General features: G+C 56.5%; 54 protein-coding genes (2 of these 54 only partly in view). 41 read left to right on the forward strand and 13 right to left on the reverse strand.

The features are described 5' to 3' along the window. Positions 1 to 329, forward strand: the 3' portion of a protein-coding gene (gene livJ / locus AC4IC4_RS01285; RefSeq protein ID WP_024906694.1) for a branched chain amino acid ABC transporter substrate-binding protein LivJ. Its footprint begins 772 nt before the window's first position; the window shows 329 of its 1,101 coding nt (coding positions 773–1,101); its start codon lies beyond the left edge, outside the window; the stop codon is at positions 327 to 329. A 194-nt stretch (positions 330 to 523) separates the two neighbouring features. Here livJ and panM read toward each other — a convergent pair whose 3' ends face one another. Beyond that, the gene (panM, locus tag AC4IC4_RS01290; protein ID WP_023334145.1) at positions 524 to 907 is read right to left on the reverse strand and encodes an aspartate 1-decarboxylase autocleavage activator PanM; all 384 of its coding nucleotides are present in this window, start codon (positions 905 to 907) and stop codon (positions 524 to 526) included. Between the two features lie 424 nt (positions 908 to 1,331). Between panM and livK the strand changes: the two genes are divergently transcribed. The 10 genes from livK (at position 1,332) to ugpQ (ending at position 11,387) form a co-directional block, all read left to right on the forward strand. Next, entirely contained in the window at positions 1,332 to 2,441 is a 1,110-nt protein-coding gene (gene livK / locus AC4IC4_RS01295) for a high-affinity branched-chain amino acid ABC transporter substrate-binding protein LivK (RefSeq protein ID WP_024906696.1), read from the forward strand. Between the two features lie 46 nt (positions 2,442 to 2,487). Beyond that, entirely contained in the window at positions 2,488 to 3,414 is a 927-nt protein-coding gene (gene livH / locus AC4IC4_RS01300) for a high-affinity branched-chain amino acid ABC transporter permease LivH (RefSeq protein ID WP_008500099.1), read from the forward strand. Beyond that, positions 3,411 to 4,688 (forward strand): high-affinity branched-chain amino acid ABC transporter permease LivM, encoded by a 1,278-nt coding sequence (locus AC4IC4_RS01305; RefSeq protein ID WP_491472021.1) that lies wholly within the window; start codon positions 3,411 to 3,413, stop codon positions 4,686 to 4,688. The genes livH and AC4IC4_RS01305 overlap by 4 nt, the downstream gene beginning before the upstream one ends. Then, positions 4,685 to 5,452 carry a high-affinity branched-chain amino acid ABC transporter ATP-binding protein LivG gene (gene livG, locus AC4IC4_RS01310; RefSeq protein ID WP_491472022.1) on the forward strand — a complete coding sequence of 256 codons (768 nt, stop codon included), beginning with the start codon at positions 4,685 to 4,687 and terminating at the stop codon, positions 5,450 to 5,452. Before AC4IC4_RS01305 ends, livG begins: the two co-directional genes overlap by 4 nt. A gap of 1 nt (position 5,453) precedes the next feature. Further along, a complete protein-coding gene (gene livF / locus AC4IC4_RS01315) occupies positions 5,454 to 6,167 on the forward strand; it encodes a high-affinity branched-chain amino acid ABC transporter ATP-binding protein LivF (protein ID WP_008500102.1) in 714 nt (237 codons plus the stop codon). A gap of 252 nt (positions 6,168 to 6,419) precedes the next feature. Next, on the forward strand, positions 6,420 to 7,736 hold the full coding sequence (ugpB, locus tag AC4IC4_RS01320) for a sn-glycerol-3-phosphate ABC transporter substrate-binding protein UgpB (protein WP_491472023.1): 1,317 nt from the start codon (positions 6,420 to 6,422) through the stop codon (positions 7,734 to 7,736). A gap of 106 nt (positions 7,737 to 7,842) precedes the next feature. Further along, positions 7,843 to 8,730, forward strand: coding sequence for a sn-glycerol-3-phosphate ABC transporter permease UgpA (gene ugpA / locus AC4IC4_RS01325; protein WP_032650577.1), 888 nt, complete (start codon positions 7,843 to 7,845; stop codon positions 8,728 to 8,730). Then, positions 8,727 to 9,572 (forward strand): sn-glycerol-3-phosphate ABC transporter permease UgpE, encoded by an 846-nt coding sequence (gene ugpE / locus AC4IC4_RS01330; protein WP_013099125.1) that lies wholly within the window; start codon positions 8,727 to 8,729, stop codon positions 9,570 to 9,572. Before ugpA ends, ugpE begins: the two co-directional genes overlap by 4 nt. A 1-nt stretch (position 9,573) precedes the next feature. Then, on the forward strand, positions 9,574 to 10,644 hold the full coding sequence (locus AC4IC4_RS01335) for a sn-glycerol-3-phosphate import ATP-binding protein UgpC (protein ID WP_024906701.1): 1,071 nt from the start codon (positions 9,574 to 9,576) through the stop codon (positions 10,642 to 10,644). Beyond that, complete coding sequence (gene ugpQ / locus AC4IC4_RS01340; RefSeq protein ID WP_024906702.1) at positions 10,641 to 11,387, forward strand: glycerophosphodiester phosphodiesterase; 747 nt, start codon at positions 10,641 to 10,643, stop codon at positions 11,385 to 11,387. Before AC4IC4_RS01335 ends, ugpQ begins: the two co-directional genes overlap by 4 nt. Here the strand turns inward: ugpQ and AC4IC4_RS01345 are convergent. Then, positions 11,371 to 11,748 (reverse strand): DUF2756 family protein, encoded by a 378-nt coding sequence (locus AC4IC4_RS01345; protein ID WP_491472024.1) that lies wholly within the window; start codon positions 11,746 to 11,748, stop codon positions 11,371 to 11,373. The two genes, ugpQ and AC4IC4_RS01345, sit on opposite strands and share 17 nt — an antisense overlap. 123 nt (positions 11,749 to 11,871) lie before the next feature. On the opposite strand from AC4IC4_RS01345, the gene ggt reads away from it, so the two are divergent. Continuing rightward, positions 11,872 to 13,617, forward strand: coding sequence for a gamma-glutamyltransferase (ggt, locus tag AC4IC4_RS01350; RefSeq protein WP_491472025.1), 1,746 nt, complete (start codon positions 11,872 to 11,874; stop codon positions 13,615 to 13,617). A 106-nt stretch (positions 13,618 to 13,723) separates the two neighbouring features. Here the strand turns inward: ggt and yhhY are convergent, their stop codons facing one another. Further along, positions 13,724 to 14,212: an N-acetyltransferase gene (gene yhhY / locus AC4IC4_RS01355; RefSeq protein ID WP_491472026.1), complete on the reverse strand. Its 489-nt coding sequence runs from the start codon at positions 14,210 to 14,212 to the stop codon at positions 13,724 to 13,726. Positions 14,213 to 14,468: 256 nt separating this feature from the next. On the opposite strand from yhhY, the gene AC4IC4_RS01360 reads away from it, so the two are divergent. The 5 genes from AC4IC4_RS01360 (at position 14,469) to gntU (ending at position 19,420) form a co-directional block, all read left to right on the forward strand. Next, positions 14,469 to 15,506: an oxidoreductase gene (locus tag AC4IC4_RS01360; protein WP_491472027.1), complete on the forward strand. Its 1,038-nt coding sequence runs from the start codon at positions 14,469 to 14,471 to the stop codon at positions 15,504 to 15,506. A gap of 123 nt (positions 15,507 to 15,629) precedes the next feature. After that, positions 15,630 to 16,325: a pirin family protein gene (locus AC4IC4_RS01365; RefSeq protein WP_000639796.1), complete on the forward strand. Its 696-nt coding sequence runs from the start codon at positions 15,630 to 15,632 to the stop codon at positions 16,323 to 16,325. A gap of 101 nt (positions 16,326 to 16,426) precedes the next feature. Continuing rightward, positions 16,427 to 17,422: a gluconate operon transcriptional repressor GntR gene (gene gntR, locus AC4IC4_RS01370; RefSeq protein WP_024906706.1), complete on the forward strand. Its 996-nt coding sequence runs from the start codon at positions 16,427 to 16,429 to the stop codon at positions 17,420 to 17,422. A 126-nt stretch (positions 17,423 to 17,548) separates the two neighbouring features. Then, positions 17,549 to 18,076, forward strand: a complete 528-nt coding sequence (gntK, locus tag AC4IC4_RS01375) for a gluconokinase (protein WP_008503362.1) — start codon at positions 17,549 to 17,551, stop codon at positions 18,074 to 18,076. Positions 18,077 to 18,079: 3 nt separating this feature from the next. Further along, complete coding sequence (gene gntU / locus AC4IC4_RS01380) at positions 18,080 to 19,420, forward strand: gluconate transporter (protein WP_010436459.1); 1,341 nt, start codon at positions 18,080 to 18,082, stop codon at positions 19,418 to 19,420. Positions 19,421 to 19,524: 104 nt separating this feature from the next. Here the strand turns inward: gntU and plsB are convergent, their stop codons facing one another. Further along, positions 19,525 to 21,945, reverse strand: coding sequence for a glycerol-3-phosphate 1-O-acyltransferase PlsB (plsB, locus tag AC4IC4_RS01385; protein ID WP_024906708.1), 2,421 nt, complete (start codon positions 21,943 to 21,945; stop codon positions 19,525 to 19,527). Between the two features lie 154 nt (positions 21,946 to 22,099). On the opposite strand from plsB, the gene AC4IC4_RS01390 reads away from it, so the two are divergent. The 4 genes from AC4IC4_RS01390 (at position 22,100) to AC4IC4_RS01405 (ending at position 24,916) form a co-directional block, all read left to right on the forward strand. Next, entirely contained in the window at positions 22,100 to 22,468 is a 369-nt protein-coding gene (locus AC4IC4_RS01390; protein ID WP_032650593.1) for a diacylglycerol kinase, read from the forward strand. A 108-nt stretch (positions 22,469 to 22,576) separates the two neighbouring features. Beyond that, positions 22,577 to 23,185 (forward strand): transcriptional repressor LexA, encoded by a 609-nt coding sequence (gene lexA / locus AC4IC4_RS01395; protein WP_024906710.1) that lies wholly within the window; start codon positions 22,577 to 22,579, stop codon positions 23,183 to 23,185. Between the two features lie 63 nt (positions 23,186 to 23,248). Continuing rightward, positions 23,249 to 24,586: an MATE family efflux transporter DinF gene (gene dinF / locus AC4IC4_RS01400; RefSeq protein ID WP_491472028.1), complete on the forward strand. Its 1,338-nt coding sequence runs from the start codon at positions 23,249 to 23,251 to the stop codon at positions 24,584 to 24,586. A 120-nt stretch (positions 24,587 to 24,706) separates the two neighbouring features. Next, positions 24,707 to 24,916, forward strand: coding sequence for a CsbD family protein (locus tag AC4IC4_RS01405; protein ID WP_024906712.1), 210 nt, complete (start codon positions 24,707 to 24,709; stop codon positions 24,914 to 24,916). Between the two features lie 47 nt (positions 24,917 to 24,963). Here the strand turns inward: AC4IC4_RS01405 and zur are convergent, their stop codons facing one another. After that, positions 24,964 to 25,476: a zinc uptake transcriptional repressor Zur gene (gene zur / locus AC4IC4_RS01410; RefSeq protein ID WP_008503369.1), complete on the reverse strand. Its 513-nt coding sequence runs from the start codon at positions 25,474 to 25,476 to the stop codon at positions 24,964 to 24,966. Between the two features lie 115 nt (positions 25,477 to 25,591). Here zur and AC4IC4_RS01415 point away from each other — a divergent pair, with 115 nt between their 5' ends. The 4 genes from AC4IC4_RS01415 (at position 25,592) to pspG (ending at position 29,020) form a co-directional block, all read left to right on the forward strand. After that, entirely contained in the window at positions 25,592 to 26,080 is a 489-nt protein-coding gene (locus tag AC4IC4_RS01415; protein WP_024906713.1) for a cupin domain-containing protein, read from the forward strand. Positions 26,081 to 26,303: 223 nt separating this feature from the next. After that, positions 26,304 to 27,563, forward strand: coding sequence for a conjugal transfer protein TraF (locus AC4IC4_RS01420; RefSeq protein ID WP_491472790.1), 1,260 nt, complete (start codon positions 26,304 to 26,306; stop codon positions 27,561 to 27,563). 82 nt (positions 27,564 to 27,645) lie between these two features. Beyond that, on the forward strand, positions 27,646 to 28,641 hold the full coding sequence (gene dusA, locus AC4IC4_RS01425; protein ID WP_024906715.1) for a tRNA dihydrouridine(20/20a) synthase DusA: 996 nt from the start codon (positions 27,646 to 27,648) through the stop codon (positions 28,639 to 28,641). 136 nt (positions 28,642 to 28,777) lie between these two features. Then, positions 28,778 to 29,020, forward strand: coding sequence for an envelope stress response protein PspG (gene pspG, locus AC4IC4_RS01430; RefSeq protein WP_023310044.1), 243 nt, complete (start codon positions 28,778 to 28,780; stop codon positions 29,018 to 29,020). Between the two features lie 184 nt (positions 29,021 to 29,204). Here pspG and AC4IC4_RS01435 read toward each other — a convergent pair whose 3' ends face one another. Next, on the reverse strand, positions 29,205 to 30,188 hold the full coding sequence (locus AC4IC4_RS01435) for a quinone oxidoreductase (protein WP_148770037.1): 984 nt from the start codon (positions 30,186 to 30,188) through the stop codon (positions 29,205 to 29,207). A 66-nt stretch (positions 30,189 to 30,254) separates the two neighbouring features. Here AC4IC4_RS01435 and dnaB point away from each other — a divergent pair, with 66 nt between their 5' ends. The 6 genes from dnaB to AC4IC4_RS01465 all read left to right on the forward strand — a co-directional run bounded on the left by dnaB (position 30,255) and on the right by AC4IC4_RS01465 (position 35,944). Then, positions 30,255 to 31,667, forward strand: coding sequence for a replicative DNA helicase (gene dnaB / locus AC4IC4_RS01440; RefSeq protein ID WP_023310046.1), 1,413 nt, complete (start codon positions 30,255 to 30,257; stop codon positions 31,665 to 31,667). Positions 31,668 to 31,683: 16 nt separating this feature from the next. Continuing rightward, positions 31,684 to 32,763, forward strand: a complete 1,080-nt coding sequence (gene alr, locus AC4IC4_RS01445; RefSeq protein WP_024906718.1) for an alanine racemase — start codon at positions 31,684 to 31,686, stop codon at positions 32,761 to 32,763. Positions 32,764 to 32,882: 119 nt separating this feature from the next. Then, positions 32,883 to 34,076 (forward strand): aromatic amino acid transaminase, encoded by a 1,194-nt coding sequence (gene tyrB, locus AC4IC4_RS01450; RefSeq protein ID WP_024906719.1) that lies wholly within the window; start codon positions 32,883 to 32,885, stop codon positions 34,074 to 34,076. Positions 34,077 to 34,344: 268 nt separating this feature from the next. Next, positions 34,345 to 35,058, forward strand: a complete 714-nt coding sequence (gene aphA / locus AC4IC4_RS01455) for an acid phosphatase AphA (RefSeq protein WP_024906720.1) — start codon at positions 34,345 to 34,347, stop codon at positions 35,056 to 35,058. 113 nt (positions 35,059 to 35,171) lie between these two features. Beyond that, complete coding sequence (locus AC4IC4_RS01460) at positions 35,172 to 35,588, forward strand: secondary thiamine-phosphate synthase enzyme YjbQ (RefSeq protein WP_024906721.1); 417 nt, start codon at positions 35,172 to 35,174, stop codon at positions 35,586 to 35,588. 2 nt (positions 35,589 to 35,590) lie between these two features. Then, positions 35,591 to 35,944: an MmcQ/YjbR family DNA-binding protein gene (locus AC4IC4_RS01465; protein WP_023310053.1), complete on the forward strand. Its 354-nt coding sequence runs from the start codon at positions 35,591 to 35,593 to the stop codon at positions 35,942 to 35,944. A 3-nt stretch (positions 35,945 to 35,947) separates the two neighbouring features. Here AC4IC4_RS01465 and uvrA read toward each other — a convergent pair whose 3' ends face one another. Continuing rightward, the gene (gene uvrA, locus AC4IC4_RS01470) at positions 35,948 to 38,770 is read right to left on the reverse strand and encodes an excinuclease ABC subunit UvrA (RefSeq protein ID WP_491472029.1); all 2,823 of its coding nucleotides are present in this window, start codon (positions 38,768 to 38,770) and stop codon (positions 35,948 to 35,950) included. A 250-nt stretch (positions 38,771 to 39,020) separates the two neighbouring features. Here uvrA and ssb1 point away from each other — a divergent pair, with 250 nt between their 5' ends. After that, positions 39,021 to 39,551 (forward strand): single-stranded DNA-binding protein SSB1, encoded by a 531-nt coding sequence (ssb1, locus tag AC4IC4_RS01475; RefSeq protein ID WP_023310055.1) that lies wholly within the window; start codon positions 39,021 to 39,023, stop codon positions 39,549 to 39,551. A gap of 60 nt (positions 39,552 to 39,611) precedes the next feature. Here ssb1 and AC4IC4_RS01480 read toward each other — a convergent pair whose 3' ends face one another. Continuing rightward, positions 39,612 to 39,893 (reverse strand): YjcB family protein, encoded by a 282-nt coding sequence (locus AC4IC4_RS01480; RefSeq protein WP_008503385.1) that lies wholly within the window; start codon positions 39,891 to 39,893, stop codon positions 39,612 to 39,614. Between the two features lie 490 nt (positions 39,894 to 40,383). On the opposite strand from AC4IC4_RS01480, the gene AC4IC4_RS01485 reads away from it, so the two are divergent. Continuing rightward, positions 40,384 to 41,787, forward strand: a complete 1,404-nt coding sequence (locus tag AC4IC4_RS01485) for a sensor domain-containing diguanylate cyclase (protein WP_032650610.1) — start codon at positions 40,384 to 40,386, stop codon at positions 41,785 to 41,787. Between the two features lie 338 nt (positions 41,788 to 42,125). Next, positions 42,126 to 43,691: an EAL domain-containing protein gene (locus AC4IC4_RS01490; RefSeq protein ID WP_024906725.1), complete on the forward strand. Its 1,566-nt coding sequence runs from the start codon at positions 42,126 to 42,128 to the stop codon at positions 43,689 to 43,691. 6 nt (positions 43,692 to 43,697) lie between these two features. On the opposite strand, the gene soxS is transcribed toward AC4IC4_RS01490, so the two are convergent. After that, positions 43,698 to 44,024, reverse strand: a complete 327-nt coding sequence (gene soxS, locus AC4IC4_RS01495) for a superoxide response transcriptional regulator SoxS (protein WP_008503387.1) — start codon at positions 44,022 to 44,024, stop codon at positions 43,698 to 43,700. 98 nt (positions 44,025 to 44,122) lie between these two features. Between soxS and soxR the strand changes: the two genes are divergently transcribed. The 4 genes from soxR (at position 44,123) to AC4IC4_RS01515 (ending at position 49,061) form a co-directional block, all read left to right on the forward strand. Then, on the forward strand, positions 44,123 to 44,581 hold the full coding sequence (gene soxR / locus AC4IC4_RS01500) for a redox-sensitive transcriptional activator SoxR (RefSeq protein ID WP_008503388.1): 459 nt from the start codon (positions 44,123 to 44,125) through the stop codon (positions 44,579 to 44,581). A 367-nt stretch (positions 44,582 to 44,948) separates the two neighbouring features. Then, entirely contained in the window at positions 44,949 to 45,620 is a 672-nt protein-coding gene (locus AC4IC4_RS01505; protein ID WP_024906726.1) for a glutathione S-transferase family protein, read from the forward strand. Between the two features lie 294 nt (positions 45,621 to 45,914). Further along, positions 45,915 to 47,264, forward strand: a complete 1,350-nt coding sequence (gene ghxP, locus AC4IC4_RS01510; RefSeq protein WP_032650612.1) for a guanine/hypoxanthine transporter GhxP — start codon at positions 45,915 to 45,917, stop codon at positions 47,262 to 47,264. Between the two features lie 150 nt (positions 47,265 to 47,414). Next, positions 47,415 to 49,061, forward strand: coding sequence for a Na+/H+ antiporter (locus AC4IC4_RS01515; RefSeq protein WP_024906728.1), 1,647 nt, complete (start codon positions 47,415 to 47,417; stop codon positions 49,059 to 49,061). A gap of 81 nt (positions 49,062 to 49,142) precedes the next feature. Here the strand turns inward: AC4IC4_RS01515 and AC4IC4_RS01520 are convergent, their stop codons facing one another. After that, the gene (locus tag AC4IC4_RS01520) at positions 49,143 to 50,030 is read right to left on the reverse strand and encodes a LysR family transcriptional regulator (protein ID WP_024906729.1); all 888 of its coding nucleotides are present in this window, start codon (positions 50,028 to 50,030) and stop codon (positions 49,143 to 49,145) included. A gap of 102 nt (positions 50,031 to 50,132) precedes the next feature. Here AC4IC4_RS01520 and AC4IC4_RS01525 point away from each other — a divergent pair, with 102 nt between their 5' ends. Beyond that, a complete protein-coding gene (locus tag AC4IC4_RS01525; RefSeq protein ID WP_021242769.1) occupies positions 50,133 to 50,543 on the forward strand; it encodes a CidA/LrgA family protein in 411 nt (136 codons plus the stop codon). Then, positions 50,536 to 51,225, forward strand: coding sequence for an LrgB family protein (locus AC4IC4_RS01530; protein ID WP_024906731.1), 690 nt, complete (start codon positions 50,536 to 50,538; stop codon positions 51,223 to 51,225). The genes AC4IC4_RS01525 and AC4IC4_RS01530 overlap by 8 nt, the downstream gene beginning before the upstream one ends. 32 nt (positions 51,226 to 51,257) lie before the next feature. Here the strand turns inward: AC4IC4_RS01530 and actP are convergent, their stop codons facing one another. From actP to acs, 3 genes are all read right to left on the reverse strand, one after another. Then, positions 51,258 to 52,907 (reverse strand): cation/acetate symporter ActP, encoded by a 1,650-nt coding sequence (gene actP, locus AC4IC4_RS01535; protein ID WP_024906732.1) that lies wholly within the window; start codon positions 52,905 to 52,907, stop codon positions 51,258 to 51,260. Continuing rightward, positions 52,904 to 53,218 carry a DUF485 domain-containing protein gene (locus AC4IC4_RS01540; RefSeq protein WP_024906733.1) on the reverse strand — a complete coding sequence of 105 codons (315 nt, stop codon included), beginning with the start codon at positions 53,216 to 53,218 and terminating at the stop codon, positions 52,904 to 52,906. Before AC4IC4_RS01540 ends, actP begins: the two co-directional genes overlap by 4 nt. A 135-nt stretch (positions 53,219 to 53,353) precedes the next feature. Then, complete coding sequence (acs, locus tag AC4IC4_RS01545; RefSeq protein WP_032650613.1) at positions 53,354 to 55,312, reverse strand: acetate--CoA ligase; 1,959 nt, start codon at positions 55,310 to 55,312, stop codon at positions 53,354 to 53,356. Positions 55,313 to 55,734: 422 nt separating this feature from the next. On the opposite strand from acs, the gene gltP reads away from it, so the two are divergent. Continuing rightward, positions 55,735 to 55,935, forward strand: partial view of a glutamate/aspartate:proton symporter GltP gene (gene gltP, locus AC4IC4_RS01550; RefSeq protein WP_024906735.1) — the 5' portion only. 1,113 nt of this gene lie beyond the right edge of the window; only the first 201 of its 1,314 coding nucleotides appear in the window; it begins with the start codon at positions 55,735 to 55,737; its stop codon lies off the right edge, out of view.

A 55,935-nucleotide genomic window follows, 5' to 3' on the forward strand; every position in this document is an offset into this window, starting at 1 on the left:
TTGCAGGTGAATCAGCCGAAGGTCTGCTGGTGACCAAACCGAAGAACTACGACCAGGTGCCAGCGAACAAACCTATCGTAGATGCCATCAAGGCGAAGAAACAGGATCCAAGCGGCGCGTTCGTCTGGACCACCTATGCGGCGCTGCAGTCTCTGCAGGCGGGCCTGAACCAGTCAGCCGAACCGGCTGAGATTGCCACCTGGCTGAAAGCGAACACGGTCCAGACCGTCATGGGGCCACTCTCCTGGGACGCGAAGGGCGACCTGAAGGGCTTCGAGTTCGGCGTGTTTGACTGGCATGCTAACGGCACGGCGACCGACGCTAAATAAAAGCAAAAAGGCAACGTAAGTTGCCTTTTTTAATGTTTTCTCCCTCTCCCCGTGGGAGAGGGCTGGGGTGAGGACATCAGACCGCACAAATCAGGCCGCACTGCCCCCTCTTTTGCCCGGTGGCGCTTCGCTTACCGGGCCTACAATGAGCGCCTCGTAGGCCGGGTAAGGCGCAGCCGCCACCCGGCTTTCTTTTAGCGCTTCTCCCACCCGCTCTCCTGCGCCGTAAACCCTAACGCCTGCATAAACGCCGCCATCACGCCGCGGTCTTCCACGCCGACGTCAGCCATCCACCATGAGGTCACGCTCGGGTTTTCGCGAATCACTTCTTCAATTAAATACTGTCCCACACCGCGACGACGGGTGACGTCACGTACGCGCAGCGAGTCCAGCGCCCCTTCTGTACCGCTCAGGGTGACGCGAACCGCAGCCAGCAGGCGCTCGTTAAAACGCGCGGCATAAATGCGGTGGGTCTCATCCACGCGTAGCGACGAAGGGGAATATTCCGGCCAGATCTTGCCCAGGTCGATATGATCCTGGTCGCTAAAGGTCACCAGACGCACGATAGTCAGTTTCATTAGCTACTTGTCCAAATCAGATTGAGTAGGGGCAGTGTACTCAATTTATTCACTCAGCGGCTTCCTCTTTTTATTCTCATTAACCAGGTGATTAGTTTTTTGGCAACGCGATGGGCAGTTTGAAAACACATGGATCGAAAAATAAGCAGAATTTTAACCTGAAGGGTAGTGATTTATTCGGCGCTTTGTACCGTTATTTTATGCTACAAACTGCACTTTTATTTGTTTATCTCTGCCTGATTTCAGAATATTATCTTTGCTTAATCGCCTGAAAAATAGAGATTTTAGTCTGGTTTTTGACAAAAACCTGCGCTAAACCATTAAAGGCACTGGTAAAAATAGCGTTGTTCATTAAAAGTACAGAATGCTTTTTAACCATAATAAAACAAAATATAAACACGACATCACGAATGGGGATTCAGAGATGAAAAGGAACGCGAAGACGTTAATCGCGGGGATGGTCGCACTGTCGATCTCGCATGCCGCTATGGCGGAGGACATTAAAGTTGCGGTAGTGGGTGCGATGTCCGGCCCTGTTGCCCAATGGGGTGACATGGAGTTCAACGGTGCGCGCCAGGCCATCAAAGACATCAACGCTAAGGGCGGCATCAAAGGCGACAAGCTGGTGGGCGTGGAATATGACGACGCCTGCGATCCGAAACAGGCCGTCGCGGTCGCCAACAAAATCGTCAACGATGGCATCCAGTATGTGATCGGCCACCTGTGTTCATCCTCCACCCAGCCTGCGTCTGATATCTACGAAGACGAAGGCATCCTGATGATCACCCCTGGCGCAACTAACCCTGAGCTGACCCAGCGCGGTTATCAGCACATTATGCGTACCGCCGGTCTGGACTCCTCTCAGGGGCCCACCGCCGCCAAATACATCCTTGAAACCGTTAAGCCGCAGCGTATCGCCATTATTCATGACAAGCAGCAGTACGGCGAAGGTCTGGCGCGCTCCGTTCAGGACGGCCTGAAAAAAGGCGGCGCGAACATCGTCTTCTTCGACGGCATTACCGCCGGTGAGAAAGACTTCTCCGCGCTGATCGCCCGTCTGCAAAAAGAGAATATCGACTTCGTTTACTACGGCGGCTACTACCCGGAGATGGGACAGATGCTGCGTCAGGCGCGCGCCACCGGCCTGAAAACCCAGTTTATGGGGCCAGAGGGCGTGGGCAATGCCTCTCTGTCAAACATCGCCGGGGATTCTGCCGAAGGCATGCTGGTGACGATGCCAAAACGCTATGACCAGGATCCGGCCAACAAGGCTATCGTGGATGCGCTCAAGGCGCAGAAGAAAGATCCGAGTGGTCCGTACGTCTGGATCACCTATGCGGCCGTACAGTCTCTGGCCACCGCGCTGGATCGCTCCGGCAGCAAAGAACCGCTGGATCTGGTGAAAGATTTAAAAGCACACGGGGCGAACACCGTGATTGGGCCGCTGAACTGGGATGAGAAAGGCGATCTGAAGGGATTTGAGTTTGGTGTCTTTAAGTGGCACGCCGACGGTTCGTCCTCGGCCGCCAAATAATTATCCCACCGCCCGGACCGCCGGGCGGGTATAAAAAGGTTTGCATATGTCCGAGCAGTTTCTCTATTTCCTGCAGCAGATGTTTAACGGCGTTACGCTGGGAAGCACCTACGCGCTGATCGCCATCGGCTATACGATGGTTTACGGCATTATCGGCATGATCAACTTCGCCCACGGCGAGGTCTACATGATCGGTAGCTACGTCTCCTTTATGATTATTGCCGCCCTGATGATGATGGGCATCGACAGCAGCTGGCTGCTGGTCGCCGCCGGGTTTGTCGGCGCGATTGTGATAGCCAGCGCCTACGGCTGGAGCATTGAGCGCGTGGCCTATCGGCCGGTGCGCAGCTCCAAGCGTCTGATTGCGCTGATTTCCGCCATCGGGATGTCGATCTTCCTGCAAAACTACGTCAGTCTGACCGAAGGCTCACGCGACGTGGCGCTGCCAAGCCTGTTTAACGGCCAGTGGATTGTGGGGGCCAGCGAAAACTTCGCGGCGTCTATCACCACCATGCAGCTGGTTATCTGGGTCGTGACCTTTATTGCGATGCTCGCCCTGACGCTGTTCATCCGCTACTCGCGGATGGGACGCGCCTGCCGCGCCTGCGCAGAAGATCTGAAGATGGCGAGCCTGCTCGGCATCAACACCGACCGCGTGATTGCCCTGACCTTCGTGATTGGCGCCGCGATGGCGGCGGTGGCGGGTGTCCTGCTCGGCCAGTTCTACGGCGTGATCAACCCGTACATCGGCTTTATGGCCGGGATGAAAGCCTTCACCGCGGCGGTACTGGGCGGTATCGGCAGTATTCCGGGTGCCATGATTGGCGGCCTGATCCTGGGCGTGGCGGAAGCGCTCTCCTCGGCGTATCTGAGCACGGAATATAAAGACGTGGTGTCGTTTGCCCTGCTGATTCTGGTTCTGCTGGTGATGCCTACCGGTATTCTGGGCCGTCCGGAGGTAGAGAAAGTATGAAACCGATGCATTTTGCAATGGCGCTGCTCTCTGCCGCCATGTTCTTCGTGCTGGCGGGCGTCTTTATGGGCGTCCAGTTAGGTCTGGACGGGACGAAGCTGGTGGTGGATGCCGCCCCCGACATCCGCTGGCAGTGGGTGTTTATCGGCACCGCCGTGGTGTTCCTGTTCCAGCTGCTGCGTCCGCTGTTCCAGAAGTCGCTGAAAAACGTCTCCGGGCCGAAATTCGTTCTGCCGGCCATCGACGGGTCTACCGTTAAGCAGAAGCTGTTCCTCGTAGCGCTGCTGGTGGCCGCCGTGGCGTGGCCGTTTGTGGTGTCTCGCGGCACCGTGGATATCGCCACTCTGACCATGATCTATGTGATTCTCGGTCTCGGTCTGAACGTGGTGGTGGGGCTCTCTGGCCTGCTGGTACTGGGCTACGGCGGCTTCTACGCCATCGGCGCCTACACCTTCGCGCTGCTGAACCACTATTACGGCCTCGGCTTCTGGACCTGCCTGCCGCTGGCGGGGCTGGTCTCTGCCGCTGCGGGCTTTCTGCTTGGCTTCCCGGTATTGCGCCTGCGCGGTGACTACCTGGCGATTGTGACCTTAGGCTTTGGCGAAATCGTCCGTATCCTGCTGCTTAACAACACCGAAGTGACCGGCGGCCCGAACGGTATCAGCCAGATCCCGAAACCGACCTTCTTTGGCCTGGAGTTCAGCCGTACCGCCCGCGAAGGCGGCTGGGACACCTTCAGTAACTTCTTCGGCGTGAAGTATGACCCGTCCGACCGCGTAATCTGGCTCTATCTGGTGGCGCTGCTGCTGGTGGTGATTACCCTGTTCGTGATTAACCGTCTGCTGCGCATGCCGCTGGGCCGCGCGTGGGAAGCGCTGCGTGAAGATGAGATCGCCTGCCGCTCCCTGGGCCTGAACCCGACCCGCATCAAGCTGACCGCGTTCACCATCAGCGCCGCGTTTGCCGGTTTCGCCGGAACGCTGTTTGCCGCCCGTCAGGGCTTTGTGAGCCCGGAATCGTTCACCTTTGCCGAATCCGCCTTTGTGCTGGCGATTGTGGTGCTGGGCGGTATGGGCTCGCAGTTCGCCGTGATCCTCGCGGCCATCCTGCTGGTGGTTTCGCGCGAGCTGATGCGCGACTTTAACGAATACAGCATGCTGATGCTGGGTGGTTTGATGGTGCTGATGATGATCTGGCGTCCACAGGGCTTGCTGCCGATGACTCGTCCACAGCTGAAGCTGAAACGCACTCAGGCGAAAGGAGAGCAGGCATGAGTCAGCCATTATTATCCGTTAGCGGTCTGATGATGCGTTTTGGCGGCCTGCTGGCGGTCAACAATGTGTCACTGGATCTGCACAAGAAAGAGATTGTCTCCCTGATTGGCCCGAACGGCGCGGGGAAAACCACGGTCTTTAACTGCCTGACCGGCTTCTACAAGCCGACGGGCGGCACCATCATGCTGCGCGACAAGCATCTTGAAGGGCTGCCAGGCCAGCAGATTGCCCGCATGGGCGTGGTGCGTACCTTCCAGCACGTGCGTCTGTTCCGCGAGATGACGGTGATTGAGAACCTGCTGGTCGCGCAGCATCAGCAGCTGAAAACCGGGCTGTTCTCCGGCCTGCTGAAAACCCCGGCCTTCCGCCGCGCGCAGGATGAAGCGCTTGACCGCGCGGCGACCTGGCTCGACCGAATTGGCCTGCTGCAGCACGCCAACCGTCAGGCGAGCAACCTGGCCTACGGCGACCAGCGTCGTCTGGAGATTGTGCGCTGCATGGTGACCCAGCCGGAGATCCTGATGCTCGACGAACCGGCGGCAGGGCTCAACCCGAAAGAGACCAAAGAGCTGGACGAGCTGATTGCCGAACTGCGCGATCACCACGACACCACCATTCTGCTGATTGAGCACGACATGAAGCTGGTAATGGGCATTTCCGACCGTATCTACGTGGTTAACCAGGGTACGCCGCTGGCAAACGGCACGCCGGAAGAGATCCGCAACAACCCGGACGTGATCCGCGCATACCTGGGTGAGGCATAAGATGGAAAAAGCGATGTTAACGTTCGACAAGGTCAACGCGCACTACGGCAAGATCCAGGCGCTGCACGACGTCAGCCTGCACATCAATCAGGGTGAAATCGTGACCTTGATTGGCGCCAACGGCGCGGGTAAAACTACGCTGCTCGGCACCCTGTGCGGCGACCCGCGCGCCACCAGCGGGCGGATCGTGTTTGATGGTAAAGACATTACCGACTGGCAGACCGCCAGAATCATGCGTGAAGCGGTGGCGATTGTTCCGGAAGGGCGCCGGGTCTTCTCCCGCATGACGGTGGAAGAGAACCTGGCAATGGGCGGGTTCTTCGCCCACCGCGATGAATACCAGACCCGCATCAAGTGGGTCTATGAGCTCTTCCCGCGCCTGTGGGAGCGCCGCATTCAGCGTGCGGGCACCATGTCCGGCGGCGAGCAGCAGATGCTGGCGATAGGCCGCGCGCTGATGAGCCAGCCGCGTCTGCTGCTGCTGGACGAGCCGTCGCTCGGTCTTGCGCCGATCATCATCCAGCAGATTTTCGACACCATTGAGCAGCTGCGCAAAGAGGGGATGACCATCTTCCTCGTCGAGCAGAACGCCAACCAGGCGCTGAAGCTGGCTGACCGTGGCTACGTGCTGGAGAACGGCCGCGTAGTGCTGGAAGACACCGGCGACGCGCTGCTGGCGAACGAAGCGGTGCGGAGCGCGTATCTGGGCGGATAGGTAAAAGCAAAAAGGCAACGTAAGTTGCCTTTTTTAGTGTTTTCTCCCTCTCCCTGTGGGAGAGGGCCGGGGTGAGGGCACCAGACCGCACCCAACCATCCAACCCCCTTCACACAACCATCATCCCCCTGACGCCTGGCTGTCACTTATCTGTAAACAAACAGTTATTTTTCTGTAATTCGAGCATGTCATGTTACCTCGCGAGCATAAAACGCGTGATATCGCGCATCCGGCACAATAAGAGAGATGACAATGACATCGTTACGACACACAGCTTTGGGTCTGGCACTGGGTCTGGCTTTTGCGGCGAACGCAATGGCTGTCACCACCATTCCGTTCTGGCATTCAATGGAAGGGGAGTTGGGTAAAGAAGTTGACTCCCTGGCGCAACGTTTCAACGACACCCACCCGGATTACAAAATTGTGCCGGTGTACAAAGGCAACTATGAGCAGAGCCTGAGCGCGGGCATCGCCGCCTTCCGTACCGGCAACGCGCCGGCCCTGTTACAGGTTTATGAAGTGGGTACCGCCACTATGATGGCCTCCAAAGCCATCAAGCCGGTGTATGAAGTGTTCAAAGAGGCGGGTATCAACTTCGATGAATCCCAGTTTGTGCCGACCGTAGCGGGTTACTACACCGATTCCAAAACCGGCCATCTGCTGTCCCAGCCGTTTAACAGCTCTACGCCGGTGCTCTACTACAACAAAGACGCCTTCAAAAAAGCCGGTTTAGACCCGGAGCAGCCGCCAAAAACCTGGCAGGACCTGGCGGAGTACACCACGAAGCTGAAAGCGGCGGGGATGAAGTGCGGCTACGCCAGCGGCTGGCAGGGCTGGATCCAGATTGAAAACTTCAGCGCCTGGCACGGCCTGCCGGTGGCGACCAAAAACAACGGCTTCGACGGCACCGATGCGGTACTGGAGTTCAACAAGCCGGAGCAGGTGAAGCACATCGCGCTGCTTGCCGACCTGAACAAGAAGGGCGACTTCAGCTACTTCGGGCGTAAAGACGAATCCACCGAGAAGTTCTACAACGGCGACTGCGCCATTACCACCGCCTCGTCCGGCTCGCTGGCGGATATCCGTCACTACGCCAAATTCAACTATGGCGTGGGCATGATGCCGTATGACGCTGACGTGAAGGGCGCGCCGCAGAACGCCATCATCGGCGGGGCGAGCCTGTGGGTGATGCAGGGTAAAGACAAGGGCACCTATAAAGGCGTAGCCGAGTTCCTCGACTTCCTGGCCAAGCCTGAAAACGCCGCCGAGTGGCACCAGAAGACCGGCTACCTGCCGATCACCAAAGCCGCTTACGACCTGACCCGCGAGCAGGGCTTCTACAGCAAGAACCCAGGCGCGGACATCGCGACGCGCCAGATGCTGAACAAGCCGCCGTTGCCGTTCACCAAAGGTCTTCGTCTGGGCAACATGCCGCAGATCCGCACCATCGTGGATGAGGAGCTGGAAAGCGTGTGGACCGGGAAGAAAACGCCACAGCAGGCGCTGGACTCTGCGGTAGAGCGCGGGAATCAGCTGCTGCGCCGCTTTGAGCAGTCGACGAAATCGTAATCTGTGATTCGCCCGGTGGCGCTTCGCTTACCGGGCCTACGACGTGCCCCATGTAGGCCGGGTAAGGCGTAGCCGCCACCCGGCATTGTTCAGGAACCCAATCTCCATGTCATCATCCCGTCCGGTGTTCCGTTCCCGCTGGCTGCCGTACCTGTTGGTCGCGCCTCAGCTGGTCATCACCGTTATCTTCTTTATCTGGCCTGCGGGCGAAGCGCTGTGGTACTCGGTACAAAGCGTCGATCCGTTCGGGCTCTCCAGCCAGTTTGTTGGGCTGGACAACTTCACCGCGCTGTTCCATGACAGCTACTACCTGGACGCCTTCTGGACGACGATGAAGTTCAGCGCGCTGGTCACCGTCAGCGGTCTGGTTGCCTCGCTGTTTTTCGCCGCGCTGGTGGACTACGTGGTGCGCGGAAGTCGTATTTATCAGACCCTGATGCTGCTGCCGTACGCCGTGGCACCCGCCGTCGCCGCCGTACTGTGGATCTTCCTGTTTAACCCCGGCCGTGGGTTGATTACCCATTTCCTGGCAGAGTTCGGCTACGACTGGAACCACGCTCAGAACAGCGGTCAGGCGATGTTCCTGGTGGTGTTCGCCTCGGTGTGGAAGCAGATCAGCTATAACTTCCTGTTCTTCTTTGCCGCGCTGCAGTCCATCCCGCGCTCGCTGGTGGAAGCCGCGGCAATTGACGGCGCAGGGCCTATCCGTCGCTTCTTTAGACTGTCGCTGCCGCTGATCGCCCCGGTGAGTTTCTTCCTGCTGGTGGTTAACCTCGTGTACGCCTTCTTCGACACCTTCCCGGTGATCGACGCGGCGACCGCAGGCGGTCCGGTGCAGGCGACCACCACGCTTATCTACAAGATCTACCGCGAAGGCTTCGCCGGTCTGGATCTCTCTGCCTCTGCCGCGCAGTCGGTGGTGCTGATGTTCCTCGTCATCATCCTCACGGTGGTGCAGTTCCGCTATGTCGAAAGTAAGGTGCGCTACCAATGATTGAGAACCGTCGCGGGCTGACGATTTTCAGCCACACCATGCTGATTCTGGGGATTATCGTCATCCTGTTTCCGCTGTACGTGGCCTTTGTCGCCGCCACGCTGGACACCAAAGCGGTGTTCGATACGCCGATGACGCTGATCCCAGGCACGCATCTTTTCGAGAACATGAAGACCATCTGGACCCAGGGCGTGGGCGCCAACAGCGCGCCGTTCTGGCTGATGATGCTCAACAGCTTCATCATGGCGTTTGGCATTACGGTCGGCAAAATCACGGTGTCGATGCTGTCGGCCTTCGCCATCGTCTGGTTCCGCTTTCCGCTGCGCAACCTGTTTTTCTGGATGATTTTTATTACCCTGATGCTGCCGGTAGAGGTGCGTATCTTCCCGACGGTGGAAGTGATCGCCAACCTGAAGATGCTCGACAGCTACGCGGGCTTAACCCTGCCGCTGATGGCCTCGGCGACCGCCACCTTCCTGTTCCGCCAGTTCTTTATGACCCTGCCGGACGAGTTGATCGAGGCGGCGCGCATTGATGGCGCATCGCCGATGCGCTTCTTCCGCGACATCGTGCTGCCGCTGTCGAAAACTAACCTTGCGGCGCTGTTTGTGATCACCTTTATCTACGGCTGGAACCAGTACCTGTGGCCGCTGCTGATTATTCAGGACGTCAACCTCGGCACCGCCGTGGCGGGCATCAAAGGCATGATCGCCACCGGCGAAGGCACCACCCTCTGGAACCAGGTGATGGCGGCAATGCTGCTCACCCTTATCCCACCCGTAGTCATTGTTTTAGCCATGCAGCGCGCGTTTGTCCGCGGCCTGGTCGATAGCGAGAAATAAGATGGCAGGTTTAAAACTTCAGGCAGTAACCAAAAGCTGGGACGGCAAAACCCAGGTGATTCAGCCGCTGACGCTTGACGTGGCGGACGGGGAATTTATCGTGATGGTCGGCCCGTCCGGCTGCGGCAAATCAACGCTGCTGCGCATGGTGGCGGGGCTGGAGCGCGTCACCTCCGGGGATATCTGGATTGACCGCCAGCGCGTCACCGAGATGGAGCCAAAAGACAGGGGCATCGCGATGGTGTTCCAGAACTACGCCCTCTATCCGCACATGAGCGTGGAGGAGAACATGGCCTGGGGGCTGAAAATCCGCGGCATGGGCAAAGGCCATATCGAGGAGCGCGTGAAAGAGGCCGCCCGCATTCTGGAACTCGACGGCCTGCTCAAGCGCCGCCCGCGCGAGCTCTCCGGCGGCCAGCGCCAGCGCGTGGCGATGGGACGCGCCATCGTGCGCGATCCGGCGGTATTCCTGTTCGACGAGCCGCTCTCTAACCTCGACGCCAAGCTGCGCGTGCAGATGCGTCTTGAGCTGCAGCAGCTGCACCGTCGTCTGAAAACCACGTCACTGTACGTGACACACGATCAGGTCGAAGCCATGACGCTCGCCCAGCGCGTGATGGTGATGAACAAAGGCATCGCTGAGCAGATTGGCACCCCGGTGGAGGTGTACGAGAAACCGGCCACCCGCTTTGTGGCGAGCTTTATCGGCAGCCCGGCGATGAACCTGCTGGAAGGGCGTATCAGCAGCGCGGGCTCGCACTTTGAGCTGGAAAGCGGGATGGCATTGCCGATCAACTGGTACTATCGTGGCTACGCCGGGCGTAAGATGACGCTCGGTATCCGCCCGGAACATATCGGTTTAACCTCTCAGGCGGAAGGCGGCGTGCCGCTGGTGATGGACACGCTGGAGATGTTGGGTGCAGATAACCTGGCGCACGGGCGCTGGGGCGAGCAAAAAATGGTGGTGCGTCTGGCGCATCAGGAGCGCCCTAAAGCCGGCAGCACGCTGTGGCTCCACCTGCCGGAAAATCATCTGCACCTGTTTGACGGTGAAACAGGACAACGAGTATGAGCAACTGGCCTTATCCCCACGTCGTCGCCCACCGGGGCGGCGGTAAGCTGGCGCCGGAAAACACGCTGGCGGCGATTGACGTTGGCGCGCGCTACGGTCACACGATGATCGAGTTCGACGCCAAGCTGTCGAAAGACGGCGAAATTTTCCTGCTGCATGACGATAACCTCGAGCGCACCAGCAACGGCTGGGGCGTCGCGGGCGAACTGCCGTGGCGCGACCTGCTGAAGGTAGACGCCGGAAGCTGGTACAGCGGTGAATTCAAAGGCGAACCGCTGCCGCTGCTGGCGGAAGTGGCGGATCGCTGTCGCCTGCACGGCATGATGGCCAATATCGAAATTAAACCGACCACCGGTACCGGGCCGCTGACGGGTAAAGTGATTGCTCTGGCCGCGCGCGAGCTGTGGGAAGGGATGACCGCGCCGCTGCTCTCCTCGTTTGAAATTGACGCACTGGAAGCGGCACAGGCGGCCGTACCGGAGCTGCCTCGCGGGCTGCTGCTGGACGAGTGGCGCGAGGACTGGCGCGAGCTGACGACGCGCCTGGCGTGTGTCTCTATCCATCTTAATCACAGGCTGCTGGATGAGACGCGGGTGAAGATGCTGAAAGACGCGGGTCTACATATTCTGGTCTACACGGTGAACAAACCCCAGCGTGCAGCCGAACTGCTGCGCTGGGGCGTGGACAGCATCTGTACCGATGCAATCGACCTGATAGGCCCGGACTTTAGTTCTGCGGATTAAGCATACTGCCATTCGACTGCGGCGGCAGCATATGCTGCTGTCCGCTGCCTGACGACGTCATTCCCCCTAACATCCCGCCGTTTTTATTCGGCAGCGGCTGCTCGCGCACCTGCCCCTGCTGCACGCGCTGGGTGTTGGCGTTCATCTGATTATGCAGGCTTTGCTGCTGCATCTGGGTCTGCGTTCTCAGTTGCTGATTAAGCATCCCTTTCTGCTGCTGTTGCTGGCTCATCATCTCGGTCTGCATACGCTGCTGGCTCGGGATAACATAGCCCTGCTGGTTCGGGTTGTTCATGGTGTTGAGTGGCTGTGCGAGCGCGGCAAAGGGGATCAGCGCCGTAAGAATCATCAAGCGTTTCATTGTCATTTCCTCCTTTTGAGGTCTCTCTTAAGTTTACCCTGATTTCACCATGACGATGATTTTTTAGGAGTTGTGAACCAGGCTTAAGCGGGGAATATGGATCCCTTCACCTGGAGAACAATAATGATGAAACCAACGTTTTTGCGCTGGGTCGCTCTCGCCGCGCTGATGGCAGGCGGTACATTTAGCGTGGCGGCCAACCCGCCCGCGGCGCCTCCGGTCTCTTACGGCGTGGAGGAAGATGTTTTTCATCCCGTGCGGGCAACCCATGGCATGGTAGCGTCCGTGGATGCGCTGGCAACAAAAGTGGGCGTCGATATTCTCAGGCAGGGCGGTAACGCGGTGGATGCCGCGGTCGCCGTCGGCTATGCGCTGGCGGTAACGCATCCGCAGGCGGGGAACCTGGGTGGCGGCGGCTTTATGATGCTGCGCACCAAAGACGGCAAAACGACGGCCATCGACTTCCGCGAGATGGCGCCTGCTCAGGCCTCCCGCGATATGTTCCTCGACGACCAGGATAACCCTGACAGCAAAAAATCCCTGACCTCGCATCTCGCGACCGGCACGCCGGGCACCGTCGCGGGCTTCTCGCTGGCGCTGGAAAAATACGGCACCCTGCCGCTGAACAAGGTAGTGCAGCCTGCCATCAAGCTGGCGCGCGACGGCTTTGTGGTAAACGATGCGCTGGCGGACGATCTCAAAACCTACGGCAGCGAAGTCATTCCGAATCATGAAAACAGCAAAGCGATCTTCTGGAAAGACGGTGAGCCGCTGAAGAAGGGCGATAAGCTGGTGCAGAAGAACCTCGCTAAAAGCCTGGAGCTGATTGCAGAGCACGGTCCGGACGCCTTCTACAAAGGGGCGATTGCCGACCAGATTGCACAAGAGATGCAAAAGAACGGCGGGCTCATCACCAAAGCGGATCTGGCGGACTACAAGGCGGTGGAGCGCGAGCCGATTAGCGGCACCTACCGCGGGTACGAGGTATTCTCCATGCCGCCACCGTCTTCCGGGGGCATTCACATCGTGCAGATCCTCAACATTCTTGAAAACTTCGATATGCACAAGTTCGGCTTCGGCAGCGCGGATGTCATGCAGGTGATGGCGGAAGCGGAAAAGCGCGCCTACGCCGACCGCTCGGAATATCTCGGCGATCCGGACTTCGTGAAGGTGCCGTGGCAGGCGCTGACTAACAAAGCCTATGCCAAATCTATTGCCGATCAGATCGACATCAACAAGGCTAAGCCGTCGAGCGAGATCCGCCCCGGCAAGCTGGCGCCGTATGAAAGCAACCAGACCACCCACTTCTCGGTGGTGGATAAAGACGGTAACGCGGTGGCGGTGACCTATACGCTCAACACCACCTTCGGCACCGGGATTGTGGCGGGCAACAGCGGCATTCTGCTGAACAACGAGATGGACGACTTCTCTGCCAAACCGGGCGTGCCGAACGTCTACGGGCTGGTTGGCGGCGATGCGAATGCGGTAGGGCCGAAGAAACGTCCGCTGTCGTCCATGTCGCCCACCATCGTGGTGAAAGACGGGAAAACCTGGCTGGTGACCGGCAGCCCAGGCGGCAGCCGGATTATCACCACCGTGCTGCAAATGGTGGTGAACAGCATCGACTTTGGAATGAACGTCGCCGAAGCCACCAACGCCCCGCGTTTCCACCATCAGTGGCTGCCGGACGAGCTGCGCGTGGAGAAGGGCTTTAGCCCGGATACCATCAAGCTGCTGGAGCAGCGCGGTCAAAAGGTGGCGGTGAAAGAGGCGATGGGCAGTACGCAGAGCATTATGGTGGGTCCAGACGGGGCGCTGTTTGGCGCATCGGACCCGCGTTCAGTGGATGATTTGACGGCGGGGTATTGATTATTCCCCTCACCCTAACCCTCTCCCCATAGGGGAGAGGGGATTGCACGGTGCGGTCTTTTCTCCCTCGCCCCTATGGGGAGAGGGTCGGGGTGAGGGGAGTGTGTCACTTCATTCTCGCCATATAATACGCGTCCACATATTCACCGTTGCGCAGGGCATAGCGCTTTCCTGTGCCTTCGATCTCAAATCCGTGCTTTTTGTACACCGCGATCGCCGGTTCGTTATCGACAAACACCGTCAGCTCAATACGATCGACGCGCAGCCAGTTGTCGCACATATCAATCATGGTGCGCATCAGCGCGCTGGCTACGCCCCGGTTTTGCCACTGTGCGCCTACGCAAATCCCAAAATCAGCCACATGGCTGCGACGTGGGCGTTGCGCGACGGCGATGCACAGATGTCCGGCGACATTACCATCTATGCAGGCGACAAGCTGCTTGATGCCGGGCTGGTCGGATAGCCGTTCTTGCCACATGTGTTCAGAGGGGTGAGGAACCTGTAGCGTGTTGTGGTACACCTCCGGCTGGGCGTGGATCTGACGAATGGCGTCATAATCTTTCGATTCCGCGTGGCGTATCACTATCTCACTCATTCCTTGTTCCTCAGTCAGTTAAAGGTCCCTTCCAACATCGATGACTTTAAAATTTGAGTCAACTGCTATTTTTTGCAAAAAGTATTGGACAAGTGCGAATGAGAATGATTATTATTGCTTTGCGTTCAGGAAGACCTCTACGGGAACCTGAAAGCACGACATTGCTCACATTGCTTCCAGTATTACTTTAGCCAGCTTTTAGCTGGCTTTTTTTTTGTTATGGTTAGACTCAGTAACCTTCCAAAAGGACTGAGCTATGACACTACATTGCGCATTTATTGGATTTGGTAAAAGTACGACTCGCTATCACCTGCCGTATGTTCTCACCCGTAAAGACAGCTGGCATGTGGCCCATATCTACCGCCGCCGCGCGAAGCCGGAAGAGCAATCTCCACAGTATTCCCACATCCACTTCACCAGCGATCTCGATGAGGTGCTTAACGACCCACAGGTGAAGCTGGTGGTTGTCTGCACCCACTCCGACAGCCATTTTGACTATGCCAAACGCGCGCTCAATGCGGGTAAAAACGTGCTGGTGGAAAAGCCGTTCACCCCGACTATCGCCGAAGCGAAAGAGCTGTTCGCGCTGGCGAAAAGCAAAGGTCTGACCGTTACGCCGTATCAGAACCGTCGCTTTGACAGCTGCTTCCTGACGGCGAAAAAAGCGATTGAAAGCGGCAAGCTGGGCGACATCGTGGAAATAGAAAGCCACTTCGATTACTACCGTCCGGTAGCGGAAACGCAACCCGGCCTGCCGCAGGACGGCTCGTTCTATGGTCTGGGCGTGCACACTATGGACCAGATCATCTCCCTGTTTGGCCGACCGGACCACGTGGCGTATGACATCCGAAGCCTGCGTAATAAAGCCAACCCGGACGATACTTTTGAAGCGCAGCTGTTCTACGGCGACCTGAAAGCCATCGTCAAAACCAGCCATCTGGTGAAGATCGACTACCCGAAATTTATCGTTCACGGCACCCGAGGCTCGTTCATTAAGTACGGTATTGACCAGCAGGAGACCAGCCTGAAGGCTAACATCATGCCGGGAGAACCAGGTTTTGCGGCGGATGATTCCGTGGGCGTCCTGGAGTACGTGAACGATGAGGGCGTAACGGTCAGGGAGGAGCTGAAACCGGAAACTGGCGACTATGGTCGCGTCTACGATGCGCTCTATGACACCCTCACATCCGGCGCGCCGAATTACGTCAAGGAATCTGACGTTCTGACCAACCTCGAAATCCTTGAACGGGCCTTCGAACAGGCTTCTCCTGCCACGGTAACCCTCGCAAAATAAGCAAAAACGGCTCCTCTGCGCTTGTTCATAATTTTTGAACAGAGGAGTCAATTTTCACCCTCTATGATCCCAGGCGGTTTGCGTCCACACTTACTCCATCGAAACGAACTGAGGGTGAAAACAATGATCTACTTACGCAAAGCAAACGAACGTGGTCACGCGAATCATGGCTGGCTGGACTCATGGCATTCATTCTCGTTTGCCGACTACTACGACCCGAACTTCATGGGCTTCTCCGCACTGCGCGTGATTAACGACGACGTGATTGATGCAGGCCAGGGCTTCGGTACCCACCCGCACAAAGACATGGAAATCCTGACCTATGTGCTGGAAGGGGCGGTTGAGCACCAGGACAGCATGGGCAACAAAGAGCAGGTTCCGGCGGGCGAGTTCCAGATTATGAGCGCGGGTACCGGGGTGCGTCACTCCGAGTACAACCCGAGCAAAACGGAAAAACTGCACCTGTATCAAATCTGGATCATTCCAGAAGAGACCGGCATCACGCCGCGCTACGAGCAGCGCCGCTTCGACGCGAAACAGGGCAAACAGCTGGTGCTGTCCCCGGATGCGCGTGAAGGTTCCCTGAAAGTGCATCAGGATATGGAGCTGTACCGCTGGGCGCTGGCGAAAGACGAACAGTCTGTCCATCAGATTGCCGCTAACCGCCGCGTCTGGATCCAGGTGGTGAAAGGTGAAGTGTCCATCAACGGCACCAAAGCAACCACCGCCGATGGTCTGGCCATCTGGGATGAGCAGGCGCTCTCCGTGCATGCCGACAGCGAAAGCGAAATTCTGCTGTTTGACCTGCCACCGGTGTAATAAAACATAAATAAATACCCATCCTTCCCTTTGACAGGGGAAGGATGGGCTTTGTCCGTGATAAACTGAGCAAATCTCTCACTTCAAGATTTCTCAGGACGATGAAAAAGAAACGCCCCGTACTTCAGGATGTCGCCGATCGCGTCGGTGTGACCAAAATGACGGTCAGCCGTTTTTTACGTAACCCGGAACAGGTTTCCGTGGCGTTACGTGGCAAGATTGCCGCTGCCCTTGATGAACTGGGTTATATCCCCAACCGCGCACCCGATATTCTCTCCAATGCGACCAGCCGTGCGGTGGGCGTCCTGCTTCCATCCTTGACCAACCAGGTTTTCGCCGAAGTATTGCGGGGAATTGAAAGCGTCACCGATGCTTTTGGCTACCAGACCATGCTCGCCCACTACGGGTATAAGCCGGAACTGGAAGAGGAACGTCTTGAGTCGATGCTTTCCTGGAACATTGACGGCCTGATTTTAACCGAACGTACCCACACTGCCCGCACGCTCAAAATGATAGAAGTGGCGGGTATCCCTGTAGTGGAACTGATGGACAGCCAGTCGCCGTGTCTCGATATTGCCGTTGGGTTCGATAACTTTGAAGCGGCGCGCCAGATGACGGCGGCCATCATCGCCCGTGGGCATCGTCATATCGCCTATCTGGGTGCGCGTCTTGATGAACGTACTATCATCAAACAGAAGGGATACGAGCAGGCGATGCTCGACGCAAACTTAACCCCGTACAGCGTGATGGTGGAGCAGTCCTCTTCCTATACGTCGGGTATTGAGCTGATGCGTCAGGCGCGACGCGAGTATCCGCAACTGGACGGTATTTTCTGTACCAACGATGACCTGGCGGTTGGCGCGGCGTTTGAGTGTCAGCGTCTGGGGTTAAAGATCCCTGATGATATGGCGATCGCCGGTTTCCACGGCCACGACATTGGCCAGGTGATGGAGCCGCGTCTGGCGAGCGTCCTGACCCCGCGTGAACGTATGGGCCGCATTGGTGCAGAACGCCTGCTGGCGCGCATTCGTGGTGAGGCAGTTACCCCGAAAATGTTAGATTTAGGTTTCACCTTGTCACCGGGTGGATCTATTTGAACTGACAAATTTGAAGTAGCTCACACTTATTCACTTCGCGCACGTTTGGATATTGCTTCTCTTTTGCCCCGGCAGGACAATGTTACCGATAACTGTTACCCGTAACAATTGACTGAGGGACACCCTTTGAGCACGACTAATCACGATCACCACGTCTACGTCCTGATGGGCGTTTCCGGTAGCGGGAAATCAGCCGTAGCCAGCGAAGTGGCGCATCAACTCCAGGCTGCGTTCCTTGATGGCGACTTCCTCCATCCGCGCAGCAACATCATGAAAATGGCCTCCGGCGAGCCGCTGAACGACGACGACCGCAAACCGTGGTTGCAGGCGCTGAATGACGCCGCGTTCGCTATGCAGCGTACCAATAAAGTCTCCCTGATCGTCTGCTCTGCGCTGAAAAAAACCTACCGCGACCTGCTGCGCGACGGTAACCCGAACCTCTCTTTCATCTACCTGAAAGGGGATTTCGAGGTGATTGAAAGCCGTCTGAAGGCGCGTAAAGGTCACTTCTTCAAAACCCAGATGCTGGTGACGCAGTTCGAAGCGCTGCAGGAGCCGGGTGAAGACGAGAAAGACGTCTTAGTGGTTGATATCGATCAGTCACTGGAAGGTGTTGTTGCCAGCACCATCGAGGTCATTAATAAAAGGCAGTAAGTTTTGAGTACATTAACGCTAGTTTTGACAGCAGTGGGTTCCGTGTTGCTGCTGCTGTTTTTAGTGATGAAGGCGCGTATGCACGCTTTTGTTGCTTTGATGGTGGTTTCTATAGGCGCAGGTCTCTTTTCCGGTATGCCGCTCGACAAGATCGCCGCGACGATGGAAAAAGGGATGGGCGGTACGCTGGGCTTCCTGGCGATTGTGGTCGCGCTGGGCGCGATGTTTGGCAAGATTTTGCACGAGACGGGCGCGGTCGACCAGATTGCCGTCAAAATGCTGAAATCCTTCGGCCACAGCCGAGCGCACTACGCGATTGGCCTGGCGGGCCTGATTTGCGCGCTGCCGCTGTTCTTTGAAGTGGCCGTTGTGCTGCTGATAAGCGTCGCATTCTCCATGGCGCGCCATACCGGCACAAACCTCGTGAAGCTGGTTATTCCACTGTTTGCGGGCGTGGCGGCGGCTGCGGCGTTTCTGCTGCCTGGGCCTGCGCCGATGCTGCTGGCGTCCCAGATGCACGCTGACTTTGGCTGGATGATCCTGATTGGCCTGTGCGCGGCAATCCCGGGAATGATTATTGCCGGTCCGCTGTGGGGCAACTTCATCAGCCGTTACGTTGAGCTGCATATCCCGGACGACATCACCGAGCCGCACCTGGGCGAGGGCAAAATGCCATCCTTCGGCTTCAGCCTGTCGCTGATCCTGCTCCCGCTGGTGCTGGTGGGTCTGAAAACCATCGCCGCGCGCTTTGTGCCGGTGGGTTCCAGCGCCTATGAATGGTTTGAGTTCATCGGTCACCCGTTCACGGCGATCCTGGTGGCCTGTCTGGTGGCGATTTACGGTCTGGCGATGCGTCAGGGGATGCCAAAAGACCGGGTGATGGAGATCTGCGGTGCCGCGCTGCAGCCTGCGGGGATTATCCTGCTGGTGATCGGTGCCGGCGGCGTGTTCAAGCAGGTACTGGTGGATTCCGGCGTGGGCCCGGCTCTGGGCGAAGCGCTGACCGGGATGGGCCTGCCGATTGCGGTAACCTGCTTTGTGCTGGCGGCGGCGGTGCGTATCATCCAGGGTTCCGCCACCGTGGCGTGTTTAACCGCCGTGGGTCTGGTGATGCCGGTAATTGAACAGCTGAACTACTCCGGTGCCCAGATGGCCGCGCTATCTATCTGTATCGCGGGTGGTTCGATCGTGGTCTCTCACGTTAACGACGCAGGCTTCTGGCTGTTCGGTAAATTTACCGGTGCCACCGAAGCGCAAACCCTGAAAACCTGGACGCTGATGGAGACCATCCTCGGTACGACGGGTGCGATTGTCGGGATGATTGCCTTTACGCTGCTCAGCTGAATGCGGTGATTTAACAAGGCTAAAAATAAGGCCCGGTAGCGTCAGCGCGTACCGGGCCTTTTTATTATCCAGGGCGTCAGGCCGTGCCATAACCCGGCATTGCGTTACTCGCCCTGCGTGGCGCTCTCAATCGTCAAACGCACGTCCGAGGTAATCAGCTCTGCCAGCATCTGGTACACCTTCAGCGTCTCTTCCGGCTCGGCATCGCCCGTATCGCTGATGAAGCCTTCATCGCGCAGCGTCAGGACCAGGGAACTGAAGACCGCTTTGTCGAAGAATTCAGGGGCGTTAATGCCGTGCAGAACGGACAGGCGCTGTGCCAGCGTCCGGCTCTCTTTCTCCAGCGTACCGCGGTTGATAGACGGGTTCGCACTCAGCAGCCAGAACGTAATGGCGTAGCGCTGCAGCGTTTCGCGCGCACCGGCTGCCAGCAGTTGCAGGGTGCGGGAGCGTGACGGGTTGATGTGCAGCTCGTCGTTCGTGACGGTGATCAGCCCCTGGCGACGCAGCTCTTCCGTCAGTTTATCCAGCTCGCCCGCCAGCTCATCCTTACTCCAGCGCAGGAACAGCTCCGCTTTCAGCATCGGATAGAGCGTTTCAACGTGACGCAAGAGTTCCTGACGCGAGATACGGCGATGCTGCGTGATGATAGCCGCCATGAGCGACGGCAGCATCAGCATATGGGTGATGTTGTTTCGGTAGTAGGTCATCAGCACTGCCTGCTCGCGCGGCAGAATGATGATGTCGCCGATCGTGTCCTTTTCGACTTCAAACTTGTTCATCTGCAGCGCGTGATCGATAAGCTCACTGGCGGTCGCAGAAGGCACGGTTGAATCAACGGAATACGGCACGTTGCGCATCATATCCAGATAGCAATCCAACTGCTCCGTGAGCTGTTCACGGGTCAGCGAGCGCTGACGCGAAGCCAGAAGCGCCGTACAGCACAGGTTCATGGCGTTAGCCGCACCGGCGTTGTTTATGCGCACCATCAGCTCGGACGCGATGCCGTTGACCGTTGGCGTCAGCCAGGCCGGACGAATCGCTTCGATAGGATCGATGGATTCGCGCCACTCGGGAACGTGATGGTTCAGGTACGTCATCAGCGGCATTGGTTCGCCAAAGTTCACGTAGCCCTGACCGAGATTGCGCAGCTTGCTCAGGCCGCGCAGCATCTGCGGCAGGCTCTCTTTTTCTTTGGTCGCACCGCGCAGCTCTTTGGCGTACGTGCCCACTTCCATCACGTGCTCATAGCCAATGTAGATAGGCACCAGCGTGATGGGACGGGTTCCTCCGCGCAGCATCGCCTGGATGGTCATCGACAGCGTGCCGGTCTTAGGATCGAGCAGACGTCCGGTACGGGAACGCCCACCTTCCACGAAGTACTCCACAGAATAGCCGCGGCTGAACAGCTCGCCCAGATACTCACGGAACACGGTGGAGTAGAGCTTGTTGCCCTTGAAGGTACGACGAATAAAGAACGCGCCCAGGCGGCGGAAAATCGGGCCCGCTGGCCAGAAGTTCAGGTTGATACCGGCTGCGATGTGCGGTGGTACCAGCCCCTGATGATAGAGCACGTAGGAAAGGAGCAGGTAGTCCATGTGGCTGCGGTGGCAGGGAACATAGACAATCTCATGGCCATCATGCGCCAGCTGACGCACGCGCTCGGCGTTATGAACGTTGATGCCCTGGTAGAGACGGTTCCAGGTAAAGCCGAGAATACGATCGGACAGGCGAATCATCTCGTAAGAGAAGTTTGCTGCAATCTCTTCCATCAGCGCAATGGCGTTCTGCTGGGCTTTCTCATGCGAAATTTTCTTGCTACGCGCTTCGTCTTCGACGGCGCGGGCAATCGCTTTGGAGGCCAGCAGCTTGTTGAACAGATCCTGACGCGCCGGGAGACGCGGCCCAACGGCAGCCAGGCGCTGACGGGCGAAGTGCATACGCGCCACGCGCGCCAGTTTTTGCGCGATGATCTTGTCGGTGCCGTGCTCGTCCGCCATGCGACGCAGCGAAACGGAAGGGGAGAAACGCACAAAGCTGTCGCGCCCCAGCCAGGAGACCGCAAAGAACTTCTGGATGCCGTTAAGCATGCGCAGCGGCGGGTTCTCTTCACCTTTTTCACGTCCCGGACGACGACCAAACATCACCGATACCGGCACCATCTGCACATCCAGATCGGGGTTGCTGCGGTGCAGGTCGAGATAGTCATGGAACAGCTTGATGGACTCTTCTTTTGGCGTGTAGTAGGTAAACACGCGCGGTCCACCGTGAATGAACACATAGCGCGGCAGCAGCGTACCGTCAACTTCAAGCGGTTCAAGCGGGTCAGGTAAGTCATGCGCCAGACACTGGGCGCGAAGCGTCAGTAAGTCTGCCTTCGAGTTATAAGGCAAAACGTACATAATAGGACGTGACGTATCGAGCCCCAATTCCAGCGCGGGTTCTGCTGGGATAGACTTGCTTTTTACCAGGATGCTTAATGGTAAATTAAGTAATTTGTAGTAAATTCGTGGCCAGCCGGACATAAACGATGTAAAGCCTCTGGTTAATAATGCAATTGCGGCGCAAGGATAACAGAAAGCGCGCAAAATTTCTGTTGTTACCCGTCATACTTCAGGCTGTAGCGAAACGCGCTACAGTTCCTGTTACTGACGCTTTTTTTCATAAAAGGTTCTTTTAATGGCCAATAATACCACTGGGTTAACGCGTATCATCAAAGCCGCCGGCTATTCATGGAAAGGTTTCCGTGCCGCGTGGATCAACGAAGCCGCCTTTCGCCAGGAGGGCGTCGCCGCTATCATCGCGGTGATCGTCGCCTGTTATCTTGATGTTGATGCTATTACCCGCGTACTTCTTATCGGTTCCGTACTTCTGGTGATGATAGTGGAAATTCTTAATAGCGCTATTGAGGCCGTGGTTGATCGCATTGGTTCAGATTTCCATGAACTTTCTGGCCGCGCAAAAGACATGGGCTCTGCTGCCGTGTTGCTGGCGATTATCACTGCCGCTATCACCTGGGTCACGCTGCTTTGGTCACATTTCCGATGAGCCTCGAGGAATAATTAAGTCCCTGGTTTTTTGTGCAGTTTTTGGTTCCAAAATCGCCTTTGACTGTATATACTCACAGCATAACTGTATATACACCCAGGGGGCGGAATGAAAGCGTTAACGACCAGGCAGCAAGAGGTGTTTGATCTCATCCGGGATCATATCGGCCAGACGGGTATGCCACCCACGCGTGCGGAAATCGCGCAGCGTCTGGGCTTCCGTTCTCCGAATGCTGCCGAAGAACACCTGAAAGCGCTGGCGCGTAAGGGCGTGATTGAGATTGTCTCGGGCGCGTCGCGTGGTATCCGCCTGCTGGTGGAAGAAGAGACGGGCATTCCGCTGGTGGGACGTGTTGCCGCCGGTGAGCCTTTACTGGCACAGCAGCATATTGAAGGCCACTATCAGGTCGATCCAGCCATGTTCAAACCGAGCGCTGATTTCCTGCTGCGCGTCAGCGGCATGTCGATGAAAGACATCGGCATTCTTGACGGCGATCTGCTTGCGGTGCACAAAACGCAGGATGTGCGTAACGGCCAGGTGGTGGTCGCGCGCATTGACGACGAAGTGACCGTCAAGCGTCTGAAAAAACAGGGGAACACCGTTCAGCTACTGCCTGAAAACAACGAGTTCTCCCCGATTGTGGTCGATCTGCGCGAACACAACTTCTCTATCGAAGGACTGGCGGTTGGGGTCATTCGCAACGGCGAATGGCTGTAACCTCTTCCTGACAGGCTATGGTGCCGCTGTAGCCTGCTTCATTCTCCACACCCGGTATTTTTCATGTCACTGCTGACGGCATCCGATAAGGCATTGTGGCGTCTTGCTCTGCCGATGATCTTCTCCAATATTACCGTTCCCTTGCTGGGTCTGGTCGATACTGCCGTTATTGGCCATCTTGATTCGCCTGTCTATCTTGGCGGCGTGGCGATTGGCGCGACGGCAACCAGCTTCCTGTTTATGCTGCTGCTCTTTTTGCGTATGAGCACCACCGGGCTCACGGCACAGGCTTATGGTGCAAAAGATCCGCTGCGTCTGGCGCGCGCGCTGGTCCAGCCGCTGATCCTCGCGCTTGGCGCGGGGGCGTTAATCGTTTTATTACGTGCGCCCCTGATCGACCTTGCGCTTCATGTTGTTGGCGGCAGCGAGGCGGTACTGGCGCAGGCGCGACGTTTCCTTGAAATCCGCTGGCTCAGCGCGCCCGCGTCACTGGCTAACCTGGTTCTGCTGGGGTGGCTACTGGGCGTTCAGTACGCCCGTGCACCCGTGATTTTGCTGGTGGTGGGTAACCTGCTCAATATCGTTTTGGATGTCTGGCTGGTCATGGGTCTGCATATGAACGTGCAGGGCGCGGCGCTTGCGACGGCGATTGCCGAATACGGGACCTTTATCATTGGCCTGTGGATGGTCTGGCGCGTGCTGGCGATGCGCGGCATCTCCCTGGCGCTGCTCAAAAACGCATGGCGCGGCAATATCCGTAAGCTGCTGGCGCTTAACCGAGACATCATGCTGCGCTCGCTGCTGCTTCAGCTCTGCTTCGGGGCGCTGACGGTTTTCGGGGCTCGACTGGGGCCAGAAATCGTTGCGGTCAACGCGGTATTGATGACGCTACTGACCTTTACCGCCTACGCGCTGGACGGTTTTGCCTATGCGGTAGAAGCGCATTCCGGGCAGGCGTACGGTGCGCGCGAAAGCGGGCAACTACGGGATGTCTGGCGGGCAGCCTGCCGTCAGTCGGGACTGGTGGCGCTGGTGTTTGGCCTGGTTTACGCCTGCTTTGGTGAGCAGATCGTTGCATTGCTGACGTCTCTTCCTGCGCTGCGCGAGCTGGCGAGTCACTATCTCATCTGGCAAGTCGTCTTACCGGTGGTCGGCGTCTGGTGTTATCTGCTGGACGGCATGTTTATTGGTGCGACGCGCGGAGCGGAAATGCGTAACAGTATGGCGGTTGCAGCGGCCGGGTTTGGTCTGACGCTGCTGACGCTCCCCTGGCTGGGTAATCACGGTTTGTGGCTGGCCCTGGCCGTTTTCCTCTCGCTGCGAGGGTTGTCGCTGGCGTTTATCTGGCACCGCCACTGGCAAAACAATACCTGGTTCCCTTCACGTCACGATATATCGTGACGGTTAAAGATTCCGAATATGAAACTAACTGCCGAATCCTTAACTACAATAATTATCACGTCCAGCAGAAAAGAACGTAACGGACGTTACGACCCGACGCTTAACTAAGAGGACACGATGATGAATAAAGACGAAATCGGCGGCAACTGGAAGCAGTTCAAAGGTAAAGCGAAAGAAAAGTGGGGTAAGCTGACGGATGACGATATGACCGTCATTGAAGGTAAACGCGATCAGCTTGTCGGTAAAATTCAGGAACGTTACGGCTACGCGAAAGATCAGGCGGAAAACGAAGTCAAAGACTGGGAAACCCGTAACGACTACCGCTGGTAACGCTGAATAACCCACAGGGCGGCTCTAAGCCGCCTTTTCTTTTGCCGTTAACGCGGCTTTTTCTTCACAAGAATTGAGTGGTCGTGCTGGCACGCGTCCTGATGACGACAGGCTTCCACCTCCACGCACGCGGAACAGAGCCCGTGCGCCTCAATCACGTTATGACGCAGGGCAAACCCCATTTTCGCTGCCAGCGTATGCATAATGTCTTCCACGCCTTCTGCAGCCTCTTCTTTCACTACGCCGCAGCGGTCACAGATAAACATCGCCGATGTGTGGGTAGGCTGATCGAACAGATGGCACAGCACATAGCTGTTGGTGGATTCCACCTTGTGCACGAACCCTTGTTCAAGCAGGAAATCCAGGGCGCGATATACCGTTGGCGGCTTTGCCTGCGGCTCGCTTTCGCGCAGCAGATCGAGCAGATCGTAGGCGCTGATGGCACCCTGCTGCAGGCTCATCAGACGTAATACTTCAAGGCGCTGCGGAGTCAGGCGCACATTGCGTTGCGCGCACAGCTTTTCGGCCTGCGCTAACAGCTCTTTTGTGGACTTATCCATGTAGCACCCCGGATGTTATAGGACGGAAAACTCCCACTTTATCATGTTCTGGTAAAAACACCGAGATCCGCCAGTCTGTGCTATACCTGACCCATTACAAACCGGGAAATAAACAATGAAAAAACCTGACTGTATTCGGCACTGGCGCGACGTAGAAGGTGCGGATGATTCGACCTATCCAGATAGCGATGAGCTTTTTTCTATCGGCGCCCCGTTGGCTCGTAAGCTTGGACTCAGACGCATTGGTATCCATCATGAGCGTTTGCCGCCAGGGCGCAGAACGTCCTATCCGCATGCGGAAAGCGATGAAGAAGAGTTCATTTATGTGCTCGAAGGTTATCCAGAAGCGTGGATAAATGGCTATTTATGGAAACTTGAACCTGGCGACAGCGTGGGATTTCCTGCCGGAACCGGTATCTGCCACACCTTTATCAACAACACGGAGGAAGAGGTGCGGTTGCTGGTCGTAGGCGAGGCCAACAAGAAGCACAATCGCATCTACTATCCCCTCAACCCGGTGTATGCCGCCACGCGGGAAGATCGCTGGGTAGACCATCCCCCACAGTTTTTTGGGCCGCATGATGGAAAACCTGGGAAAAAATAATTTCCTCTTCTATAAATATTGAGGGCCGTCACAAAATATAACAGGCCGTAAGGGAGTTTTACTTAGGGATAGAAATAGCGGGTCTTTTACTACTTATTCACAGCAATAGTTCGTTCCTGTTTGGGTGATAACAGACAGGGGTTATTTCATAACAGACTATAACGGGCATACTGTGAAAAAAATTTTTAAATTTTCGGTGGTTAGCATTGCTGTCTCCTTGTTTATGGCTAATCAGGCGGGAGCAGCCAATACCTGGACAGAATCACGGAGTGACGCCATGGGCGGGACGGGCGTTGCCTCCGGGAGCTATGGCAGTGGGGCGTTAATTAACCCGGCGCTGCTGGCAAAGGCAAAACCAGACGATGATGTGACGGTCATCTTGCCAGCCGTTGGGGTGCAGGTGACGGATGAAGACAATCTTCAGGATGAGATTGATACCATCAACGACAAAATTAATCACTACAAGGATGTGGTTGATGACCTCACGCCAAGGGAGATTATCACTAATCCGTTAGGTTCCATTAATCAATTCCAGGGCGCGGCCAAAGATCTCGCCGATGAGCTGGACTATCTCAAAGGCAAAACCGCACGCGCGACGGCAGGAGCAGGGCTTGCGGTGAGTATCCCTAACGATGTGCTTTCCGTGGCCTTTATGGCGAAAGGCTATGCCCATGGCCGGGTTAGCTCGTCTATCGATCAGCAAGATATTGATTATCTGCGCGGTATTCAACGAAGCAAAGTGGTGGCTGCCGGTGTTGCCCTGGACGCTGCGCTGAACGGCACGGATCAGATCACTAAAAATCTCAACTCAACGGCGTCTGGCCGGGCGGCGATTGTGTCCGACTATGGTGTTGCCGTTGCCCGTCAGTTTGACCTCGGCGGCGTCCCGGTTTCCGTGGGCGTGACGCCAAAACTGCAAAAAACTTGGGTCTATAACTACACCACCTCAATCTACGATTACGACAGTAACAAGTGGAACGACAGCCGCTACCGCACAGATGACACGGGCTTTAACGTCGATGCCGGTATTGCGGCTGATTTAGGCGAGAACTGGACGGTCGGCGTGAGCGGCCAAAACCTGATGTCGCGCGATATCGACACCAAAGATATCCGTATCCGCAATGGCCGGACGGGGGAAGTGGTGAGCTATAAAGATACCTACCAGATCCGTCCGCTGGTGACCGCCGGAGCCGCCTGGCACAACGATCTGGTGACGCTGACCGCCGATGGCGATTTGACGGAAACCAAAGGCTTTAAGAGCGAAGATACGTCGCAGTATGTTGGCGTGGGTGCCGAGGTGACGCCGCTCAGCTGGCTGGCGGTGCGTGCGGGTTATCGCGCGGACGTGAAGGGTAACGACAGCAATGTCTTTACCGGCGGTGTCGGTTTCGCGCCGTTTAGCACCGTTCATGTTGACCTGATGGGCCTGTACGGTGAAGACGAAACCTGGGGCGCAGGGGCTCAGCTGAGCATGACGTTCTAAAGTCCACCGGAGGCGCTGCGCCTCCGGCTTTTCTTTGTGCTATAGTAGCGCCCCTTTTCCACCAGATGCTTAAAACTTCGCCATGTCGTCAGAATCACAGACCGCTTTCCCTGCACACCGTTTCTCCATTGCGCCGATGCTCGACTGGACGGACAGACACTGCCGCTATTTCCTGCGCCAGCTCTCCCGCCATACGCTGCTGTACACCGAAATGGTGACTACGGGCGCAATCATCCACGGGAAGGGCGATTATCTGGCCTATAGCGAAGAAGAGCATCCGGTTGCCCTGCAGCTGGGCGGCAGCGATCCGGCCGCGCTGGCGCAGTGCGCGAAGCTGGCGGAAGCGCGCGGCTACGACGAGATCAACCTGAACGTTGGCTGTCCGTCCGACCGCGTGCAAAACGGCATGTTTGGTGCCTGCCTGATGGGGAATGCCCAGCTGGTGGCGGACTGTATTAAGGCGATGCGTGACGTCGTTTCCATTCCGGTGACGGTCAAAACCCGTATCGGCATTGACGACCAGGACAGCTATGAATTCCTGTGCGACTTCATCAATACGGTCTCCGGAAAGGGCGAGTGCGAGACGTTCATCATCCACGCGCGAAAAGCCTGGCTCTCCGGCCTCAGCCCAAAAGAGAACCGTGAGATCCCGCCGCTGGACTATCCGCGCGTGTATCAGCTGAAGCGTGACTTCCCGCACCTGACCATGTCCATTAACGGCGGCATCAAGTCGCTGGAAGAGGCCAAAGCGCACCTTGAGCATATGGATGGGGTGATGGTTGGGCGCGAGGCATATCAGAATCCAGGCATTCTGGCGATGGTCGATCGCGAAATCTTTGGCATCGAAGGCGCAGACACCGATCCGGTTGCCGTCGTGCGTGCGATGTATCCTTACATTGAGCGCGAGCTGAGCAACGGTACGTATCTCGGCCATATCACCCGCCATATGCTTGGGCTGTTCCAGGGCATTCCGGGCGCGCGTCAGTGGCGTCGCTACCTGAGCGAAAACGCACATAAAGCCGGCGCCGATATTGAGGTGCTGGAACATGCGCTGCGCCTGGTGGCAGACAAGCGATAACTTTCGCTAAAAGTTCGTCAAATTCACCACGCCCTGCGAATTCTCGCGGGGCGTTTTGCTTTAATAACAACAGGTTAATGCTGGCATGATTCTTGTAATGTTTACTGCATTACTCGGGAACTCGTGGGAGAGCACCATGCTGGAACTACTTTTTGTGATTGGCTTTTTTGTCATGCTGTTAGCGACAGGCGTTTCGCTGCTCGGCATTCTGGCGGCTATCGTGGTAGCGACGGTGGTCATGTTTATTGGCGGACTGTTTGCCCTGACGATCAAACTGCTGCCGTGGCTACTGCTGGCCATTGCGGTCGTGTGGGTGATTCGGGCGATTAAAGCGCCAAAAGTGCCCAGTTATCAGCGCAATAACCGCTTCCGTTACTAAGGTATTGAGGGGTTCGTCACATACTTGTAACTTTTCCGGCGGTATGGCTTAGAACAGAATAGGATTTACTTATCGAATCTGTCACTATGACTGCCGATAACGAATTCATCGAGCTGTACCCTACATACAGCCGAACTAAAAAAAGAAAGGGCTTCCCACGGGAAGCCCAATTTCTTTTTGGGGCTCAGGGAATCAACAAACTCGACCCCTGCGTCGCCCGGCTCTCCAGCACCTCATGCGCGCGCTGCGCATCGGTTAGCGGGTATTTCTGCGCCTCTGCCACATCCACCTTAATGACGCCGCTGGCGATCAGCGAGAACAGCTCGTTGCTGGCTTCCTCAAGTTCTTCCCGGTTGGTGATGTATCCTTGCAGGGAAGGGCGAGTCACATACAGAGAACCTTTCTGGTTCAGGATGCCCAGGTTAACGCCGGTCACCGCGCCTGACGCATTCCCGAAGCTTACCATCAGACCACGGCGCTGCAGGCAGTCCAGCGAGGCTTCCCAGGTGTCTTTCCCTACCGAGTCATACACCACGCGCACTTTTTTGCCGCTGGTGATCTCCTTCAGCCGCTCAACAATACTCTCTTCACGGTAGTTAATCACCTGCCAGGCGCCCGCCTGCAGCGCGCGCTGCGCTTTTTGTGCATTTCCGACGGTGCCGATCAGCTTCGCGCCCAGTGCTTTTGCCCACTGACAGGCGATGAGCCCGACGCCACCCGCTGCGGCATGAAACAGGAACTGCTCGTCGGGTTTAATTTCATAGGTTTTGCGCAGCAGGTAGTAAACGGTTAAACCTTTCAGGAACGAGGCTGCTGCCTGCTCAAAGGAGATGGCGTTAGGCAGCAGGGCGGCTTTATCCGCCGGAACGTTGTGGACGGAGCTGTAAGCGCCCAGCGCAGACTGCGCGTACACCACGCGGTCGCCTTCTTTAATATGTTTGACCGCGCTGCCCACTTTGACGACGACACCGGCTGCCTCGGTGCCCAGGCCGCTCGGCATCGACGGAGGCGGGTAGAGCCCGCCGCGAATATAGGTGTCGATGTAGTTTATGCCGATGGCTTTGTTTTCAACCTGCACTTCGTTTTCGCCAGGCGCGGCTGGGGTGAACTCCACCGCTTTCAGTACGTCTGGCCCACCGTGTTTCTGGAATTCAATGCGCGTTGCCATGCTCCCTCCGTAAGAAAAATATGGTAATCTTTCGACCCACTCTTTATCTCGGTAACTCCATTCACTATGGCAGGAAACAAACCCTTCAACAAACAGACTGAACCTCGCGAGCGTGATTTCCAGGTCGCAGGGTTAAAAGTCCCGCCGCACTCGATTGAAGCGGAACAGTCGGTGTTGGGCGGTTTAATGCTGGATAACGAACGCTGGGACGACGTCGCCGAGCGCGTCGTGGCGGAAGATTTCTACACCCGTCCGCACCGCCACATCTTTACCGAAATGGCGCGTCTGCAGGAGTCGGGCAGCCCGATCGACCTGATTACGCTCGCGGAATCGCTGGAGCGTCTTGGGCAGCTCGACAGCTGCGGCGGATTTGCCTATCTGGCGGAACTGTCAAAAAACACGCCTAGTGCGGCGAACATCAGCGCTTATGCCGATATCGTGCGCGAACGTGCCGTCGTCCGCGAGATGATATCGGTGGCGAACGAGATCGCCGAGGCCGGTTTTGATCCGCAGGGTCGCACCAGCGAAGACCTGCTCGACCTTGCTGAGTCCCGCGTCTTTAAAATCGCCGAAAGCCGCGCCAATAAAGACGAAGGGCCAAAAAACATCGCCGATGTCCTCGACGCCACCGTGGCCCGTATCGAACAGCTGTTCCAGCAGCCGCACGATGGCGTCACCGGCGTGAACACCGGCTATGACGATTTGAACAAGAAAACCGCCGGCCTGCAGCCGTCGGATTTGATTATCGTCGCCGCGCGTCCGTCGATGGGTAAAACCACTTTTGCGATGAACCTCGTCGAAAACGCGGCGATGTTGCAGGATAAACCGGTACTGATCTTCAGTCTTGAGATGCCCTCCGAGCAGATCATGATGCGTTCCCTGGCATCGCTGTCGCGCGTGGATCAGACCCGCATCCGTACCGGTCAGCTCGACGATGAGGACTGGGCGCGCATCTCCGGCACCATGGGCATTCTGCTGGAAAAGCGTAACATCTATATCGATGACTCCTCCGGCCTGACGCCGACGGAAGTTCGCTCCCGCGCGCGCCGTATCGCCCGTGAACACGGCGGTATCGGCCTTATCATGATCGACTACCTTCAGCTGATGCGCGTCCCGTCGCTTTCAGACAACCGTACGCTGGAAATTGCCGAGATTTCCCGCTCTCTCAAGGCGTTAGCCAAAGAGCTGCACGTGCCGGTGGTGGCGCTGTCGCAGCTGAACCGCTCCCTGGAACAACGTGCTGACAAGCGCCCGGTCAACTCCGACCTGCGTGAATCCGGCTCCATCGAGCAGGATGCCGACTTAATCATGTTCATCTACCGTGATGAGGTTTATCACGAGAACAGCGACCTGAAAGGGATCGCCGAAATTATTATTGGTAAACAACGTAACGGCCCTATCGGGACGGTGCGTCTGACCTTTAACGGACAGTGGTCGCGTTTCGACAACTATGCCGGTCCTCAATATGATGATGAGTAATTTCTAAGGAATTCAAATGCAAGCGGCAACTGTTGTCATTAACCGCCGCGCTCTGCGACACAACCTGCAACGTCTGCGTGAACTGGCACCCGCCAGCAAGCTCGTTGCAGTCGTGAAAGCGAACGCTTACGGACACGGTCTTCTTGAGACCGCGCGAACGCTCCCCGATGCCGACGCCTTTGGCGTCGCCCGTCTTGAAGAAGCCCTTCGCCTGCGCGCGGGGGGGATTACCCAACCGATTCTGCTCCTCGAAGGCTTTTTCGAAGCCACAGATTTGCCGACCATTGCTGACCAGCATCTGCATACGGCAGTGCATAACGAAGAACAGCTGGCCGCACTTGAAACCGCCGAGCTGAGCGAGCCTGTGACCGTGTGGATGAAGCTCGACACGGGCATGCACCGTCTGGGCGTGCGTCCGGAGAGCGCGGAAGCGTTCTATCAGCGTTTATGCCGGTGCAAAAACGTGCGCCAGCCGGTGAATATCGTCAGCCATTTCGCCCGCGCCGATGAGCCCGAGTGCGGTGCGACCGAGCGGCAGCTGGATATCTTTAATACCTTCTGCGAAGGCAAGCCGGGGATGCGCTCGATTGCGGCATCCGGCGGTATTCTGCTGTGGCCGCAGTCGCATTTCGACTGGGCGCGACCGGGCATCATTCTCTACGGCGTGTCGCCACTGGAGAACAAACCCTGGGGGCCGGACTTTGGCTTCCAGCCGGTCATGTCACTGGTCTCTAACCTGATTGCTGTGCGTGACCATAAAGCGGGTGAGCCGGTGGGCTACGGCGGTACCTGGACCAGCGAGCGTGATACCCGCCTCGGCGTGGTGGCGATGGGCTATGGTGACGGCTATCCCCGCGCTGCGCCAACGGGTACGCCGGTTCTGGTCAACGGTCGCGAAGTGAAGATTGTCGGCCGCGTGGCGATGGATATGATTTGTGTTGATCTGGGGCCTGAAGCCCAGGATAAGCCTGGTGATGATGTCGTGATGTGGGGGGAAGGGCTGCCTGTTGAACGCATTGCTGAAATCACGCAAGTGAGTGCTTACGAACTTATCACGCGCCTGACCTCGCGGGTAGCGATGAAGTACATTGATTGAACTGCCAATGGAGTGAGGTTTTTATCCTCGCTCCAACTTTATTAACATCCTCTCGACCTTCTCCCACTTCCGGTTTATTGTTGAAATCCCTGCCTCATCGAATTCCGGAGAACCATCGCGTGTTTCAGAAAGTTGACGCCTATGCCGGCGACCCAATTCTCTCCTTAATGGAGCGTTTCAAAGAAGATCCTCGCAGCGACAAGGTGAACCTTAGCATCGGTTTGTATTACAACCACGAGGGTTTTATTCCTCAGCTGCAGGCCGTTGCCGAAGCCGAAGCGCGTCTGAACGCGGTTCCACACGGCGCGTCGCTCTATCTGCCGATGGAAGGGTTAAATACCTACCGCAGCACCATTGCGCCGCTGCTTTTTGGTGCCGATCATGCGGTGCTCGCGCAAAAACGCGTGGCGACCATCCAGACGCTGGGCGGTTCGGGTGCGCTGAAAGTGGGTGCAGACTTCCTGAAAAAATACTTCCCGGATTCAGGCGTGTGGGTCAGTGACCCGACGTGGGAAAACCACGTTGCGATCTTCGAGGGCGCAGGCTTCAAAGTGGCGACCTATCCGTGGTTTGACAGCGAAACTAACGGCGTGCGCGTTGAAGCGCTGCTGGAAAAACTGAACACCCTGCCGGAGCGCAGCATTGTGCTGCTGCATCCATGCTGCCATAACCCGACCGGTGCGGATCTCACCAATGCCCAGTGGGATGCGGTGATCGAGGTACTGAAGGCCCGTAACCTGATCCCGTTCCTCGATATTGCCTATCAGGGCTTTGGCGCGGGCATGGAAGAAGATGCCTATGCCATCCGCGCCGCTGCCAGCGCCGGGCTGCCTGTTCTGGTGAGTAACTCCTTCTCTAAAATCTTCTCCCTGTACGGTGAACGCGTTGGCGGTCTGTCCGTGGTGTGTGAAGACGCCGAAGCGGCAGGTCGCGTGCTCGGCCAGCTTAAGGCGACGGTGCGCCGCATCTACTCCAGCCCGCCTAACTTTGGTGCGCAGGTGGTGGCGACGGTTCTCGGTGACGAAAAGCTAAAAGCGTCCTGGCTTGCGGAAGTGGAAGCGATGCGTCAGCGCATTCAGACGATGCGTCAGGAGCTGGTTAACGTCCTGAAAGAGGCCGTGCCGGGACATAACTTCGACTATCTGCTCAAGCAGCGCGGGATGTTCAGCTATACCGGACTGAGTGCGGCCCAGGTCGATCGTCTGCGCGAAGAGTTCGGCGTCTACCTGATCGCCAGCGGCCGTATGTGCGTGGCGGGTCTGAATGCCAGCAACGTTCATCGCGTGGCGCAGGCGTTTGCTGCTGTAATGTAAGTATTCACTTACTTGCATGCTATATGTAGGCCGGGTAAGGCGCAGCCGCCACCCGGCTTTTTTGTTAGCGCCGGTGCCAATCATTGCCCGGTGGCGCTTCGCTTACCGGGCCTACGCGTTTCTTCTGCGCTTTGTGATCGTCTTCTTTTTATTCCCCTTCATAAGCAAAAACTCCTTCCCTTCACCTCCCGCTGGGGTTATGGTCGGATAGTTTTTTGACCATCTGCTCAAATTAAAACGATAACAAACTGAATATTCAGGGGAAAATATGCGCAAGATCACACTGGCGCTCAGCGCCGCCTGCTTATTGTTCTCGCTTAATAGCGCCGTCGTCGCGCGAGCTTCTGCCCCGACGCCGCTTTACACCGGCACCACCGCCGCCATTCTTGCCGAGCAGGCACCCATTCACTGGGTTTCCGTGGCCCAAATCGAAAACAGCCTGATGGGCCGTGCGCCAATGGCCGTGGGTTTTGACATTGACGATACCGTGCTGTTCTCAAGCCCCGGCTTCTGGCGCGGTAAGAAAACGTATTCACCCGACAGCGAAGCGTATCTGAAGAACCCGGAATTCTGGGAAAAAATGAATAATGGCTGGGACGAATTCAGCATCCCGAAAGAGGTTGCCCGTGCGCTTATTGCCATGCACGTGAAGCGCGGTGACAGCATTTATTTTGTAACCGGCCGCAGTCAGACCAAAACGGAAACCGTCTCTAAAACGCTGCAGGATGATTTCCAGATCCCGGCGACCAGCATGAACCCGGTCATTTTTGCGGGTGACAAAGAGGGGCAAAACACCAAAACCCAGTGGCTGGAAAAGAAAAACATCAAAGTGTTTTATGGCGATTCGGATAACGACATTACCGCCGCACAGGATGTGGGTGCCAGAGGGATCAGGGTGTTACGCGCGTCTAACTCAACCTATCGCCCGCTGCCGATGGCCGGAAAGTTTGGCGAAGAGGTGATCGTCAACTCGGAGTATTGAGCCCCTGGCAGCGAGTTTGACTCTTTTTTAATCAAATCTCGCTGCTGCGGGTTTTACCTTTCGTCTTCTTGCTGCACACTTAGAAAGATTCATCTTTCATCACGGAGCAGCCTATGTGGTACCAACAGACCCTGACCTTAAGCGCGAAGCCACGCGGATTTCACCTGGTGACGGATGAAGTCATCGGGCAACTCCGCGACCTGTCGCGCGTCAGAACGGGTTTGCTGCATCTGCTGCTTCAGCACACGTCCGCCTCTCTGACGCTGAATGAAAATTGCGATCCCACCGTCCGGTCCGACATGGAGCACCATTTTCTGAAGAGCGTCCCGGACAACGCGCCTTATGAGCATGACTATGAGGGGGCGGACGACATGCCTTCGCATATTAAATCCTCTTTGCTGGGCGTATCGCTGATGCTGCCGGTCCACAACGGGCGGCTGCTGTTGGGAACGTGGCAGGGGATCTGGCTGGGTGAGCATCGCATTCACGGTGGTTCGCGTAAAATTATCGCCACGCTACAAGGGGAATAAAGATGACAATTTCGGAGATACTTCAGTACTGCATGAGCAAGCCCGGCGCGGAGCAGAGCGTCCACAGCGACTGGAAAGCCACGCAGATTAAGGTAGGTGATGTGCTGTTTGCGATGGTTAAAGAGGTAGAAGGCCGTCCGGCGGCGTCGCTGAAAACCAGCCCTGAACTGGCGGATTTGCTGCGTCAGCAGCATGATGACGTGAGGCCGAGCAAGCACCTCAATAAGGCGCACTGGAGCACCGTCTATCTGGATGGATCGATTCCAGGATCACAGATTTACTACCTGGTGGATGCGTCCTATCAGCAGGCGGTTGAGCTGCTGCCGGAAACCACCCGACAGCAACTCTCCGTGTGACAACTACAGCAATGGTTTAAGGAAGCGCGCGGTGTGCGAGGCTTCGCACTCTGCAACGGTCTCTGGCGTACCGGAGACAAGAATTTCACCGCCGCCGCTGCCGCCTTCCGGGCCGAGATCGACAATCCAGTCCGCGGTTTTAATCACGTCCAGGTTGTGCTCAATCACCACGATAGTGTTGCCCTGATCGCGCAACTGATGCAGCACCTCGAGCAGTTGCTGGATGTCGGCAAAGTGCAGACCGGTAGTCGGCTCATCAAGTATGTACAGCGTCTGACCGGTGCCGCGTTTTGACAGCTCACGCGCCAGCTTCACGCGCTGCGCTTCACCACCGGAAAGCGTTGTCGCCGACTGCCCCAGACGAATGTAGGTCAGGCCCACGTCCATCAGCGTCTGCAGCTTACGCGCCAGCGCAGGGACGGCGTCAAAGAACTCGCGCGCCTCTTCGATGGTCATATCCAGCACTTCGTGGATGGTCTTGCCTTTGTACTTAATCTCCAGCGTTTCGCGGTTATAGCGTTTGCCTTTGCACTGGTCGCACGGCACGTAGATATCCGGCAGGAAGTGCATCTCAACCTTGATCACGCCATCGCCCTGGCACGCTTCGCAGCGGCCACCGCGCACGTTAAAGCTGAAACGTCCTGGCGTATAGCCGCGGGAGCGTGCTTCCGGCACACCGGCAAACAGTTCACGTACGGGCGTGAAAACGCCGGTATAGGTCGCCGGGTTAGAGCGCGGGGTACGGCCAATCGGGCTCTGGTCGATGTCGATAACCTTATCGAAATGCTCCAGCCCCTGGATGTCGCGGTACGGTGCAGGCTCGGCCAGCGTCGCGCCGTTCAGCGCCGTCTGCGCAATCGGGAACAGCGTATCGTTGATCAGCGTCGATTTACCGGAACCGGACACGCCGGTGATGCAGGTAAACAGGCCAACCGGCAGCGTCAGGGTGACGTCTTTCAGGTTGTTGCCGCGCGCGCCGGTCAGCTTCAGCACTTTTGCCGGATCTGCCGCTACGCGCTGTTTTGGCACTTCAATCTTGCGCTTGCCGCTCATGTACTGACCGGTCAGTGACTCGGGTACCGCCATAATGTCCTTCAGCGTCCCTTCTGCAACGACCTGACCGCCGTGCACGCCTGCGCCAGGGCCAATGTCGATGACGTGGTCAGCCGCACGGATCGCATCTTCGTCGTGCTCCACCACGATCACCGTGTTGCCGAGATTGCGCAGGTGGATCAGGGTGCCGAGCAGGCGCTCGTTGTCGCGCTGGTGCAGGCCGATGGACGGCTCGTCCAGTACGTACATCACGCCGACTAAGCCCGCGCCAATCTGGCTGGCCAGACGGATACGCTGAGCCTCACCGCCGGAGAGCGTTTCCGCCGAGCGGGAAAGCGTCAGGTAGTTCAGGCCGACGTTCACCAGGAACTTCAGGCGATCGCCGATCTCTTTCAGCACTTTTTCGGCAATTTTCGCGCGCTGGCCAGAGAGCTTCAGGTTATTGAAGAAGTCCATCGCGTGGCCGATGCTCATGTCTGAGATGGTCGGCAGCGCCGTGTTTTCCACAAACACGTGGCGCGCTTCGCGACGCAGACGCGTGCCCTCGCAGGTGGCGCAGGAGCGGTTGCTGATGAACTTCGCCAGCTCTTCGCGTACCGCGCTGGATTCGGTCTCTTTGTAGCGGCGCTCCATATTGTGCAGCACCCCTTCGAACGGGTGACGACGCACGGAGGTATCGCCGCGATCGTTCATGTACTTGAACTCAATGTTCTCTTTACCGGAACCGAACAGGATCACTTTGTGCACGTTTGGGCTCAGGCTGGCCCACGGCGCTTCGACGTCGAACTTGTAGTGCTCTGCCAGCGATTTCAGCATCTGGAAGTAGTAGAAGTTACGCTTGTCCCAGCCGCGAATGGCCCCGCCCGCCAGCGACAGTTCCGGGTTCTGGATCACGCGGTCCGGATCGAAATATTGCTGGACGCCCAGGCCGTCACACGTCGGGCACGCGCCCGCCGGGTTGTTAAAGGAGAACAGGCGCGGTTCAAGCTCGCGCATACTGTAACCGCAAATCGGGCAGGCAAAGTTGGCGGAGAAGAGCAGCTCTTCCGCTTTCGGGTCGTCCATGTCGGAGACCACGGCCGTGCCGCCAGAGAGTTCCAGCGCGGTTTCAAAGGATTCCGCCAGACGCGTGGCGAGATCGTCACGCACCTTGAAGCGGTCAATCACCACTTCGATGGTGTGCTTCTTCTGCAGCTCCAGCTTGGGCGGATCGGACAGGTCGCACACTTCACCGTCGATACGGGCGCGGATATAGCCCTGGCTTGCCAGGTTTTCCAGCGTCTTGGTGTGTTCGCCCTTACGCTCTTTGATGATTGGCGCCAGCAGCATCAGGCGTTTGCCTTCCGGCTGCGACAGCACGTTATCCACCATCTGGCTGACGGTCTGGGCCGCCAGCGGGACGTCGTGGTCCGGGCAGCGCGGCTCACCCACGCGGGCATACAGCAGACGCAGGTAGTCATGAATTTCGGTAATGGTACCGACCGTTGAACGCGGGTTATGCGAGGTGGACTTCTGCTCAATAGAAATAGCAGGGGACAACCCTTCAATATGGTCAACATCCGGTTTTTCCATCAGCGACAGGAACTGACGCGCGTACGCAGAGAGTGATTCAACGTAACGACGCTGTCCTTCGGCATACAGGGTGTCGAAAGCCAGTGAGGATTTGCCAGACCCCGAAAGCCCGGTCACGACAATGAGTTTGTCGCGAGGGATTATGAGGTTGATATTCTTGAGATTGTGGGTGCGGGCGCCCCGAACTTCGATCTTATCCATTCACCTTTCCCGGTTGGAACACGGATTGCCTGATTTGTTTGAAGGACAAACGGCTGTCAGAAACGGCTAATTATGACACAATTTAACCTGTTTGAATATACAGTATTGGAATGCATTTTCTGATTCGCTGTGTAACAATGTCGAGTTGCGGGAGAACTCTGGAACGTGCTACGCAACTATCAAAGTGCAGCATGGAAATGGTACACTCGCGCGTTTACACTATTAAGAAACGTATTCAGGAGACACGAACATGGCCAGCAGAGGCGTAAACAAGGTGATTCTCGTCGGTAATCTGGGCCAGGACCCGGAAGTACGCTACATGCCGAGTGGTGGCGCAGTTGCCAACATTACGCTGGCTACTTCCGAATCCTGGCGTGATAAAGCGACCGGAGAGATGAAAGAGCAGACCGAATGGCACCGCGTTGTGCTGTTTGGCAAACTGGCCGAAGTGGCCGGTGAGTATCTGCGTAAAGGTTCTCAGGTCTATATCGAAGGCCAGCTGCGCACCCGCAAATGGACCGATCAGTCCGGTGCTGAGAAGTACACCACTGAAGTCGTGGTTAACGTGGGCGGTACCATGCAGATGCTGGGTGGCCGTCAGGGCGGCGGTGCACCAGCAGGTGGCGGCCAGAGTCAGCAGCAGGGCGGTTGGGGTCAGCCTCAGCAGCCGCAGGGCGGCAACCAGTTCAGCGGTGGCGCGCAGTCTCGCCCGCAGCAGCAGTCTGCTCCGGCACCGTCTAACGAACCGCCAATGGATTTCGACGACGACATTCCGTTCTGATCAACGGATGAGAAAACAAAAAACCCAGACATCGTCTGGGTTTTTTTATTGATGAAGGGATCAGGTAATGACCATCGGCCAGTCTGGCGGCGTGTGGCTCATTGCTTCCACCATCACCACTTTAATGTTTTCCCAGACGGCGGCGATATCCAGCAGGGTAATGCCAAGCAGACCCGTTGCAAACCAGCAGGCTGCACCCAGCCCCAGCAGGGTGCTGATGACAGCGAGACCCGCATAGTCAGATTTACGAAACTGAATGTTCAGCGTGCTGGCTAAAAACATCAGCACCGCACTCAACAAAGGCCAGCGCAGGAGAACCATGCTGGTAGTAATGGTTGCCATAAAACCCATCCTCAACAAAACAGACGAACTGAATGAAACAGATTTTTTCGTTACACTATATGTGTGAACTATATCACATTTGCTGTTTTATTCGCCAGTCCCGGAGTGATGAAAAACGGGTGATTCATAGCTGCCGAGAATCAGTGGGCGCATGAGTGAAAATATATCTTTGCTGGCTAAGTTCTCCAGTTCCCGTACTCTTTATAATGAATTCATTGAGATAGCAAAACTGATGCAAAAGGATGCTCACTGTACAATGTTTACAGCAATAACCCTATGGCTTATGCTTGAGTGGACAATTAATTTTACTCGCAGCTAACCTTTCAGGTTTTTGAATTTAATTATTTTTTTATTTCTTTGTACGTTTTTAATTACACACAACGTTGTTTTTAATTCGCTACGCTGAGATTCAGCCTGTGCGTTGGTTTGTCGATTTTTCGAATCTGAAGAAAGTTGCGTCCGGTTTATCGCCTGATAATCAGCGAAAAAAATGAAAGAAAACCGACGTGAGATTGTTAATGACAGCATGCAAGCGTTGCATGCGCTGGCTAAGCTGATGCCTCAGCTTCATGCTCAATGTTCTCTGACCGACATGCTGACGACCATCAGTCGCGCGCTGGGCGCAAGTCTTGCCTGGGTAAGCGTTAATGGTGATGACGGGCTACAGCGCGTGGTATGCGCCGGGGAGATGACCTGCCATCCCTTCGAAGTGGCCGATTTCCTGGCGGACACCCTGCTCCAGCGGCATCATCGTTCATGGCGAGTAGTCTACTGGAAAGAGAATATTGGCCGTGCGTTATTTCCTCCTCAGCACCCGGGCTATGCGCAGTTGCATAGCGGTGTCCTGTGCAAACTTTCAACCCATAACTGGCACTGCAGTGGTTATTTCTTTTTAGCGTTTGATGAACGACTCTCTTCTCTGCCAATTCTGAAAAATATCGTCGTGGTGCTGGTCGAAAAATTAAAAGACTATTTCGCGGAAATTATTGCCCGGGAGAAAACAGCCCAGGAAATGCAGCGTGTCGTGACGCAATATAAGACGCTTTTTGAACGCGCCCCGGTTTTAATGAACTCTTTCGACAAATTTAACCGCTGCGTGCTGTGGAATGCCGAATGTGAAAAAGTATTCGGCTGGACGATGGCGGAGATCGCGGAACATGCCGATCCGCTTTCGCTGTTTTATCCCGACCCTGAAGAGCGGCGGCGGGTAAGAGAGTCGGTCAATGTCTCGCCGCTGAAGGATATGTATGAGTGGCATCCGCTACGCAAAGACGGCACCCCGCTGACGGTGCTGTGGTCCAACATTCTGTTGCCGGACAACTCTATCCTCAATATTGGGCTGGATATCACCGAGCGGAAAAAAGCCGAACAGCAGCTGCAGGTAAAAGCCACTACTGACGATCTCACCGGCTGCTTTAACCGTTCGGCGATTTTGCAGCAGCTTGAGCTTGCGCTGGCGGCCAGTGCCCGGCAGGAGGTTAACAGCCATTTTTGCGTCCTGATGTTTGACCTGGATTTCTTCAAACAGATCAACGATGAGTGGGGGCACCCGGTGGGTGATGCGGCACTCCTTCACTTTTGTAACGCGATCCGTGAGTTATCACCTTCAGATTCGGCATTAGGGCGCGTGGGAGGAGAAGAGTTTTTGCTCTTGCTGGCGCAAACAAACGGCAATGGCGCTGCGCAATTATCCGCCAGGTTGCGCACCTTTCTGCAAACCAACCCGCTGGCCGTGGGGGAGAGAAAAGTGTCGCTGTCATTTAGTGCCGGGGTTGTGGAAGTAAGCGGAGGACAGCGGGATACTTCAGTCTTGCTGAGGCGTGCCGATAAAGCATTATATGAGGCCAAGCATTCGGGGCGAGGAAAAACGGTGGTGGCAGCTGATTATTTATAAATCAACGAACAAAATACGCCCGAACAAATAGCATAAAATGCCATGTCGAGGTTATGATTTTTCGCGCTGTTACAAGTTTGGCTTAATCAACAATCGTCTGTTGTGTTATCTTCCCACCGCCCTTGCGGGCTGGATAATTATTTTCCTTAATTGAAACGGAACGAATACTTACAGTTTAGCTTACGGGAAAATATTATCGTCATAACGAAATTTAAGATTTTTAATACGAAAAGTCAGTTGCTAACTTCGCATGATTCATGCAACGTAATCACCTGTTTAACAAAGCATCCGGCCTTCATTACTACAGGCGTACAACATGCAGGGATATAGGGCGGGAAATGAATCGTAGCGCGCGGCGCAAAATGCTCAGGGTGGTAGGGATCATCATGGTAGTTATGCTGCCTGTGATGCTTGCGCTATGGTTTGCCCAGCTACGAGCCGTATCTGAAACAAGCGCCCAGCTACGGACATTTGCTGAACTGGCTTTAGACAAAACAGAACTGGTTATTCAACAGGTTGATCTGGCCCGGGACGAGGCTGAAAAATATCAGGGTGAGCTTTGCACGCCGGGACATCGTCAATATATGCTGAACGTTGTTCGTGGCCGCCTGTTTGTCGCCGATTTAATTTACGCTCAAGGTCAGAATTTTCTTTGTTCGACCGTTTTTACACCGGATCACCCCTACGCTATTCCTGTCGCTAATTACACGCGTAAACCTGACGTCGCTATCTATTATTATCGCGATACCCCATTTTATACTGGTTATAAAATGACATATATGCAGCGCGGAAATTATGTGGTGGTCGTCAATCCACTTTCATACAGCGAAGTCATGTCCGCGGATCATTCTCTCTCATGGGGAGTGTACGACACGGTAACCAATGCTTTCTTTTCCGTCAGCCAGAAAGCCAATGTTTCTTTATTAAATTCGATGATTCGGGATAAGGAATCGGTATTTCAAAAAGATAACCGCTTTTATACGATCGTAAGTTCCCCCAAAAGACCGATTGCGGCCATTGTATCGACATCGAATAAACGCTTTTATGAAACGCTTTATCACCAGGCGACGTTGACGCTGCCGCTGGGCATGATCTGCAGCATTATTATTTTGCTGGTATGGTCCCGTACACATCGTGAGCTCAATTCGCCGGGGCGCTTACTGCACCGGGCACTGACCAAACGACAGCTGTGCGTGCACTATCAGCCGATTATTGATATCAAGAACAACCGGTGCGTGGGCGCGGAGGCGTTATTACGCTGGCCTGGTTTTAACGGGCAGGTGATGAGTCCGGCGGAGTTTATTCCGCTGGCGGAAAATGAGGGGATGAGCGAGCGGATCACAGACTATGTCGTTGAAGAGGTGTTCAGCGATCTGGGCCATTTCCTGGCCGAGCATCCCCATCTCTATATTTCGATTAACCTGTCGGCCACGGATTTCCACTCCTCGCGGCTGATCGCCATGATTTCCGAGAAGGCTCGCCATTACGCCGTCCGTGCGCAGCAAATCAAAATAGAAGTGACAGAACGCGGTTTTATCGATGTGCCAAAAACCACGCCGGTGATACAGGCTTTCCGTCAGGCGGGTTATGAAGTCGCGATTGATGATTTTGGTACCGGTTACTCGAACCTGCACAACCTCTACTCGCTGAACGTGGATATCCTGAAAATCGATAAATCGTTTATCGATACCTTAACGACCAACAGCACCAGCCACCTGATCGCCGAGCATATTATCGAGATGGCGCAAAGCCTGCGGCTGAAAACCATTGCGGAAGGGGTAGAGACGGCAGAGCAGGTGAGCTGGCTGTTGAAGCGCGGCGTCCAGTTTTGTCAGGGATGGCACTTCGCGAAAGCGATGCCGCCCCAGGAATTTATGACCTGGCAGCAGCAACCTTTGCACTGATATTCATTAATTCAACTGGTGGCGATAGTCGCTCGGCGTGCGGTCAAACTCGCGGCGAAACACGCGGGAAAAGGTTTGTTGCGACACATAGCCAAGATCCATCGCGATATCAAAAATTGGCCGCTGCGTTGAGCGTAGCGCCTGCGCCGCCAGCAGCAGTCTGCGCTGGCGAATGTACTCACCCAGGGTCTGATGCATGACCGTGCGGAACATTCTCTGTAAATACCATTTCGAATAGCCCGACTTTTTAGCGACCACATCGATGTTCAACGGTTGGTCGATATGGTCATCAATCCATTCAATAAGCGTCTGAATAATCTGCTGATGCGACATAAGGTTGCCCCTCTGTAGATACAACTATCTCGGTTAATTCGTCGTTTTCTCTGCGGGGGAGTATAATTCCTCAAGTTAACTTGAGGTAAAGAGGTTTTATGGAAAAGAGATTGCCGCGAATTAAAGCGCTTTTAACCCCCGGCGAAGTGGCAAAGCGAAGCGGCGTTGCCGTGTCGGCGCTCCACTTCTATGAAAGCAAAGGGTTAATCAAGAGTATCCGTAACGGAGGAAACCAGCGCCGCTATACCCGCGATGTGCTCCGCTACGTGGCGATTATCAAAATTGCGCAACGAATCGGAATTCCCCTGGCCACGATCGGCGAGGCCTTTGGGGTGCTGCCGGAAGGGCACACGCTGAGCCCGAAAGAGTGGAAAGAGCTGTCATCCCAGTGGCGCGAAGAGCTGGACAGGCGTATCCATACGCTGGTCGCGCTGCGTGACGAACTGGATGGCTGCATTGGCTGCGGCTGCCTGTCGCGGAGCGATTGTCCGTTGCGTAACCCCGGGGACAAACTGGGCGAGCAGGGGACGGGGGCACGGTTGCTGGAAGAGGATTGAGATTGTGCGGCCGGTTTGCCGGGTGGCGGCTGCGCCTTACCCGGCCTACAAAACCGAGAACGTAGGCCGGGTAAGCGAAGCGCCACCCGCAAAAAGCACATAAAGAACTAAAGCGCCACATAAGGGCGCTTTAGTTTTTCCCGGTCTTTGTCTTTCACTCTATCCCGCTGGTTCACGGGAGGGTTTCCCCCGACGTCAGCACCCCTCGTGTCGAGCTGGTTGGGGAGGTTCCGGATTGTGCTGACACTTTAATTCTATGCAAGACCCGTTTTTTCGCCAGCCTCGCTGACCGGTTTTTAGCCGAATTTTTTTCGCGGTGTTGTTCAATTTTCTATAGTTAAAAAGTATGAATAACCAGGAGAAAACCATGCTCACGGTACATCACCTAAACCAGTCGCGCTCGCATCGCGTTATCTGGGCGCTGGAAGAACTCGGCCTGCCTTATGAGATCGTTCACTATCAGCGTGAAAAGAACATGCTGGCACCTGAGGCTCTCAAAAAAGTGCATCCGTTGGGCAAATCACCGGTCATCGAAGATAACGGACTGATTCTCGCAGAGTCAGGCGCCATTCTGGAGTATCTGCAGGAAACGTACGATGCCGAGTCGCGGCTTAAGCCTTTAGATCCGGCGCATAAGGTGCAGTACCGCTTCTGGCTGCACTACGCGGAAGGATCCCTGATGCCGCTGCTGTTAATGAAGCTGGTCTTCAACAGCCTCGGCAAGCCGCCGGTGCCGTTTGGTATCAGAACTTTGGGCAAAGCGCTGGGGCAGGGGGTGCAGAAAGCGTACCTCAACCGTCAACTGGAAACCCATGCGCGCTTTATTGAGTCGCACCTTGCCAAAAACAGCTGGTTTGCCGGGGATGCGCTCAGCATGGCCGATATTCAGATGAGCTTTCCGATCTTTGCCCTGCTGGCGCGCGGCGGTATCGCTAATCTGCCGCATATTCAGGCCTGGAAGACAAAAGTTGAGAGCAGCCCTGGCTGGCAAAGAACTCTGGAGCAAGGGGGGCCGTTATCTATCCCGGGCGAGGACTGAAATGTAAACAAATTGCGCATAGACGATAACGTTTGCGCATCCTCTGTTTATTTCTTCAGCGTCATAAGTGAATTTTAGCGAAAAACGATAAAGTTCAGTTGAAAAGGGCGGGGATTAGGCTAGATAATCGTTTGCCTTAATTTGACCACCCGTTTGTAAGCGCGGAGCTAAACGTTTGCTTTTTTTGTGACGCCCTTTCGTCGCAAACGCAACACAAGGATTTGACGTTTAGCTGGCAGCGGCGTCTCCACCTCGCTTACGGACTTCCTAAAAAACTCTCAGGGGATGTTTTCTATGTCTACGCCATCTGCGCGTACTGGCGGTTCACTTGACGCCATGTTTAAAATTTCGGCCCGCGGCAGCACCGTGCGCCAGGAGATCGTTGCCGGTTTGACAACGTTTCTGGCGATGGTTTACTCCGTCATCGTTGTGCCGGGCATGCTGGGCAAAGCAGGCTTCCCGCCAGCGGCTGTCTTTGTGGCAACCTGCCTTGTGGCCGGCGTAGGCTCCATCGTGATGGGCCTGTGGGCGAACCTGCCGCTGGCGATTGGTTGCGCCATCTCTCTGACCGCGTTTACCGCGTTCAGCCTGGTGCTGGGCCAGCACATCAGCGTACCGGTTGCGCTGGGTGCCGTGTTCCTGATGGGTGTGCTGTTTACCGTGATTTCAGCGACCGGCATCCGTAGCTGGATTTTGCGCAACCTGCCGCAGGGCGTGGCGCACGGTACCGGTATCGGCATCGGCCTGTTCCTGCTGCTGATCGCCGCCAACGGCGTCGGTCTGGTCATCAAGAACCCGCTGGACGGTCTGCCGGTGGCGCTGGGCCACTTCGCCAGCTTCCCGGTGATTATGTCGCTGATCGGTCTGGCGGTGATTATCGGTCTGGAAAAACTGAAAGTCCCGGGCGGCATTCTGCTGACCATTATCGGCGTTTCCATTGTTGGCCTGATTTTCGATCCGAACGTCCATTTCTCCGGCATTTTCGCCATGCCGTCGCTGAGCGATGACAAAGGCAACTCCCTGATTGGCAGCCTGGATATTGTCGGCGCGCTGAACCCGGTGATCCTGCCAAGCGTGCTGGCGCTGGTGATGACCGCAGTGTTTGACGCGACCGGTACCATCCGCGCGGTGGCCGGTCAGGCGAACCTGCTGGATAAAGACGGTCAGATTATTGATGGCGGCAAAGCGCTGACCACTGACTCCCTGAGCAGCGTCTTCTCTGGCCTGGTGGGTGCGGCACCTGCGGCGGTGTACATCGAATCCGCAGCGGGTACGGCGGCAGGCGGTAAAACCGGCCTGACGGCGATCACCGTCGGCGTGCTGTTCATGCTGATCCTGTTCCTCTCTCCGCTCTCCTATCTGGTTCCGGCGTATGCGACTGCGCCAGCGCTGATGTACGTTGGCCTGCTGATGCTGAGCAACGTGGCGAAAATCGACTTTGCAGACTTCGTGGACGCGATGTCCGGCCTGATCACCGCAGTCTTTATCGTGCTGACCTGTAACATCGTGACCGGCATTATGATCGGCTTCGCTTCGCTGGTGATTGGTCGTCTGGTCTCCGGTGAGTGGCGCAAGCTGAATATCGGCACCGTGATTATCGCCGTTGCGCTGGTGGCGTTCTACGCGGGCGGCTGGGCAATCTAAGTTGTCCATTGATGCGAAAACGGGTGGCTCAGGCCGCCCGTTTTTATTTTCAGGACTCATCCTGTTGCCTTTTGCGTTACTCTGGGGAAGATAGAATAAAAGGCACGACGCCTTCCGGAGTACATAAGCAACACAGCAAACAGGGAACGCATGGAAATCTTCTTCACAATACTCATCATGACCCTTGTGGTCTCGCTATCCGGGGTGGTTACACGCGTACTGCCCTTTCAGGTCCCCCTGCCATTAATGCAAATTGCCATCGGCGCGCTGCTGGCGTGGCCGACGTTTGGCCTGCACGTGGAATTTGACCCCGAACTGTTCCTCGTGCTGTTTATCCCGCCACTGCTGTTTGCCGATGGCTGGAAAACGCCCACGCGCGAATTCCTTGAGCACGGGCGCGAGATCTTCGGCCTGGCGCTGGCGCTGGTGGTGGTCACCGTCGTCGGGATTGGTTTTCTGATCTACTGGGCGGTACCGGGCATTCCGTTAATACCGGCTTTTGCGCTGGCCGCCGTGCTGTCGCCAACCGATGCCGTGGCGCTGTCCGGCATTGTGGGTGAAGGCCGTATTCCGAAGAAAATCATGGGGATTTTACAGGGGGAGGCGCTGATGAACGACGCCTCCGGCCTGGTTGCCCTGAAGTTTGCCGTGGCCGTTGCGATGGGCACGATGGTCTTTACCGTCGGCGGCGCGACGCTGGAGTTCTTCAAGGTGGCGATTGGCGGTATTCTCGCGGGCTTCGTGGTGAGCTGGCTGTACGGCCGCTCATTGCGTTTCCTCAGCCGCTGGGGCGGCGATGAACCCGCTACGCAGATCGTACTGCTGTTCCTGCTGCCGTTTGCCTCTTATCTGATTGCCGAACATATCGGCGTATCGGGCATTCTGGCGGCAGTGGCGGCAGGGATGACCATTACCCGCTCCGGCGTGATGCGCCGCGCGCCGCTGGCCATGCGTCTGCGTGCCAACAGCACCTGGGCCATGCTGGAGTTTGTCTTTAACGGCATGGTATTCCTGCTGTTGGGCCTGCAGCTGCCGGGCATTATGGAATCCTCGCTGGTGGCGGCCGAAGCCGACCCGAACGTTGAGGTCTGGATGCTGTTTACCGACATCGTGTTGATCTACCTGGCACTGATGCTGGTGCGTTTCGGCTGGCTGTGGACGATGAAAAACTTCAGCGTCCGTTTCCTGAAGAAAAAGCCGATGGAGTTCGGCTCGTGGACAACGCGTGAACTGCTGATTGCTTCTTTTGCGGGCGTACGCGGGGCGATCACCCTTGCCGGTGTCCTCTCCATTCCGCTGCTGCTGCCGACGGGCGACGTCTTCCCGGCGCGCTACGAGCTGGTCTTCCTGGCGGCGGGCGTGATTCTGTTCTCACTGTTTGTCGGCGTGATTATGCTGCCGATTTTACTCCAGCATATTGATGCCGGTGATTCGACCCAGCAGCATAAAGAGGAGCGTATTGCGCGGGCGGCTACCGCCGAAGTGGCGATTGTCGCTATCCAGAAAATGGAAGAACGCCTGGCCGCGGATGCGGAAGAGAACATCGACAATCAGCTGCTGACGGAAGTGAGTTCCCGCGTGATTGGTAACCTGCGCCGTCGCGCGGACGGGCGTAACGACGTGGAAAGCTCGCTGCAGGAGGAGAACCTTGAGCGTCGGTTCCGTCTGGCGGCGCTGCGCTCCGAGCGTGCCGAGCTGTATCACCTGCGCGCCACGCGCCAGATCAGCAACGAGACGCTGCAAAAACTGCTGCACGATCTGGATCTGCTGGAAGCGCTGTTGATAGAGAATCAGTAGCGCTGTTTTGCCGGGTGGCGGCTTCGCCTTACCCGGCCTACGGTTCGAACGTAGGCCCGGTAAGCGCAGCGCCACCGGGCACTATTCAGACCGCACCCAAAACCCCTCACAACACTGCAGCCACGCCTGCGCGCTCTGCGACAAATACACCCCTTCACGCCAGATCATCCCCAACTGCCAGTGTAGATCGCTCTCCAGCGGGATCCAGCGCAGCGTGTTTTTATCCAGACGCTCGCAAATCGGCTGCGGCAGAATGGCAATCCCCACGCCGGCCTGCACCATCGCCGCCAGGAAATCCCACTGCCCGCTGCGTACTGCAATGCGTGGCTTCACGTTATGCTGGTTAAACAGCGTCATCAGCTGGCGGCTGAGGGCGAAGTCTTCGTTGTAGATCAGCAGAGGGTGCTCGCCGAGCAGTTCAGGCTTCACCGACTCCCTCTTCAGCCAGTCGCCGGAGCGGGGCACCAGCACGCACAGCGGGTGGCTAAAGAGCGGAAGCGTCGCCAGGCCGCTCTCTTCCTCAACGGGGAGGGCGGTCATTGCTACGTCGAGCTCTCCGTTGGTGACGGCCTGCTGGACGGTTAACCCACCAAACTCCGAAATCTTCAGCTCTACGCCGGGATAACGCTGGCGAAACAGGCTAATCGGCCCGGCCATCATCATGCCGACCATCGGGGGAATGCCGAGGCGAAGCACCCCTTTCGTCAAATGGTTTATATCGTCCAGCTCCGCTTCCAACTGGCGGAACTCCGCCAGAATCGCCAGCCCGCGTTCGAACACCACGCGTCCGGTGTCGGTCAGCAGCAGCTTGCGCCCGTCGCGGATCAGCAGGGTACAGTTCAGTTCATCTTCGAGGTTTTTCAGCATCTTGCTGATAGTGGGTTGGGTGACAAACAACTTCTCCGCTGCGCGGGTAAAACTTTGCTGACGAACCACTTCGACAAAATAGCGCAGCGTTCTTATGTCCATGATTATTCCTCGAAACTATACCTTTGATGATTTTAATTCATTTCAGTCCACACCGTGCGCTCACTATACTGGCGCCTCGTCTCATTTTTGAGGAAAACCCCCATGGCCGTGGCGTTAAGCCGTGTTACGCCTGCCGTTGTTCAACGACTCCAGGTCCCGGTTCAGGTACTGCTCTACGCGGGACTGTTTGTTTTTGCCGAATATCTTGTCGGCTGGCTCCACCTGCCGCTGCCTGCCAACCTGGTGGGGATGCTGCTGATGCTTACGCTTATTCTGTGTCGCGTGATCCCCCTTAACTGGGTGCGCGCCGGGGCGCGCTGGCTGCTGGCGGAGATGCTGCTGTTCTTTGTCCCCGCCGTGGTGGCGGTGGTGAACTATGCGCAGCTGCTGATGGTGGACGGCTGGCGAATCTTTGCGGTGATCGCGCTGAGTACGTTGATGGTGCTGGGGGCGACCGCCTGGGTGGTGGATAAAGTCTACCGCTTTGAAATCAGCAGGCACAAACATGACTAACTTTCAGATAAGCGTCTTGTGCCTGATTGCGACGCTCGGGATCTATTTTGCCAACAAGCGGCTGTATCGTCGTTTCCATGCCCTGCCGCTGATGCCGCTGGTCTTCACGCCGATCCTGCTGGTGCTGATGCTGGTCTTTGGCCACATTTCCTGGCAGAACTACATTGGCGAATCCCACTGGCTGCTGTGGCTGCTCGGCCCGGCGACCATCGCCTTTGCCGTGCCCGTTTACGACAACCTGGCGATTATCAAACGCCACTGGATGTCGCTCAGCGCAGGGGTGATCACCGCCACGGTGGTCGCGGTCTGTAGCTCCGTCTGGCTGGCGAGACTGTTTACGCTGCCCGATGAAATTCAGCGCAGCCTGGCCGTGCGCTCGGTGACCACGCCGTTTGCGCTGGCGGCGGCTAAACCGCTCGGCGGGCAGCCGGACCTGGTGGCGCTGTTTGTGGTGGTGACGGGCGTCTTTGGGATGGCAGTGGGCGATATGCTGTTCCTGCGGCTTTCCATTCGCGAAGGCATGGCGAAAGGGGCAGGGTTCGGCGCGGCGTCGCACGGGGCGGGCACGGCACGTTCGTATGAGCTGGGCCAGCAGGAGGGGGTTGTCGCGAGCCTGGTGATGATGCTGTCGGGCGTGGTGATGGTGCTGGTTGCACCGCTGGTGGCGTGGGTGATGTTTTAAGCTCCCCGGCCAGAATGGCCGGGGAGAAAGGCTTAGTGCGCGCGGCCCTGCTCGACGCCGAGACCGGTTTGTGAACGAATAAACTGGGCGCGGAATTTTTCGCGCTCCAGATTACCCTCCGGCGAATTGTCGGTGGCCGAGAAGAACCAGATGCCGATAAACGCCACGGCAATGGAGAACAGTGCCGGGTATTCATACGGGAAGATGGCGCTTGCGTGACCGAGGATCTGCACCCAGATCGTCGGGCCCAGAATCATCAGGATCACCGCCGTCAGCAGCCCCAGCCAGCCGCCAATCATCGCGCCACGGGTGGTCAGTTTCGACCAGTACATGGAGAGCAGGATGATCGGGAAGTTACAGCTTGCCGCAATGGAGAAGGCCAGCCCCACCATAAAGGCGATGTTTTGCTTCTCGAACAGAATGCCTAACAGAATCGCCACCACGCCCAGCACCAGCACGGTGATTTTGGAGACCTTCAGCTCATCGCGCTCGCTCGCGCCTTTGCGGAAGACGTTGGCGTAGAGGTCATGCGAGACCGCCGACGCCCCGGCCAGCGTCAGACCCGCAACCACCGCAAGAATGGTGGCGAAAGCCACGGCAGAGATAAAGCCGAGGAACAGGTTACCGCCCACCGCGTCCGCCAGGTGCACCGCCGCCATGTTGTTACCGCCAATCAGCGCGCCTGCGGCATCTTTAAATGCCGGGTTCGCCCCCACCAGCATGATCGCGCCAAAGCCTATGATAAAGGTCAGAATGTAGAAGTAACCCATGAAACCGGTGGCGTAGAAGACGCTCTTGCGCGCTTCACGCGCGTCGCTCACGGTGAAGAAGCGCATCAGAATATGCGGCAGACCCGCGGTACCGAACATCAGTCCGAGACCCAGTGAAAGCGCCGATATCGGGTCTTTCACCAGCCCACCCGGGCTCATGATTGCTTCCCCTTTCGGGTGGACCGCCATGGCTTCGGTAAACAGGTTATTGAAGCTGAACCCGACGTGCTTCATCACCATAAAGGCCATAAAGCTGGCGCCGAACAGCAGCAGCACGGCTTTGATGATCTGCACCCAGGTCGTCGCCAGCATGCCGCCGAACAGCACGTACATCACCATCAGTACGCCCACCAGCACCACCGCGATGTGGTAGTTCAGGCCGAACAGCAGTTGGATCAATTTACCCGCGCCCACCATCTGCGCAATCAGATACAGCGCCACTACCACCAGCGAGCCGCAGGCGGAGAGGGTGCGAATCGGCCCCTGCTTCAGGCGATACGAGGCCACGTCAGCGAAGGTATAGCGGCCCAGGTTGCGCAGGCGCTCGGCAATCAGGAACAGAATGATCGGCCAGCCGACGAGGAAGCCGAGGGAGTAGATTAGACCGTCATAGCCGGAGGTGTAGACCAGCGCGGAGATGCCGAGGAACGAGGCGGCGGACATAAAGTCACCCGCAATCGCCAGCCCGTTCTGGAAGCCGGTAATGTTGCCGCCTGCGGTGTAGTAATCGTTACGGGAGCGCACGCGTTTCGACGCCCAGTAAGTGATATACAGCGTCAGCACCACGAAAATCAGGAACATCACAATCGCCTGCCAGTTGGTCGGCTGGCGCTGTACCTCGCCGGTAATGGCATCCGCCGCGTGGGCGGCAAAGGGAAGTGTGGCGGCGAGCGCCGTCAGAACTCGCTTCATGATGCTTTTACCTCTTGCAGTACCGCTTTATTAAGACGATCGAATTCACCGTTCGCGCGCCAGACGTAGACGCCGGTCAGCAAGAATGAAATCACAATCACGCCAATGCCAATCGGAATGCCGCGCGTCACGCTGGTCCCCTCGTGCAACGGGGTGCCCAGCCAGTGTGGGGCAAAGGCGATCAGCAAAATAAAGCCGACATAGATAATCAGCATGATGATGGAAAGGATGAAGGCAAACCGTTGCCGCTTATCGACGAGCTCCCTGTAGTGCGCACTATTCTCTATCTGCTGACAAATATCGTTATTCATCACAGAGTTCTCCAGAGGTAAGGTTGGTTTGTTTTATCCCCTCTCCCCTTTGGGGAGAGGGTTAGGGTGAGGGGAGGAAGGTGCGGACTGATGCCCTCACCCCGGCCCTCTCCCACGGGGAGAGGGAGAAAACAGTTATGATGGCATTGCGATGGCCTGCTTCTCTTCGAGCAGTTTTTCCACCACGCCAGGATCCGCGAGCGTTGAGGTATCACCGAGGTTGCTGGTGTCCCCTGCCGCGATTTTGCGCAAGATACGACGCATAATTTTGCCGGAGCGGGTTTTCGGCAGCGAGTCGGTCCAGTGCAGCACGTCCGGCGTCGCCAGCGGGCCAATCTCTTTACGCACCCAGTTGCGCACCTCAGCGTAGAGCTCTGGCGACGGCTCTTCCCCGTGGTTCAGGGTGACATAGGCGTAAATCGCCTGGCCTTTGATGTTGTGCGGAATACCGACAACGGCGGCTTCGGCAATCTTCGGATGCGACACCAGCGCTGATTCAATCTCCGCGGTGCCCAGACGGTGGCCGGAGACGTTCAGCACGTCGTCCACGCGCCCGGTTATCCAGTAATAGCCATCTTCGTCACGACGCGCGCCGTCGCCGCTGAAGTACATGTTTTTAAAGGTCGAGAAGTAAGTCTGCTCGAAGCGATCGTGATCGCCGAACAGGGTACGCGCCTGACCCGGCCAGGAGTCTGTGATCACCAGGTTGCCTTCGGTGGCGCCTTCCAGCGGGTTGCCTTCATTATCCACCAGCGCAGGCTGCACACCGAAGAACGGACGGGTCGCGGAACCGGCCTTCAGCTGCGTGGCGCCCGGCATCGGGGTGATCATAAAACCGCCGGTTTCGGTCTGCCACCAGGTGTCCATCACCGGGCATTTCTCGTTGCCGATTTTCTTCCAGTACCACTCCCAGGCTTCCGGGTTAATGGGCTCGCCCACGGAACCGAGGATGCGCAATGAAGAGCGGTCGGTGCCTTCGATGGCTTTGTCGCCTTCCGCCATTAATGCGCGGATCGCCGTTGGCGCGGTGTAGAGAATATTGACCTGGTGCTTATCGACCACCTGGCACATACGCGCCGGGGTCGGCCAGTTGGGTACGCCCTCAAACATCAGCGTTGTTGCGCCACAGGCCAGCGGGCCGTACAGCAGGTAGCTGTGTCCGGTGACCCAGCCCACGTCGGCGGTACACCAGTAGATGTCGCCCGGATGGTAGTCGAAGACGTATTTGAAGGTGGTGGCCGCATAGACCAGATAGCCGCCGGTGGTGTGCAGTACGCCTTTTGGCTTACCGGTGGAGCCGGAGGTATAAAGAATGAACAGCGGATCTTCTGCGTTCATCTCTTCCGGCTGATGCTGGTCGCTCGCTTTTTCAATCAGGTCGCTCCACCACAGGTCGCGACCTTCGTTCCAGTCGATCTTGCCGCCGGTACGCTTAAGGACGATGACGTTGCTGACCGTTTTGACGTTCGGGTTTTTCAACGCTTCGTCGACGTTTTTCTTCAGAGGGATACCGCGTCCGGCGCGCACGCCTTCATCGGCGGTGATCACCAGTTTTGAACTTGAATCGACAATACGACCCGCAACCGCCTCTGGTGAGAACCCGCCAAAAATCACTGAGTGAATCGCACCGATGCGCGCGCAGGCCAGCATGGCCACCGCCGCTTCCGGCACCATCGGCATATAGATAGCGACCACGTCGCCTTTTTGAATGCCTTTTTCCAGCAGAACGTTGGCGAAGCGGCATACGTCACGGTGCAGTTCTTTATAGGTAATATGTTTGCTCTGCGAGGCATCATCGCCTTCCCAGATAATCGCCGTCTCATTCCCGCGCTCGGCAAGGTGACGATCAAGGCAGTTCGCCGCCAGGTTCAGGGTGCCATCTTCATACCATTTAATGGAGACATTGCCGGGCGCAAAGGAGGTGTTCTTCACCTTCTGATAAGGTTTGATCCAGTCAAGGATATGGCCCTGCTCACCCCAGAAGGTGTCCGGGGCGGTGATAGATTGCTGATATTTCTCGTGGTACTGCTCCGGGGTGATCAGGCAACGGTCCGCAATATTTGCGGGAATGTCATGTTTGTGGATTTGGCTCATGGCTTTTTTTCTCCTTGTAAGATGTTAATAATATGTCGCAAAAACGTTAATTGTAGGGGCTTTACAAGCTTTGTTTAGTATTTGGGCTACAGATCACGCATTGTTTGAAGAGTATGAAAAATGAGCGAATGAAACTTTGAAGGAAAATAATTTATGCTGACGATTATTCACATTTATGTTTAAAAAAGCGTTTTTATAACAAAAGGTTATTTATAAGAAGTAGAACAAACTCCCGTCATCGTCGCTTTTGTGAGTGAAACGCGTCGTTCTTTAAGGCTTGCGCAACAGGTCGCGCAAATGATACTCATACGCCGCGTTAAAAAATCCCATAAACCAACGCAACACAATTCATACCCTTTCAGTATGTCTCCATATTCATGCAGTTTGCGTGAATAAGGCGCTCATTGAGGAAGTCAGTTTCTATGAAAAACGTTAAAGTCAGCCTTGCCTGGCAGATCTTAATCGCCCTTGTGCTGGGCATCTTGCTGGGCAGTTACCTTCACTATCACAGCGACAGCCGCGAATGGCTGATTGCGAACCTGCTTTCACCGGCAGGGGATATCTTTATTCATCTGATCAAGATGATTGTAGTACCGATTGTGATCTCGACGCTGGTGGTCGGT

It is taken from the genome of Enterobacter sp. Taxon_2 (genome assembly GCF_058355295.1).

What these genes read in the sequence shown, in the direction of transcription:
- panM (WP_023334145.1), bottom strand. Translation starts at nt 907, where the DNA reads ATGAAACTGACTATCGTGCGTCTGGTGACCTTTAGCGACCAGGATCAT.
- livK (WP_024906696.1), top strand. Translation starts at nt 1,332, where the DNA reads ATGAAAAGGAACGCGAAGACGTTAATCGCGGGGATGGTCGCACTGTCG.
- livH (WP_008500099.1), top strand. Translation starts at nt 2,488, where the DNA reads ATGTCCGAGCAGTTTCTCTATTTCCTGCAGCAGATGTTTAACGGCGTT.
- AC4IC4_RS01305 (WP_491472021.1), top strand. Translation starts at nt 3,411, where the DNA reads ATGAAACCGATGCATTTTGCAATGGCGCTGCTCTCTGCCGCCATGTTC.
- livG (WP_491472022.1), top strand. Translation starts at nt 4,685, where the DNA reads ATGAGTCAGCCATTATTATCCGTTAGCGGTCTGATGATGCGTTTTGGC.
- livF (WP_008500102.1), top strand. Translation starts at nt 5,454, where the DNA reads ATGGAAAAAGCGATGTTAACGTTCGACAAGGTCAACGCGCACTACGGC.
- ugpB (WP_491472023.1), top strand. Translation starts at nt 6,420, where the DNA reads ATGACATCGTTACGACACACAGCTTTGGGTCTGGCACTGGGTCTGGCT.
- ugpA (WP_032650577.1), top strand. Translation starts at nt 7,843, where the DNA reads ATGTCATCATCCCGTCCGGTGTTCCGTTCCCGCTGGCTGCCGTACCTG.
- ugpE (WP_013099125.1), top strand. Translation starts at nt 8,727, where the DNA reads ATGATTGAGAACCGTCGCGGGCTGACGATTTTCAGCCACACCATGCTG.
- AC4IC4_RS01335 (WP_024906701.1), top strand. Translation starts at nt 9,574, where the DNA reads ATGGCAGGTTTAAAACTTCAGGCAGTAACCAAAAGCTGGGACGGCAAA.
- ugpQ (WP_024906702.1), top strand. Translation starts at nt 10,641, where the DNA reads ATGAGCAACTGGCCTTATCCCCACGTCGTCGCCCACCGGGGCGGCGGT.
- AC4IC4_RS01345 (WP_491472024.1), bottom strand. Translation starts at nt 11,748, where the DNA reads ATGAAACGCTTGATGATTCTTACGGCGCTGATCCCCTTTGCCGCGCTC.
- ggt (WP_491472025.1), top strand. Translation starts at nt 11,872, where the DNA reads ATGATGAAACCAACGTTTTTGCGCTGGGTCGCTCTCGCCGCGCTGATG.
- yhhY (WP_491472026.1), bottom strand. Translation starts at nt 14,212, where the DNA reads ATGAGTGAGATAGTGATACGCCACGCGGAATCGAAAGATTATGACGCC.
- AC4IC4_RS01360 (WP_491472027.1), top strand. Translation starts at nt 14,469, where the DNA reads ATGACACTACATTGCGCATTTATTGGATTTGGTAAAAGTACGACTCGC.
- AC4IC4_RS01365 (WP_000639796.1), top strand. Translation starts at nt 15,630, where the DNA reads ATGATCTACTTACGCAAAGCAAACGAACGTGGTCACGCGAATCATGGC.
- gntR (WP_024906706.1), top strand. Translation starts at nt 16,427, where the DNA reads ATGAAAAAGAAACGCCCCGTACTTCAGGATGTCGCCGATCGCGTCGGT.
- plsB (WP_024906708.1), bottom strand. Translation starts at nt 21,945, where the DNA reads ATGTCCGGCTGGCCACGAATTTACTACAAATTACTTAATTTACCATTA.
- AC4IC4_RS01390 (WP_032650593.1), top strand. Translation starts at nt 22,100, where the DNA reads ATGGCCAATAATACCACTGGGTTAACGCGTATCATCAAAGCCGCCGGC.
- lexA (WP_024906710.1), top strand. Translation starts at nt 22,577, where the DNA reads ATGAAAGCGTTAACGACCAGGCAGCAAGAGGTGTTTGATCTCATCCGG.
- dinF (WP_491472028.1), top strand. Translation starts at nt 23,249, where the DNA reads ATGTCACTGCTGACGGCATCCGATAAGGCATTGTGGCGTCTTGCTCTG.
- AC4IC4_RS01405 (WP_024906712.1), top strand. Translation starts at nt 24,707, where the DNA reads ATGAATAAAGACGAAATCGGCGGCAACTGGAAGCAGTTCAAAGGTAAA.
- zur (WP_008503369.1), bottom strand. Translation starts at nt 25,476, where the DNA reads ATGGATAAGTCCACAAAAGAGCTGTTAGCGCAGGCCGAAAAGCTGTGC.
- AC4IC4_RS01415 (WP_024906713.1), top strand. Translation starts at nt 25,592, where the DNA reads ATGAAAAAACCTGACTGTATTCGGCACTGGCGCGACGTAGAAGGTGCG.
- AC4IC4_RS01420 (WP_491472790.1), top strand. Translation starts at nt 26,304, where the DNA reads ATGGCTAATCAGGCGGGAGCAGCCAATACCTGGACAGAATCACGGAGT.
- dusA (WP_024906715.1), top strand. Translation starts at nt 27,646, where the DNA reads ATGTCGTCAGAATCACAGACCGCTTTCCCTGCACACCGTTTCTCCATT.
- pspG (WP_023310044.1), top strand. Translation starts at nt 28,778, where the DNA reads ATGCTGGAACTACTTTTTGTGATTGGCTTTTTTGTCATGCTGTTAGCG.
- AC4IC4_RS01435 (WP_148770037.1), bottom strand. Translation starts at nt 30,188, where the DNA reads ATGGCAACGCGCATTGAATTCCAGAAACACGGTGGGCCAGACGTACTG.
- dnaB (WP_023310046.1), top strand. Translation starts at nt 30,255, where the DNA reads ATGGCAGGAAACAAACCCTTCAACAAACAGACTGAACCTCGCGAGCGT.
- alr (WP_024906718.1), top strand. Translation starts at nt 31,684, where the DNA reads ATGCAAGCGGCAACTGTTGTCATTAACCGCCGCGCTCTGCGACACAAC.
- aphA (WP_024906720.1), top strand. Translation starts at nt 34,345, where the DNA reads ATGCGCAAGATCACACTGGCGCTCAGCGCCGCCTGCTTATTGTTCTCG.
- AC4IC4_RS01460 (WP_024906721.1), top strand. Translation starts at nt 35,172, where the DNA reads ATGTGGTACCAACAGACCCTGACCTTAAGCGCGAAGCCACGCGGATTT.
- AC4IC4_RS01465 (WP_023310053.1), top strand. Translation starts at nt 35,591, where the DNA reads ATGACAATTTCGGAGATACTTCAGTACTGCATGAGCAAGCCCGGCGCG.
- uvrA (WP_491472029.1), bottom strand. Translation starts at nt 38,770, where the DNA reads ATGGATAAGATCGAAGTTCGGGGCGCCCGCACCCACAATCTCAAGAAT.
- ssb1 (WP_023310055.1), top strand. Translation starts at nt 39,021, where the DNA reads ATGGCCAGCAGAGGCGTAAACAAGGTGATTCTCGTCGGTAATCTGGGC.
- AC4IC4_RS01480 (WP_008503385.1), bottom strand. Translation starts at nt 39,893, where the DNA reads ATGGCAACCATTACTACCAGCATGGTTCTCCTGCGCTGGCCTTTGTTG.
- AC4IC4_RS01485 (WP_032650610.1), top strand. Translation starts at nt 40,384, where the DNA reads ATGAAAGAAAACCGACGTGAGATTGTTAATGACAGCATGCAAGCGTTG.
- AC4IC4_RS01490 (WP_024906725.1), top strand. Translation starts at nt 42,126, where the DNA reads ATGAATCGTAGCGCGCGGCGCAAAATGCTCAGGGTGGTAGGGATCATC.
- soxS (WP_008503387.1), bottom strand. Translation starts at nt 44,024, where the DNA reads ATGTCGCATCAGCAGATTATTCAGACGCTTATTGAATGGATTGATGAC.
- soxR (WP_008503388.1), top strand. Translation starts at nt 44,123, where the DNA reads ATGGAAAAGAGATTGCCGCGAATTAAAGCGCTTTTAACCCCCGGCGAA.
- AC4IC4_RS01505 (WP_024906726.1), top strand. Translation starts at nt 44,949, where the DNA reads ATGCTCACGGTACATCACCTAAACCAGTCGCGCTCGCATCGCGTTATC.
- ghxP (WP_032650612.1), top strand. Translation starts at nt 45,915, where the DNA reads ATGTCTACGCCATCTGCGCGTACTGGCGGTTCACTTGACGCCATGTTT.
- AC4IC4_RS01515 (WP_024906728.1), top strand. Translation starts at nt 47,415, where the DNA reads ATGGAAATCTTCTTCACAATACTCATCATGACCCTTGTGGTCTCGCTA.
- AC4IC4_RS01520 (WP_024906729.1), bottom strand. Translation starts at nt 50,030, where the DNA reads ATGGACATAAGAACGCTGCGCTATTTTGTCGAAGTGGTTCGTCAGCAA.
- AC4IC4_RS01525 (WP_021242769.1), top strand. Translation starts at nt 50,133, where the DNA reads ATGGCCGTGGCGTTAAGCCGTGTTACGCCTGCCGTTGTTCAACGACTC.
- AC4IC4_RS01530 (WP_024906731.1), top strand. Translation starts at nt 50,536, where the DNA reads ATGACTAACTTTCAGATAAGCGTCTTGTGCCTGATTGCGACGCTCGGG.
- actP (WP_024906732.1), bottom strand. Translation starts at nt 52,907, where the DNA reads ATGAAGCGAGTTCTGACGGCGCTCGCCGCCACACTTCCCTTTGCCGCC.
- AC4IC4_RS01540 (WP_024906733.1), bottom strand. Translation starts at nt 53,218, where the DNA reads ATGAATAACGATATTTGTCAGCAGATAGAGAATAGTGCGCACTACAGG.
- acs (WP_032650613.1), bottom strand. Translation starts at nt 55,312, where the DNA reads ATGAGCCAAATCCACAAACATGACATTCCCGCAAATATTGCGGACCGT.